Origin of the sequence: Thermobifida cellulosilytica TB100, assembly GCF_001517975.1 — a bacterium.
GTDB lineage: Bacteria > Actinomycetota > Actinomycetes > Streptosporangiales > Streptosporangiaceae > Thermobifida > Thermobifida cellulosilytica.
In genome coordinates this window covers 1,372,160-1,429,830 of sequence record NZ_KQ950180.1, presented here as the reverse complement: position 1 = coordinate 1,429,830, position 57,671 = coordinate 1,372,160, and the positions used below count along the sequence as shown (strand labels likewise).

Annotated in this window: 51 protein-coding genes and 2 tRNA genes (1 of these 53 cut by a window edge); 25 read left to right on the top strand and 28 right to left on the bottom strand. The window is 70.2% G+C overall.

Features of this window, described 5'->3' with window-relative positions; all coding sequences use genetic code 11:
* Positions 1-522, bottom strand: partial view of a sensor histidine kinase gene (locus AC529_RS06110; RefSeq protein ID WP_157080063.1) — the start only. The gene continues 873 nt to the left of window position 1, outside the view; only the first 522 of its 1,395 coding nucleotides appear in the window; it begins with the start codon at positions 520-522; its stop codon lies beyond the left edge, outside the window.
* A gap of 626 nt (positions 523-1,148) precedes the next feature.
* Positions 1,149-2,633 (bottom strand): CCA tRNA nucleotidyltransferase, encoded by a 1,485-nt coding sequence (locus tag AC529_RS06105; protein ID WP_232306591.1) that lies wholly within the window; start codon positions 2,631-2,633, stop codon positions 1,149-1,151.
* 290 nt (positions 2,634-2,923) lie between these two features.
* Here AC529_RS06105 and AC529_RS06100 point away from each other — a divergent pair, with 290 nt between their 5' ends.
* From AC529_RS06100 to trxA, 7 genes are all read left to right on the top strand, one after another.
* Entirely contained in the window at positions 2,924-5,356 is a 2,433-nt protein-coding gene (locus AC529_RS06100; RefSeq protein WP_232306590.1) for a DUF6049 family protein, read from the top strand.
* 115 nt (positions 5,357-5,471) lie between these two features.
* A complete protein-coding gene (murJ, locus tag AC529_RS06095; RefSeq protein WP_068754246.1) occupies positions 5,472-7,226 on the top strand; it encodes a murein biosynthesis integral membrane protein MurJ in 1,755 nt (584 codons plus the stop codon).
* A gap of 550 nt (positions 7,227-7,776) precedes the next feature.
* The gene (locus tag AC529_RS06090; RefSeq protein ID WP_068754244.1) at positions 7,777-9,309 is read left to right on the top strand and encodes a protein kinase family protein; all 1,533 of its coding nucleotides are present in this window, start codon (positions 7,777-7,779) and stop codon (positions 9,307-9,309) included.
* Complete coding sequence (gene sigM / locus AC529_RS06085; RefSeq protein ID WP_198156300.1) at positions 9,306-9,935, top strand: RNA polymerase sigma factor SigM; 630 nt, start codon at positions 9,306-9,308, stop codon at positions 9,933-9,935. The genes AC529_RS06090 and sigM overlap by 4 nt, the downstream gene beginning before the upstream one ends.
* On the top strand, positions 9,932-10,777 hold the full coding sequence (locus AC529_RS06080; RefSeq protein ID WP_068754241.1) for an anti-sigma factor family protein: 846 nt from the start codon (positions 9,932-9,934) through the stop codon (positions 10,775-10,777). The genes sigM and AC529_RS06080 overlap by 4 nt, the downstream gene beginning before the upstream one ends.
* A 177-nt stretch (positions 10,778-10,954) precedes the next feature.
* The gene (gene trxB, locus AC529_RS06075) at positions 10,955-11,887 is read left to right on the top strand and encodes a thioredoxin-disulfide reductase (protein WP_068754239.1); all 933 of its coding nucleotides are present in this window, start codon (positions 10,955-10,957) and stop codon (positions 11,885-11,887) included.
* 67 nt (positions 11,888-11,954) lie between these two features.
* Positions 11,955-12,278, top strand: a complete 324-nt coding sequence (trxA, locus tag AC529_RS06070) for a thioredoxin (protein WP_068754236.1) — start codon at positions 11,955-11,957, stop codon at positions 12,276-12,278.
* A 191-nt stretch (positions 12,279-12,469) separates the two neighbouring features.
* Here trxA and AC529_RS06065 read toward each other — a convergent pair whose 3' ends face one another.
* The 8 genes from AC529_RS06065 to rpmH all read right to left on the bottom strand — a co-directional run bounded on the left by AC529_RS06065 (position 12,470) and on the right by rpmH (position 18,070).
* The gene (locus tag AC529_RS06065; protein WP_068754234.1) at positions 12,470-13,408 is read right to left on the bottom strand and encodes a ParB/RepB/Spo0J family partition protein; all 939 of its coding nucleotides are present in this window, start codon (positions 13,406-13,408) and stop codon (positions 12,470-12,472) included.
* 34 nt (positions 13,409-13,442) lie between these two features.
* Complete coding sequence (locus AC529_RS06060; protein WP_068754601.1) at positions 13,443-14,480, bottom strand: ParA family protein; 1,038 nt, start codon at positions 14,478-14,480, stop codon at positions 13,443-13,445.
* An 8-nt stretch (positions 14,481-14,488) separates the two neighbouring features.
* The gene (gene rsmG / locus AC529_RS06055) at positions 14,489-15,202 is read right to left on the bottom strand and encodes a 16S rRNA (guanine(527)-N(7))-methyltransferase RsmG (protein ID WP_068754233.1); all 714 of its coding nucleotides are present in this window, start codon (positions 15,200-15,202) and stop codon (positions 14,489-14,491) included.
* 255 nt (positions 15,203-15,457) lie between these two features.
* Positions 15,458-15,952: a Jag family protein gene (locus AC529_RS06050; protein ID WP_198156326.1), complete on the bottom strand. Its 495-nt coding sequence runs from the start codon at positions 15,950-15,952 to the stop codon at positions 15,458-15,460.
* A gap of 179 nt (positions 15,953-16,131) precedes the next feature.
* Positions 16,132-17,058 carry a membrane protein insertase YidC gene (gene yidC / locus AC529_RS06045; protein WP_068754228.1) on the bottom strand — a complete coding sequence of 309 codons (927 nt, stop codon included), beginning with the start codon at positions 17,056-17,058 and terminating at the stop codon, positions 16,132-16,134.
* 26 nt (positions 17,059-17,084) lie between these two features.
* Positions 17,085-17,402: a membrane protein insertion efficiency factor YidD gene (gene yidD / locus AC529_RS19510; protein ID WP_083947954.1), complete on the bottom strand. Its 318-nt coding sequence runs from the start codon at positions 17,400-17,402 to the stop codon at positions 17,085-17,087.
* The gene (rnpA, locus tag AC529_RS19505) at positions 17,399-17,842 is read right to left on the bottom strand and encodes a ribonuclease P protein component (protein WP_083947953.1); all 444 of its coding nucleotides are present in this window, start codon (positions 17,840-17,842) and stop codon (positions 17,399-17,401) included. The genes yidD and rnpA overlap by 4 nt, the downstream gene beginning before the upstream one ends.
* Before the next feature lie 84 nt (positions 17,843-17,926).
* Positions 17,927-18,070 (bottom strand): 50S ribosomal protein L34, encoded by a 144-nt coding sequence (rpmH, locus tag AC529_RS19500; RefSeq protein ID WP_083947952.1) that lies wholly within the window; start codon positions 18,068-18,070, stop codon positions 17,927-17,929.
* 799 nt (positions 18,071-18,869) lie between these two features.
* Between rpmH and dnaA the strand changes: the two genes are divergently transcribed.
* From dnaA to AC529_RS06000, 9 genes are all read left to right on the top strand, one after another.
* Positions 18,870-20,666: a chromosomal replication initiator protein DnaA gene (gene dnaA / locus AC529_RS06040; RefSeq protein ID WP_068754226.1), complete on the top strand. Its 1,797-nt coding sequence runs from the start codon at positions 18,870-18,872 to the stop codon at positions 20,664-20,666.
* A 732-nt stretch (positions 20,667-21,398) separates the two neighbouring features.
* Positions 21,399-22,541 carry a DNA polymerase III subunit beta gene (gene dnaN / locus AC529_RS06035; RefSeq protein ID WP_068754224.1) on the top strand — a complete coding sequence of 381 codons (1,143 nt, stop codon included), beginning with the start codon at positions 21,399-21,401 and terminating at the stop codon, positions 22,539-22,541.
* Positions 22,542-22,603: 62 nt separating this feature from the next.
* The gene (gene gnd / locus AC529_RS06030; protein ID WP_068754222.1) at positions 22,604-23,485 is read left to right on the top strand and encodes a phosphogluconate dehydrogenase (NAD(+)-dependent, decarboxylating); all 882 of its coding nucleotides are present in this window, start codon (positions 22,604-22,606) and stop codon (positions 23,483-23,485) included.
* A gap of 98 nt (positions 23,486-23,583) precedes the next feature.
* Positions 23,584-24,717 carry a DNA replication/repair protein RecF gene (gene recF, locus AC529_RS06025; protein WP_068754220.1) on the top strand — a complete coding sequence of 378 codons (1,134 nt, stop codon included), beginning with the start codon at positions 23,584-23,586 and terminating at the stop codon, positions 24,715-24,717.
* Positions 24,707-25,210, top strand: coding sequence for a DciA family protein (locus AC529_RS06020; RefSeq protein ID WP_068754218.1), 504 nt, complete (start codon positions 24,707-24,709; stop codon positions 25,208-25,210). The genes recF and AC529_RS06020 overlap by 11 nt, the downstream gene beginning before the upstream one ends.
* 363 nt (positions 25,211-25,573) lie before the next feature.
* Positions 25,574-27,511 (top strand): DNA topoisomerase (ATP-hydrolyzing) subunit B, encoded by a 1,938-nt coding sequence (gene gyrB / locus AC529_RS06015; RefSeq protein WP_083947951.1) that lies wholly within the window; start codon positions 25,574-25,576, stop codon positions 27,509-27,511.
* Positions 27,512-27,567: 56 nt separating this feature from the next.
* Positions 27,568-30,102 (top strand): DNA gyrase subunit A, encoded by a 2,535-nt coding sequence (gyrA, locus tag AC529_RS06010; protein ID WP_068754214.1) that lies wholly within the window; start codon positions 27,568-27,570, stop codon positions 30,100-30,102.
* Between the two features lie 205 nt (positions 30,103-30,307).
* Positions 30,308-30,994, top strand: coding sequence for a DUF3566 domain-containing protein (locus AC529_RS06005; protein WP_068754599.1), 687 nt, complete (start codon positions 30,308-30,310; stop codon positions 30,992-30,994).
* 160 nt (positions 30,995-31,154) lie between these two features.
* Positions 31,155-31,231 (top strand) — tRNA-Ile (locus AC529_RS06000).
* A gap of 153 nt (positions 31,232-31,384) precedes the next feature.
* On the opposite strand, the gene AC529_RS05995 is transcribed toward AC529_RS06000, so the two are convergent.
* The 9 genes from AC529_RS05995 to AC529_RS05955 form a co-directional block, all read right to left on the bottom strand.
* Entirely contained in the window at positions 31,385-31,972 is a 588-nt protein-coding gene (locus AC529_RS05995) for an AAA family ATPase (protein ID WP_068754212.1), read from the bottom strand.
* Positions 31,969-32,685: an HAD family hydrolase gene (locus AC529_RS05990; protein WP_068754211.1), complete on the bottom strand. Its 717-nt coding sequence runs from the start codon at positions 32,683-32,685 to the stop codon at positions 31,969-31,971. Before AC529_RS05990 ends, AC529_RS05995 begins: the two co-directional genes overlap by 4 nt.
* A gap of 52 nt (positions 32,686-32,737) precedes the next feature.
* A complete protein-coding gene (locus AC529_RS05985) occupies positions 32,738-32,983 on the bottom strand; it encodes an acyl carrier protein (protein WP_068754208.1) in 246 nt (81 codons plus the stop codon).
* A gap of 38 nt (positions 32,984-33,021) precedes the next feature.
* A complete protein-coding gene (locus AC529_RS05980; protein WP_068754206.1) occupies positions 33,022-34,032 on the bottom strand; it encodes a beta-ketoacyl-ACP synthase III in 1,011 nt (336 codons plus the stop codon).
* Positions 34,033-34,171: 139 nt separating this feature from the next.
* Complete coding sequence (locus tag AC529_RS05975) at positions 34,172-34,867, bottom strand: AAA family ATPase (RefSeq protein ID WP_068754204.1); 696 nt, start codon at positions 34,865-34,867, stop codon at positions 34,172-34,174.
* Positions 34,868-34,929: 62 nt separating this feature from the next.
* Positions 34,930-35,931, bottom strand: a complete 1,002-nt coding sequence (locus tag AC529_RS05970) for an AvrD family protein (protein WP_068754202.1) — start codon at positions 35,929-35,931, stop codon at positions 34,930-34,932.
* A gap of 91 nt (positions 35,932-36,022) precedes the next feature.
* A complete protein-coding gene (locus AC529_RS05965) occupies positions 36,023-37,459 on the bottom strand; it encodes an MFS transporter (RefSeq protein WP_232306589.1) in 1,437 nt (478 codons plus the stop codon).
* A 318-nt stretch (positions 37,460-37,777) separates the two neighbouring features.
* Positions 37,778-38,626, bottom strand: coding sequence for an MBL fold metallo-hydrolase (locus tag AC529_RS05960; protein ID WP_068754198.1), 849 nt, complete (start codon positions 38,624-38,626; stop codon positions 37,778-37,780).
* The gene (locus tag AC529_RS05955) at positions 38,538-39,503 is read right to left on the bottom strand and encodes a helix-turn-helix transcriptional regulator (RefSeq protein ID WP_269745532.1); all 966 of its coding nucleotides are present in this window, start codon (positions 39,501-39,503) and stop codon (positions 38,538-38,540) included. The genes AC529_RS05960 and AC529_RS05955 overlap by 89 nt, the downstream gene beginning before the upstream one ends.
* Before the next feature lie 776 nt (positions 39,504-40,279).
* Between AC529_RS05955 and AC529_RS05950 the strand changes: the two genes are divergently transcribed.
* From AC529_RS05950 to AC529_RS05935, 4 genes are all read left to right on the top strand, one after another.
* Entirely contained in the window at positions 40,280-41,431 is a 1,152-nt protein-coding gene (locus tag AC529_RS05950; RefSeq protein ID WP_068754194.1) for an acylneuraminate cytidylyltransferase, read from the top strand.
* Between the two features lie 8 nt (positions 41,432-41,439).
* Positions 41,440-42,351, top strand: coding sequence for an N-acetylneuraminate synthase family protein (locus tag AC529_RS05945; protein ID WP_068754192.1), 912 nt, complete (start codon positions 41,440-41,442; stop codon positions 42,349-42,351).
* Positions 42,352-42,435: 84 nt separating this feature from the next.
* Positions 42,436-43,398 (top strand): glycosyltransferase family 2 protein, encoded by a 963-nt coding sequence (locus tag AC529_RS05940; RefSeq protein WP_068754190.1) that lies wholly within the window; start codon positions 42,436-42,438, stop codon positions 43,396-43,398.
* Position 43,399: 1 nt separating this feature from the next.
* Positions 43,400-44,725, top strand: a complete 1,326-nt coding sequence (locus AC529_RS05935) for a polysialyltransferase family glycosyltransferase (protein ID WP_068754188.1) — start codon at positions 43,400-43,402, stop codon at positions 44,723-44,725.
* Between the two features lie 42 nt (positions 44,726-44,767).
* Here AC529_RS05935 and AC529_RS05930 read toward each other — a convergent pair whose 3' ends face one another.
* From AC529_RS05930 to AC529_RS05910, 5 genes are all read right to left on the bottom strand, one after another.
* Positions 44,768-45,526: a metal-dependent hydrolase gene (locus AC529_RS05930; RefSeq protein ID WP_232306587.1), complete on the bottom strand. Its 759-nt coding sequence runs from the start codon at positions 45,524-45,526 to the stop codon at positions 44,768-44,770.
* Between the two features lie 121 nt (positions 45,527-45,647).
* On the bottom strand, positions 45,648-46,880 hold the full coding sequence (locus AC529_RS05925) for a DUF6716 putative glycosyltransferase (RefSeq protein WP_083947949.1): 1,233 nt from the start codon (positions 46,878-46,880) through the stop codon (positions 45,648-45,650).
* Positions 46,877-47,899, bottom strand: coding sequence for a hypothetical protein (locus AC529_RS05920; protein ID WP_068754596.1), 1,023 nt, complete (start codon positions 47,897-47,899; stop codon positions 46,877-46,879). The genes AC529_RS05925 and AC529_RS05920 overlap by 4 nt, the downstream gene beginning before the upstream one ends.
* Positions 47,900-47,960: 61 nt before the next feature.
* Positions 47,961-49,229: a mannose-6-phosphate isomerase, class I gene (manA, locus tag AC529_RS05915; protein ID WP_068754186.1), complete on the bottom strand. Its 1,269-nt coding sequence runs from the start codon at positions 49,227-49,229 to the stop codon at positions 47,961-47,963.
* Between the two features lie 247 nt (positions 49,230-49,476).
* The gene (locus AC529_RS05910) at positions 49,477-50,895 is read right to left on the bottom strand and encodes an LCP family protein (protein WP_068754184.1); all 1,419 of its coding nucleotides are present in this window, start codon (positions 50,893-50,895) and stop codon (positions 49,477-49,479) included.
* 495 nt (positions 50,896-51,390) lie between these two features.
* On the opposite strand from AC529_RS05910, the gene dnaB reads away from it, so the two are divergent.
* Positions 51,391-52,740 carry a replicative DNA helicase gene (gene dnaB / locus AC529_RS05905; RefSeq protein WP_068754182.1) on the top strand — a complete coding sequence of 450 codons (1,350 nt, stop codon included), beginning with the start codon at positions 51,391-51,393 and terminating at the stop codon, positions 52,738-52,740.
* Between the two features lie 508 nt (positions 52,741-53,248).
* Here dnaB and AC529_RS05900 read toward each other — a convergent pair.
* The 4 genes from AC529_RS05900 to upp form a co-directional block, all read right to left on the bottom strand.
* A complete protein-coding gene (locus AC529_RS05900) occupies positions 53,249-53,761 on the bottom strand; it encodes a PH domain-containing protein (protein WP_068754180.1) in 513 nt (170 codons plus the stop codon).
* Between the two features lie 15 nt (positions 53,762-53,776).
* Complete coding sequence (locus tag AC529_RS20355) at positions 53,777-53,944, bottom strand: hypothetical protein (RefSeq protein WP_198156299.1); 168 nt, start codon at positions 53,942-53,944, stop codon at positions 53,777-53,779.
* A 147-nt stretch (positions 53,945-54,091) separates the two neighbouring features.
* The gene (locus AC529_RS05895; protein ID WP_068754178.1) at positions 54,092-54,316 is read right to left on the bottom strand and encodes a hypothetical protein; all 225 of its coding nucleotides are present in this window, start codon (positions 54,314-54,316) and stop codon (positions 54,092-54,094) included.
* A gap of 397 nt (positions 54,317-54,713) precedes the next feature.
* Positions 54,714-55,367 (bottom strand): uracil phosphoribosyltransferase, encoded by a 654-nt coding sequence (upp, locus tag AC529_RS05890; RefSeq protein WP_068754176.1) that lies wholly within the window; start codon positions 55,365-55,367, stop codon positions 54,714-54,716.
* 293 nt (positions 55,368-55,660) lie between these two features.
* Here upp and AC529_RS05885 point away from each other — a divergent pair, with 293 nt between their 5' ends.
* From AC529_RS05885 to AC529_RS05870, 4 genes are all read left to right on the top strand, one after another.
* Positions 55,661-56,167: a tRNA adenosine deaminase-associated protein gene (locus AC529_RS05885; RefSeq protein ID WP_068754175.1), complete on the top strand. Its 507-nt coding sequence runs from the start codon at positions 55,661-55,663 to the stop codon at positions 56,165-56,167.
* Between the two features lie 64 nt (positions 56,168-56,231).
* Entirely contained in the window at positions 56,232-56,726 is a 495-nt protein-coding gene (locus AC529_RS05880) for a tRNA adenosine deaminase-associated protein (RefSeq protein ID WP_068754173.1), read from the top strand.
* Positions 56,723-57,208, top strand: a complete 486-nt coding sequence (locus tag AC529_RS05875) for a nucleoside deaminase (RefSeq protein WP_068754171.1) — start codon at positions 56,723-56,725, stop codon at positions 57,206-57,208. The genes AC529_RS05880 and AC529_RS05875 overlap by 4 nt, the downstream gene beginning before the upstream one ends.
* A gap of 10 nt (positions 57,209-57,218) precedes the next feature.
* Positions 57,219-57,306 (top strand) — tRNA-Ser (locus tag AC529_RS05870).
* The last annotated feature ends 365 nt before the right edge of the window (positions 57,307-57,671 follow it).

The window sequence follows — 57,671 nt, the reverse complement described above, 5'->3', positions numbered from 1 at the left end:
CGCGTCCTGGGGCAGGTCCTGGAGCTGGACCCGGGTGTACTCGCTCACCTCGGACATCGCGGCGCGGACGACGTCGAGCAGCGGGACCGGTTCGGTGTGCTTGCCCTGTCCGCCGTGGCCCGCGAGGATCAGCAGGTTCTCGCCGTTGCGCCGCATCCGGGTGGCGAGGTGGTCGATCTGGAACAGCACCTTGAGCTGTTCGGGGTCGTCCTCCTGGCGCTCGAGCTGCTCGACGAAGGCCAGCAGCGAGTCGACGAGGGTGAGGTCGCGCATGGCCAGGGTGGCCAGCGCGGTGGGCAGCAGGTTCTGCGGATCGTCCGGGGCGGTCTCCCGGCTCTCGGCCGGCGAGACGATCTCCGGCTCCGGCGCGGCCAGGGCGGGGGCCGGGGCCTGCTTCCGTCTCCCGGTCAGCCTGCGCCACCACGACCGGGCCGGCCGCCGGTCCTGTTGCTCTGGCTTCCTGCCTGCGAGCGAGGCGTCCGGCGGCTGCACGCCGCCGTCCTCGGTGGGCCGACCTCTCACACCCTCCCCTTACCCTCAGTGACATCGACGGGCCGTCTGACCTCGGTACTCCTCTCCTACCACTGCACTGTTCCGCCATGTAGTGGCGTCCGTACCAGGGCGGACAGGATGATGGGTGACCCTAGCAGGACCAATAGGGATTTTTCGAGATTTTGGCAACCACTGCGCACATTCTCCGCCCACGCCGAGAGGCGGAGCATCCGCCCAGGTCAGAAGCCGTGCCCCGGAGTTTCTTCCGGGATGCGGAAGCTGATCTCTCCTCCGAAGCCGACTACTCTCAGTGACGACGGTCGGTCCTCTTCCCCTCCTCCGGACCCGCGCAGCGCCTCCCCACCCCGAGTTCAGTGACAGAGATCACGCTCATAAAATACGCCGCCGCCGAACCGGCGCCCCCGGTTCACCTCCCGGAAACCACGGCGAAACCCGCCACCGAGAAAGATCACGCAGCGCAAGGACACAAAACGGAAAACACTGCCTGGTAACCACGGAAAACGACTGCCTGCCGCCCCGTCGGCGCACCATTGCAGCCGTTCGCGCCCCGATGCGCCACCACAGCACTCCGGAGTGTGACCGACCCCGGGTCACCGTCCGTGTTCCCGGGGTCGGCCGACGGGCGGCGCGGGCCGCTACTCCTGCTCGGCCGCCCAGCGGCGCAACGCCTCGGTCGCCGCCTCCTTGCTCATGGGGCCGTTCTCCAGCCGCAGCTCCAGCAGGTACCGCCACGCCCGGCCGACCATCGGCCCCGGGCCGATCCCCAGCACCTCCTGGATCTCGTTGCCGTCGAGGTCCGGACGGATCTTGGCCAGCTCCTCCTCCTGGGCCAGCCGTTCGATCCGCCGCTCGATGTCGTCGTAGGCGCGGGCCAGCGCCGCGGCCTTGCGCCGGTTGCGCGTGGTGCAGTCGGCGCGGGTCAGGATGTGCAGCCGCGACAGCAGCGGCCCCGCGTCGCGCGCGTAGCGGCGCACCGCGGAGTCGGTCCACTCCCCCTTGCCGTAGCCGTGGAACCGCAGGTGGAGCAGGACCAGCTTGGAGACGTCGTTGACGACGTCCTTGGGGAAGCGCAGCGCGCTCAGCCGGTTCTTGCTCATCGACGCCCCCACCACCTCGTGGTGGTGGAAGGTGACCTTGCCCCCCGGCTCGAAGGCGCGGGTCTTGGGCTTGCCGATGTCGTGCAGCAGCGCGGCCAGGCGCAGCACCAGGTCGGGCTCCATGCCGCGGGCCCGTTCCAGGTCGATGGCCTGGTCGAGCACGGTCAGCGAGTGCTCGTAGACGTCCTTGTGCCGGTGGTGCTCGTCGACGGTGAGCTTGAGCTTGGGGATCTCGGGGAGCACGTGGTCGGCCACGCCGAGCTCCGTCATCAGGGCCACCCCGACCCTCGGGTTCGGGCTCAGCATCAGCTTGACGAGCTCGTCCCGGATCCGCTCGGCGGAGACGATCCGCAGCCGCTCCGCCATCGCGGACGCGGCGGTGCACACCTCGTCGGCCAGGGAGAACCCCAACTGCGCCGCGAACCGCACGCCGCGCATGATCCGCAGGGGGTCGTCGTTGAACGAGTCCTCCGGCTTGCCCGGCGTGCGCAGGACGCGCTGCTCCAGGTCGGCCAGACCGCCGAACGGGTCCACGAACTCACCGCCGGGCAGGCGGACCGCCATGGCGTTGACCGTGAAGTCCCGCCGGACCAGGTCCCCGTAGAGCGAGTCGCCGTACCTGACCTCCGGCTTGCGCGACTTGACCCGGTACGTCTCGCTCCGGTACGTCGTGATCTCGATCTGCTGGCCGCCCTTGCGCAGGCCCACCGTGCCGAACTCGATGCCGATCGTCCACACCGCGTCGGCCCAGCCGTCCACCAGTTCCAGCACGCGCTGCGGCACCGCGTCGGTGGTCAGATCGATGTCGTGCACCTCACGTCCCAGCAGCGCGTCGCGCACGGGACCGCCGACGACCGCCAGCTCGTGTCCCGCGGCGGCGAACCGCTCGCCCAGTTCGGCCACTGCCGGACCGACCGAACGCAACAGCCGGTCGACCGCCAAGCGCTGCTCGCGCGTCAACGTGGCCCCGGAGGCCGGGGAGTCAGGAACCGGTTCTGGAAACGCACTGTTCGACACAGCCACAGAGATTAGGTGTCCGCACTCGGCCATGGCGAATCAGTTCCCGCCCGGTACGGCCCTCCCGTCCCCGTCTCCGCCGCTCCGCCGGAGCACAGAAGGTATCGTCGTCTCAGGACGGGACGTGCATCCCCCGCGCCTGTCCCCCGTTCCCAACCGCCCGCGGCGGTCGGCGGAGGACGTCCCACGGGTCCCGTTCCGCGGCCGTCACGGCCCCCCGGGGACTCTTCTATTCTGTGGAGCCATCCGTACGGCGGCTCCTGCCGACCGTCCAACGATTCGGAAGACCCAGAGGCGTGCGTCGAATTGCTCACCTGGGCGCGGTCGTTGCCACCGCCCTGGCGGTGCTTCCGGCACTGACCCCGCTCCCCTCCGCCCCGTCGGCCGAGGCCGCCGAGCCGCCGTCCCGGCTCGCCGCGGTCCTGCCGACCGCCGACGACACCCAGCTCCCCGCCCTGGCTGTATCCGAGATCACCCCGGCCGCGGTGGGCGAGAAGACCACCGTCACCATCAGGGGCCTGGTCATCAACACCACCGACCGCACTCTCGACGACATCACCGTGCGGCTGCGCTACTCGCCCTACCCGCTGGCCGACCGCAAGGCCCTGGAACGGCACTCCGACAGCCCGGACACCGCCCCCTACCAGTCGGGCCCCACCACCTCCCCGGATAACACGCCGCTGCCCCCCGGCTCCGCGGCCTCGTTCGAGCTGAAGGCCGACGCCGAGGACCTGGACCTCTACGGCGGCTTCGGGGTCTACCCCGTCATCCTCGAGGCCACGAGCGGGCAGGAGGGCGAGCTCGGGGAGGTGCACACCTTCCTGACCTACACCGGCTCCGAGAAGCCGAAGAAGCTCCAGACGGCCTGGGTGTGGCCGCTCATGGACCGCCCGCAGCGCGCCGACGACGACACCTACCTCACCTCCGACCTCGCCGCGGAGCTGACCGAGGACGGGAGGCTGGGCCGCCTGCTCACCATCGGCGCCCAGGACGGCGAGATCGACTCCTCCTACACCGGCCCCACCCCGGGCCCCGAGGAGACGGCCACGCAGAGCCCTTCGCCCTCCCCCTCGCCCGCCCCCTCCTCCTCGCCCGCCGCGACCTCCGCCCCCGACGACACCGAGGCGCAGCCCGGCCCCACCCCGGAGAAGGCGCCCACCACCGCCGACCCGGTCCCCATCACCTGGGCGGTGGACCCCGCCCTCCTCGACGACATCCACCGCCTCGGCGAGCGCAGCTACTGGTCGCTGTCCAACGCCGACGGGTCGGGCCCCGCCCTGGAGGAGCACGAGGCCACCACCGACGCCCAGGTCTGGCTGGCCCACGCGCGGCTGTGGCTGGCCGAGGACCCCGTGCTGGCCGTGCCCTACGCCAACCCCGACCTGCCCGCGCTGCTCGGCGCCGACCTCGCCGGAGACGCCCAGACCGCGGTCGAACTGAGCCGCTCCACCGTGGCCTCGCTCCTGGGCCGCGAGGCCGACACCGGGCTCGCCTGGCCCGCCGACGGCGTCATGGACAAGGCCACCCTGGAGTTCCTGCACTCCCACGGCGCCACCACCTTCCTCCTCGACGAGTCGGCGATGCCCGCGCAGAACTGGCTCGGACACACCCCCAGCGGCGCGGCGCCGCTGTCCCTGCCCGGAGGCGAGAAGGGCACCGCCCTCGTCATCGACCGCGGGCTCAGCCGGGTCCTGGGCGCCGACACGCACACCCCCGGCTCCAGCGCTCTCGCCCTACAGCGGTTCGTCGCGGAGACCGCGATGATCGCCGCGGAGGCCCCCGACGCCAAGAGGACCGTCGTCCTGGCGCCGCCCCAGGACTGGGACCCCAGCGCCGCCTACGCCACCGGGCTGCTCGACGCCACCGAGAACCTGCCCTGGCTCTCCCCGGTCTCCCTCACCGAGGTGCGGGCGGGCGAGGCCGACGCCGAGGACCGCAAGGGCCTCACCTACCCGGACAAGGCCGCCGACGCCCAGCTCGGCGCCGACCACCTGGACCGGCTCGGCAGCATCCGCCGCCAGGTCCAACTGTTCAACAGCGTGCTGGAGGAGGGCCAGGACCCGTTCCGGCCCGCCGTGCTGCGGCTGGAGTCGGCCTGGTGGCGCCGGGACGACGAGGGCGCCGACACCGTGCTGGACCGGGTGGACCAGGCCGTGCAGGAGCACAAGGGCAAGATCTACGTCATCCCCGGCGACCCCATCACGCTGGCCAGCAAGAACGGCACCCTCGGCGTGCTGGTCGCCAACGACCTCAGCGACCAGTCGGTGACCGTCCACCTGTCGATCTTCTCGGAGAACTCCGAACGCCTGTCGATCGGCGACTACACCGAGTCCATGGAGATCGGCCCCGGCGGCAAGACCACCGTGTACGTGCCGCTCTCGGCCACCGTCAACGGCCGCACCGTGCTGCACCTGAGCCTGCACAACGCCGACGGCGAGCCGATCACCGACACCCCGACCACCATCCCGGTCAACGCCACCGGCCTGGGCAGCGGAGCGCTGATCATCAGCGGTGTCGCCGCCCTGGTGCTGGTCACCGCCCTGGCCCCGCGGGCCGTGCGCAGGTGGCAGCGGGAGCGGGCGCGGGGGGACGAGTCGGCCGCCGCGGGGCCCGCCCCGGACGGACCCACCGCGGCCGACGACGAGACTGTCGGCAGCACGATGCCCCACAATGACAGGGGCCAGGTCGGCGAACAGAACGGAGAGAGCGCTGAGGACACCCGCTCCTGAGCCGCACCGCTCCGGTCACCAGCCCCTGGCCTCCACCACGACGCACCCTTCCCACCACGACCACACCCCGGTGTCGGCGGTACGGCCGTCGACGTCGTCGAAAGGAGCCACACCGGTGGCGACCGACATCACCAGCGACAGCGACGAACCCGTCGGCGGCCCCGCCAGCGACGCGGACCGCCGTCCCCCCGCCGACTCCGCCCCCGACCCCGCCGACGCGACGCCGTCGGGGCAGGGCTCGGCGACCCGGAGCGGGATGATGCGCTCCAGCATGGTCATGGCGGCCGGGACGATGGTGTCGCGGGTGACCGGGTTCTTCCGCACCGTCGTGCTCGCCGCGGCCCTGGGCACACAACTGCTCGGCGACGCCTACAACGTCGCCAACACCATCCCGTTCATCATCAACGACCTGCTCATCGGCGGTCTGATGGCGAGCGTGATCGTGCCGTTCCTGGTGCGGCGGCGCAAGCAGGACGCCGACGGCGGCAAGGCCACCGAGGACCGCCTGTTCACCAGCGCCGTGCTGCTGCTGGTGGTGGTGACGGCGGCGGCGATCCTGCTCGCGGGGCCGCTGATCCAGTTGTACGCGAGCGACTTCCTGCCCGCGCAGGCCGAGGTGTCGGTGTTCCTGGCCCGCTTCCTGCTGGCCCAGGTGTTCTTCGTCGGCATGAGCGGCCTGATCAGCGCCATGCTGAACACCCGGGACAAGTTCGGCGCCCCGGTGTGGGCCCCCGTGCTCAACAACCTGGTGATCATCGCCGTCGGCGTGCTGTTCCTGTTCGTGGGCACCGGCGACACCGTGGAGACGGTGACCGCCGCCGACCAGGTCCTCCTGGGCCTGGGCACCACCTGCGGCATGGTCCTCCAGACCGTCGTCCTGATGGGGTCGCTGTGGCGGTCCGGGTACCGGTGGCGGCCGCGGTTGGACCTGCGCGGCTCCGGACTGGGCGAGGCGCTGCGCACGGCCGGGTGGATGTTCCTGTACACCCTCACGACCCAGCTCGGCTTCGTGATCACCTCGCAGATCGCCACGGGGGCGAACGTCGCGGCGAACGCGGCGGGCGACGCGGACGCGGGCGCTGGCCTCACCGCCTACAGCTACGCCTACCAGCTCTTCCAACTGCCGTACGCGATCATCGCGGTGTCCCTGATCACGGTGCTGCTGCCGCAGATGAGCGCGTTCGCCGTGGACGAGCGCTGGGACGAGGTGCGCGCCGGGTTCTCCCGCACCCTGCGCGTCTCCGCGCTGATCCTGGTGCCGCTGTCCCTGGCGATCTCGCTGTACTCCACCGAGGTCGCGGTGCTGCTGTTCGCGCACGGCAACACCGGCGACGGCGACGCCGCGAACATCGGCAACATCCTGATGGTGATGTCCCTGGGGCTGCTGCCCTTCACCGTCTTCCAACTGATGCTGCGGGTGTTCTACGCGCTGGGCGACACCCGCACGCCCGCGTTCCTCGGCATCGGCAACATCGCCGTGCACGGCGCGCTGGCGCTGCTCGCCTCCTGGACGCTGCCGCCCCACCTGGTGGTCGTCGGCGTGGCCGGCGGGTTCATGAGCTCCTTCCTGGTGGGACTGCTCATCGGCGGCTTCGTGCTCAGCCGTCGGCTGGGCGGTCTGGACGGGCGCCGCATCCTCGGCACCCTGGTCCGGCTGTACCTGGCCGCCGCGCCCAGCGTCCTGGTCGGGTGGGGCGTGCTGGAGCTGTTCCGGGCGTGGTTCGGCTCCGGGCTGGTGGTCAACATCGGCGCTCCGGTGGTGGGCTGCCTGCTGGCGCTGCCGGTGTTCCTGCTCGCCACCAAGCTGCTGCGGGTGGGCGAGCTCCAGGCGGTGACGGAGCTGGTCAAGTCCCGGCTGCGGCGCGGGTGACCCGGCCCGGGAGGGCGTCCCGGCCGGGCTCGTGCGCCCCGGCTCCCGCGTGTCCGTGCGGGGCGATCCGCCTCACAGGATTTTCTCGGGCTGTCGCACGTGTCCGTGCTACGGCATAGTGTTCGGTGTGGCGGATGCGGTATCCGCACCGGCAGGGCCTGCCGAGGGCCCGTCCCGGGGTGTCCCGGGGTTCCGGCGCGTTCGGAATCGGTCGGTGCGGTTTCGTCGTTCTCCACGGCCAGAACCAGCAATCGTGACGGAAGTCACAATTATTACGGAAAGGGTGCACGACCGCCTGTTCGGACGCTGATCATCGGGAACCCCGAATCCTCCACGGTCCGGGAGGAACTGACGTGCCCACGATGTTTCTGATTGTTCCCGCCCCATGTCCTCCGGAAGGCAGGGTCAAGCGTCCTAGCATGGAACGGCGTGACTCTGCCCCAAAGTTCGGTTTCTTCTTAGCTGCCCGAAGGGAGGTTGAGGACAGGCGCTATGGCCCGGCAGCAGGGAGGCCAGCCTCACGTCGGCCCTCCCGTCCGTCACTCCCGGTATGAGCACCTTCATGATTGAGCCCGGTGCGAGGCTCGCCAATCGCTATCGACTCGACGAATTGGTGAGCGAGACCAGCGGAGCCTCGCTGTGGAAGGCGACCGACGAGACCCTTGCGCGCCCCGTCGGGGTCTGGACGTTCGCCGACGGCTTCAGCCGTACCAGTGAGGCGGTCCGTGCCGCCCGCGCGGCCAGTCGTGTCTCCGATGCCCGCGTCACGCAGGTGTTCGACGCCGACGACTCCGGCACCACCCCGTACGTGGTCCAGGAGTGGATCTCCGGCACGACCCTGTCGGACCTGCTGCGCAACGGTCCCCTGGAGCCCGAACGGGCCGCAGGCCTGGTGGCCGAAGCCGCCGAGGCGCTCACCGCCGCGGCCCAGGTCGGCATCCACCACCTGCACCTGACCCCGGACAAACTGGTCTGGAGCGTCGGCGGTGCGGTCAAGGTGACCGGTCTAGGGCTCGACGCTGCGCTGCACGACATCACCGTCGAATCACCCCAGACCGTGGACGCCCAGGGCCTGGGCCGGCTGCTGTACGCCGCACTCACCGGATACTGGCCGGGCCCCGAACCCACCGGTCTGCGTCCCGCCCCGGTCGTCTCGGGGCGTCCGTGCGAACCCACCCAGATCATCGCGGGCATCCCCGAACGGCTCAACGAGATCGTCTGCCGCGCGGCCTTCCAGGCGAGCGGCCGTGAGGGGCCGCTGCGCACCCCGCAGGAGTTCGCCGACGCCCTCGCCGACGTGCCCCGGGTGGTCCCGATCCCGATGGCCCAGGCCGCCCCGCCGCCGCCTCCGCCCACAGGCACCTCCCGCTCCTCCGGCCAGCTCGACGTGGCTGCGGCGGCGAACTCCGCACCCCGGGCTCCCCGCACCCCGCGCCGTCGCACCCCGCCGCCGCCCCCGCCGCGTTCCGAGGGCTCCCTGGCCAACCGGATCCTGATCGGCGCCGTGGCCCTGCTCGTCTTCGTCGCCGTGGTGATGGGCGCCTGGATGCTCGGCGCGGCCATGAACACCGGCGGTCCGGGCCCGCAGACCGCCGAGGTGCCCAGCGACAACGGTGACGTCGAGGTGGACGTGCTCACCCCTGCGAGTGCGACCGGGTTCGATCCGCCGCCCACCGGCGACAACAACGAGCACAACGACAAGGCTCGGTTCACCATCGACGGCGACCCCTCGACTCACTGGAACACCGAGGGCTACAACACCGCGGAATTCGGCAACTTCAAGGAGGGTGTCGGCCTGCTCGTCGACATGGGCGGCGAGGTGGAGATCCACGAAGCGGACATCACGTTCGGCAGCGGCAGCTACAGTGTCGAGCTGTACGTGCGCAGCGAACCCGGTGCGGCTCCCGGCGGGGACGAAGAACCTGTCTGGACGGGCTCTGGAGTAACCGGGAAGGTCCCCATTAAGCTGGACGAACCCGCCACCGGGCGGTACGTGGTGGTCTGGTTCGTCTCCCCCCTTCCCGAGGACGGTGGCAAATACCGGGGCACAGTCAACGAGGTCGAGCTACGCGGAATTCAGTGAACACGGTGACCGACGCGGTTCAGGAGATCCCCGACAAAGAGCTGCTGTTCAGACACAACCAGGGTGACGAACACGCTTTCAACGAACTCGTGCGGCGCCACCGCGCCCGGCTGTGGGCGGTGGCGATCCGCGTGCTGGGCGACCAGGAGGAGGCCGCGGACGCGCTTCAGGACGCCTTCCTGTCCGCGTTCCGCGGTGCACACCGGTTCCGCGGGGAGGCGATGGTCAGCACCTGGCTGCACCGCATCGTCATCAACGCCTGCCACGACCGGCTGCGCCGCAGGATGGTCCGTCCCGCAGTCCCCACGGAGGACCACACCCTCGACCTGCTCTCCAACGAGCACGGCGGCTCCGTCCCCGACCCCACCGGGCGCAGCGACACCTCCCTCGACGTCCACGCCGCGCTGGAGTACCTCCCCGTCGAGCAGCGGCTCGCCCTCGTCCTCGTGGACATGCTCGGCTACCGGGTCGAGGACGCCGCGAAGATCCTGGACGTCGCCCCCGGCACGGTGAAGAGCCGGTGTGCGCGAGGTCGCGCTCGACTTCTGCCTTATCTTGTTCATCTCAGGAACCCTGGCGACTCCCCAGACGTCCCATCTCCGAAAGGAGGTGGCAGGAGATCGTGACGTCTCATGTGGATCCCGAGACACTCGCGTTATTCGCCGAAGGAGAGCTCCACGACAAGGAGCGGGAGCAGGAGGTGCGGGCCTGGCTCGCCGAGTCCGAGGAGGCCCGGGCACAGCTTGCGGCATTGCGGGAGGTGACGCAGATCCTGGCTTCCACCCCGGTGCCGCCGATGCCGGACGGGCTCGTCGAGCGCATCGACGAGGCGCTGCGTGCCGAGGCGAGGAAGCACCCCGTTCCTTCCGGGGCCCCGGTGGTCCCGCTGACTCCGTCCGACGAGAACGCGAAGGTACGGCCGCTCCGACGGTCGCACGGTCCCGCCCGTTGGACGCCGTTCCTCGTCGCCGCCGCGGCAGCCGTGTTCGTGCTGGGCGCGGGGACGGCGGTGCTCAGCAGCCTCTTCACCTCCTCCGACACCACCGACTCCGCAGTCGTGTTCGAGCAGACTTCGCCCCAGGCAGCGCTGCCGTACCGGCTGGCGGTGGTCTCCAGCGGCACCGACTACACCTCGGACGCCCTGGCCGACCAGGGGGCCGAGCTGCTCGGCCGCTCCGCCCTGTCCGGCTCCGACGGGGCAGCGGAGTCCGAGCCGCTCACGCCCAAGGCCGACGAGGCCGTCCCCGCGACGGTCACCTCGTGCGTCGACGCGCTCAACGAGGTCTACGGCGCCGCACCGATCTTGGTGGACCTCGCTTCCTACGAGGGCTCTCCCGCGTGGATCATGCTCTTCCCCGCCGCCGACAACGGCCACGAGATCCGGGTGGTCCAGCCGGACTGCGGCGAGAAGGACGATCCCGCGTCCGCGGTCGTCACCTCCGCGGTTCTTTCGAACAGCGGGGAGTGAGAGTCTGGACCGGGCTTGTCCGAGACAGGGCTCCTGTGTCGGAGAAGCCCGGTCCAGACGCCCGGCGGTCTTCCCGTATCACCGTGCCCGTGGGGAATCACCGACGCCTACCATCGGTTGAAGTGAACGGTTCTCCTGTCCCAACGACAGCATGAGTGTGCAAGGGGTCTGACCGCTGTGACTGACGTCCGTAATGTGATCATCATTGGTTCCGGGCCCGCGGGGTACACCGCCGCTGTGTACGCGGCCCGCGCCGAACTGAAGCCTCTCGTCTTCGAGGGCTCCATCACAGCGGGTGGCGCGCTGATGAACACCACCGAGGTGGAGAACTTCCCCGGGTTCCCCGACGGGATCATGGGCCCCGAACTGATGGACAACATGCGCAAGCAGGCCGAGCGGTTCGGCGCCGAACTTCTCCCCGAGGACGTCACCGAGGTCGACCTCACCGCCACCCCGAAGGTGGTCAAGGCCGGCGACCAGACCTACCGTGCGCACGCGGTGATCGTCGCCACCGGCTCCGGGTACCGCAAGCTCGGCGTCCCCGGCGAGGACGAGTTCTCCGGCCGGGGCACCTCCTGGTGCGCCACCTGTGACGGCTTCTTCTTCCGTGACCAGGACATCGCGGTCGTCGGCGGCGGCGACACCGCGATGGAGGAGGCGACCTTCCTCACCCGGTTCGCCCGTTCCGTCACGGTCATCCACCGTCGCGACGAACTGCGCGCCAGCAAGATCATGCAGGACCGCGCCTTCGCCAACGAGAAGATCTCGTTCGTCTGGAACAGCGAGGTGACCGAGATCCTCGGCGACACCAAGGTCAACGCGGTGCGCCTGCGCAACCGGGTGACCGGCGAGGAGAGCACCCTCAACGTCAGCGGGGTGTTCATCGCGATCGGCCACGACCCCCGCGTGGACCTCTTCAAGGGGCAGCTCGACCTCGACGAGGAGGGCTACCTGAAGGTCGACTCCCCCACCACCCGGACCAACATCCCCGGTGTGTTCGCCTGCGGCGACGTGGTCGACCACCGCTACCGCCAGGCCATCACCGCAGCGGGGAGCGGGTGCGCGGCGGCCCTGGACGCCGAGCGCTACCTGACCGAACTGGCCGACTGAGCGCGGCCCCGTTCCGGTCCCCGCTGAACCGACTTTCCGTCCCACCCCGAAGATGAGGAGCAACTGAATGGGTGCCGTTCAGACCGTCACCGACGCCACCTTCGACGAGAAGGTCCTCAAGAGCGAGCTTCCGGTCCTGGTCGACTTCTGGGCCGACTGGTGCGGTCCCTGCAAGATGATCGCCCCGGTCCTGGAGCAGATCGCCGAGGAGCAGGCGGGCAAGCTGACCGTCGTCAAGATCAACGCCGACCAGAACCCGGACACGGTGCGTCGGTACGGGGTGATGGGTCTGCCCACCCTCAACCTCTACAAGAACGGCGAGGTCGTGAAGCAGCTCGTCGGCGCCAAGCCGAAGCGCCTCATCGAGAAGGAGCTGGCGGAGTACCTGTAGCTCCTTACGGCCGCCGCGGGCCGAGGTTTCACGTGAAACACTGACGGGCCGCGGAACACGGTCGCGTACGGCTGCCCAGCAGCCCGACGCTGACCGGTGTTCCGCGGCCCGTTCGGCTTGTCCGGTCCTCCCCGCCCCGTGACAGCGAGAAGGCGTCACCGCCGGAGGGCGTTCACCCGGGACGGGGTGTCTCAGTTGCTGCCCGCCGCGCCCGGAGCCATTGCGGCCAGGATGCGCTCCAGGTCCTCCTTGGTGGCGAACTCCACGACGATCTTCCCCTTGTTCCGGCCCATGTTGACCTTCACGCGGGTGTCGAGGAGGTCGGAGAGCCGGTTGGCCACCTCTTCGAGTTCCGGCGAGGCTTCCCTGCGCGCGGGCTTCCGACGCTTCGCGGGGGGTTCCGTCTCTCCGAGCGCGATGATCTCCTCCAGGGCGCGCACGGAGAGCGATTCCGCGATGATGCGGTGCGCGAGGTGCTCCTGCTGTTCGGGGTCCTCCACCGAGAGCAACGCCCTGGCATGGCCGGCGCTGATCACCCTGGCGGCGACCTTGCTCTGCACCGAGGGGGGCAGGTTGAGCAACCGGAGCGTGTTGCTGATGTGCGGCCGAGAACGCCCGATCCGCTTGGCCAGCTCCTCGTGGGTCACCCCGAAGTCGTCCAGGAGCTGCTGGTAGGCGGCGGCCTCCTCCAGCGGGTTGAGTTCCTGGCGGTGCAGGTTCTCCAGCAGCGCGTCCCGGAGCATCTCGTTGTCGGGGGTCTCCCGGACGATCGCCGGGATCCGTTCGAGTCCGGCACGCTGACTCGCCCGCCACCGCCGTTCCCCCATGATGAGCTCGTACTTGGCGTCAGCGCCCACACCGCGGTTCGTCTTGCGGACCACCACGGGTTGCAGGAGTCCCACCTCGGCGATCGAGGCCGTCAACTCCTCAAGGGCCTCCTCGTCGAAGTGGTGCCGCGGCTGTCGGGGGTTGGGAGTGATCGCGTCGAGCGGGATCTCCTCCAGATAGGCTCCGTTGACGGTCTGACCGGCCCCCGGGTGGTCCCGGTTGACTCCGGCCACCGCCATCGACGGTCCCTGTGGGATGAGCGCCCCCAGCCCTTTGCCAAGACCGCGCCGCTGTTGGCTCAACGCCGTCTCCCTTCAGCTCCCATAGTGGTTCGCTTCACCGGTTCTCCACGCGACTCTGCACCCGGAAGGCGAGCTCACGAGCGGCGTCCAGGTAGGCCATGGCCCCGGTCGACGCGGGGTCGTAGGTCATGACCGACTGGCCGTAGCTCGGTGCCTCGGACACGCGGACGCTCCGGGGGATCATCGTCCTGAGCACCAGGTCTCCGAAGTGCCCGCGGACCTCCTCCGCGACCTGTGCCGCCAGGCGGGTCCGTCCGTCGTACATCGTGAGCAGAACCGTGGAGATGAAGAGATCCGGGTTGAGGTGCGACTTCACCAGCTCGATGTTGCGCAGCAACTGCCCCACACCCTCCAGCGCGTAGTACTCGCACTGGATGGGAATCAGCACCTCCTGGCAGGCGACCATGGCGTTGACCGTCAACAGCCCCAGAGAGGGCGGGCAGTCGATCAGGATGTAGTCGAGGTCCTTGGAATCGTAGGCGCTGAACGCCCTCTTCAGCCGGGACTCCCTGGCGACCAGGGAGACCAGTTCGATCTCTGCTCCTGCCAGGTCGATCGTGGCCGGCACACACCACAGGTTCGGGACGTCCGGCACGGGACGTGCCAGTTCCCGGATCTCCTCGTCCTCTACCAGGCAATGGTAGATCGAGCGGGAGTCGGGCGTCCGTTCCATTCCCAGGGCTGTGGATGCGTTCCCCTGGGGGTCCAGATCGACCACCAGGACCCGGTTGCCGTGCATGGCGAGCGCCACCGCGAGGTTGACCGTGGTGGTCGTCTTGCCGACGCCGCCCTTCTGGTTGGCGACGCTCATGATGCGGCACCGTTCGGGGCGCGGCCACGTCTCTCCCGCACGTCCTCGCGCGCTCATCGCTGCACGGGCGGCGCGGGCAATCGGCGTGTCGAAATCCGCGGCGAAACTCTCGTCGACCGCTTCGGAGCCGGTTCCACCAAGCACGGTTTCACGTGAAACATGCGCACCGGTCATGTCGAGCTCAGCCGGGATGGCGCTGCGCGTCTCGTAGTGGAAAGTTTCACGTGAAACATGGGCGCCATCGGAGTGGTTGTGGGACACGAATGAGTTCACCTCTTCCGTCCGCGCTTCTTCCTACCGCCCGGCGCGCGTTGGGACTTGGACGGGGCCCCCTTGCTCCCAGCCTCAAGATCAGTCGTGACCGTGACGCGAACGACCGTGGTAGCTGGATCGACTTTACCGCTCCCCACTCGGATGACGTCTGCGGTGTTAGGACGCTGTTTGGACAAATCTTGGCGGGCGGCCTCCAGTTCGGCCTCCGCCCGTTCCCCCTTCAGCGCCAGCAGACTTCCCCCCTTGCGGAGAAGCGGCAACGCCCACCCGATGAGCTTGGGCAGTGGAGCGACGGCCCGAGCGGTCACGAAGTCCGCCTTCAGCTTCTTCTGGACCTCTTCGGCGCGCCCTCGAACCACCGTGACGTTGTCCAATTCGAGGAGGTCCACACACTCCTGTAGGAAGACCGTCCGGCGCAGCAGCGGCTCCAGGAGTGTCACCGACAGGTCGGGACGCAGTATCCCCAGCACCACTCCGGGAAGTCCAGCACCGGAGCCGATGTCGATGACATCGGCCCCCTGCGGGATCAACTCCTCGACGACGGCGCAGTTCATCAGGTGCCGCTCCCACAGGCGCGGAACCTCACGCGGACCGATCAGCCCACGGGTCACCCCCACATCCGCCAGCAGCTCGGCGTACCGCTGCGCCACGGGCAATGTCTCGCCGAACAACTCCCGAGCCGCATCGGACAGGACGACATGCCCGGTCATCAGTCACCACCTTGGCCTCTTCAGCGGGGTCAGCAGCTATGAGCGGAATGAGCGATGGCAGGTCCACGAACCGGAAGACCGAGAAGCAACCACCCGCCACGATCTTATGTGCGCACTCTCCCGCCCCAGGGCTAACAGTCTTGCACTCCCCGGGAGGCCCGACGGACGGGACCCGCTCGGTTCGGAGGAGCCGAAGAAAGACCGGGGCCGCATGTTTCACGTGAAACATGCGGCCCCGGGTGAGACGACCGTGGTTCAGTCTGCCGGGTAGACCACCACGCAACGGTTGGGTTCTTCGCCATCGGACTCACTGTGCAGGCCGGCCGCCGCCACAGCGTCATGCACGACCTTCCGCTCGAACGGCGTCATGGGGCTGAGCTTCTTGGGCTTGCCGGTCCGCTTGACCTCGTTGGCCACCTCGGCTCCCAGCTTCCGGAGGGCCTTGCGCCGGGATTCGCGGTAGCCGCCGATGTCGAGCATCAGCTTGCTGCGGTAGCCGGTGGTGCGGTGCACGGCGAGGCGGGTCAGCTCCTGGAGGGCCTCCAGGACCTCGCCGCGTTCCCCGATCAGTTCTTTGAGGGTTGCCCCCACGACGGAGACCAGAGCACGGTCGCCTTCGACGTCCATGTCGATGTCGCCGTCGAAGTCAGCGATGTCGAGCAGCCCTTCGATGTAGTCGGCTGCGATGTCGCCTTCTCGTTCAAGTGCTTCGATGTCGATCGTGACGGTCGCTTCCGGTTCCTCGGCCACCGCCACGGCGGTGCTGGAGTTCGCCCCGCCTCCGGTGTTGCTGTCGCTCACGACAAGCTTTCTCCTTATGTCGCGGCCCTGTACGCAATCCGCTGCGTGGTCGCGTGTCAAGGGCTCTCGCGCCTACGCGTCCACGCAGCGGACGGCGGGTACAAGGATCTCTTAGGGACCCGCCGGAACTACTTACCGCCGGTCCTCTTGGACCTTGGCTGCCTCCTCGGCTGCTTACGTTCGATCTTAGGCTGTTCCGGCTTCGCCGTCGGCTGCTGCTGGCCGCGCTTCGCAAAGAGACCTTTGCCGGTCGTGGCGGAGTCGGCCTTGGCCCCGTCCGTGCTACCGGAGGCGGGGAACTTGCGGTAGAGGAAGTGCTGCTGGCCCATGGTCCAGATGTTGGAGGTGACCCAGTAGATCAGGACACCGACCGGCATCCCCAGACCGAACAACCCGAATCCAGGCGCGATGTACATCATGATCTTCTGCGACTGCATCATCGGGTTGTCTTCCATGCCCGGCTGCTTGAGCGTGCGGTTCATGCTCTGCCGGATGCTCAGGAAGGTCGTGGTCCCCATGATCACGCAGGCGATCACGATGACCACCTTGGCGATGACCGGGTCGGCCCCGAAGGCGGCCAGCTCGTCAGCCGAGGAGGTGAAGTGCGCGGCGATCGGGGTGCCGAAGATGAGGGCGCTCTGGGCGCTGTCGGCCAGCTCCTGGGTGAAGCCGTACTTCGCCTGCCCCTCGGCGACCGAGCGGAGCACGTTGAACAGGGCGAAGAAGACCGGCATCTGCAGCAGCAGCGGCAGGCAGCCCATGAGCGGGTTGGTCCCGCTCTCCTGGTAGATCTTCATCTGCTCCTGCTGCAAGCGCTGCTTGTCGTTCTTGTAGCGCTCGCGCACCTTGAGGAGCTTGGGCTGCAACTCCTGCATCTTCCGCTGCGTGTGCATCTGCTTCACGAACAGCGGAATCATCAGCACCCGTACGAGGACGGTGAGCAGGACGATGGACAGTCCCCACGCCCATCCGCTGTCCGGGTCGAGGAAGATGCTGAGACCGGAATGGATCCAGACCAGCACCTGGCCGACGATGTTGTAGAGCCAGTCCAGCACCGGCTATCTCCCTTGGTTCGCTGACTTCACAGACCCGATGCTCCGGGTGAGGTTTCCCCGTCTCCCCCGGGCTTCGCGTCACTGATCTCTGTACCGTTCTCACCCCTGCGCGGCGGGACCGGGTCCAGCCCGCCGGGGTGGAACGGATGGCATCTGCCGAGTCTGCGGGCGGTCAACCACAGTCCGCGCCAGGCCCCGTGGACCCGGAGCGCCTCGACCGCGTAGGTGCTGCACGAGGGGTAGAAACGGCAGACGGGCGGCAGGAGTGGGCTGATGAAGCGCTGGTAGCCCCGGATCGGCAGGATCAGCACCCGAGCCAGGAGGGTGGGTCTGTCGCGTGTCATTGGGTCGGCCGTTCTCCAACTGCCGGAACGTTCGCGGGCTCGGCCGCGCGTGGTACGCGAGTACGGTGTGCCGACCGCCCGCGGGGGCGTGTCACCGCGCTCAACGCACCGTCGAGCTGGGCTGCCAGCGCGTCGTATCCGAGAAGCGCGGATCCGGGTTTAGCCCGTACCACTAGCAGGCTACCTGCGGCGAGGGAGTCGACCCGATCCCGCATCAGATGACGCAGCCGACGCTGGACGCGCTTGCGGACCACCGCTCCCCCGACCGCTTTGCTGACGATGAACCCGACCCGGGGAGGTGCGGCCTGTTCCGGGTCGTCCGGGGTCTCGCGGGGAACGTACAGGGCGACGGTGAGAGCGTCCCGACCGGCACGGCGCCCTTTGCGCATGACGAGGTCGAAGTCGGAGCTGCGCCGCATTCGGTTGCGCGGGGACAGCATCGGATCAGAACACCCCCGAACACAGCAAGCGGACCGGCTACCGAAGCGGGCAGACCGGTCCGCTGAACGTTTGACTGCTGACGCCTAGTGGCTGACGGTCAGCGCTTCGCGCCCCTTGCGCCGACGCGCGGCGATGATCGCGCGGCCCGCACGGGTACGCATGCGCAGCCGGAAACCGTGGGTCTTGGCGCGACGCCGATTGTTCGGCTGGTAGGTACGCTTGCTCACTGCTTAACTCCAGGGGCGTTCCGGAAGTACATACGACGACGAACCGCCGGCCGTGCCGGTGGTCCGGGTGCTCCTGCTGCTGTCGCGGGGACGCTCAGCCTGGAACATCGCCCGCTCAGGCCGCTCCGCCGTGGACCGTGTGGTGCGAGTCACGGATCGTCTCCGGATCACACGGTGCCGGCGCACAGACGGATACCGACGTAAGCACAAAGAAGATACGGGCTGAGCTTGTGCAGGTCAAATCGGCCTCGCCGGGCGAGAAGCCCCTCGGGCGGGGTTATCCACGAACCAGTCGGTCTGTGGAAAACCCTTGTCCACAGGCTGCGGATTGCCCACACCGGGTCCTAAGCTGTGGATAACCTCGACTCCGCGCAGAGGCCGCTCCCTTCCTCCCGACCCGCCGGGAAGACCGTGGTCACCGAGGTTACCCACAGGCCACCACCTGGGAAATGTGGATAACCACAGGCTGTGGACAACATCACGAAGGGCTGTGGATAACGCAGTGGATAACTTGTGGACAACTCGCAGATCCTGTGGATTGCCGCCTCCCGGCTCCGTCCGCGGACGGCGGGGAGGGCGAAGCCTCATGCACAGCGGAGTCCACAGAAAACGCCGAGTTACCCACAGAACACCGTTCGCCATCACGTTTTGATCACGTCGCTCCCCAACGCTGTGGACAGCCGGGAGCCGCCGAGTTTGCCGAGAACAATGGGTCGCCGTGCCACCCGTACTTCCCGCCGGGAGACGGGGGCCCGGTCGGCAGAACACCGCTGGAAAGGGCGAAGCATGAAGGGCCGCCGTGTCTGAGGGACAGGTCAACCTCGCGATGGTGTGGTCGAGCGTGCTGGAGAACCTCGACAACAGCAGCCTTCCTCCCCAGCAACGGGCCTGGCTCCCGCAGACCAGACCGCTGGGGCTCATCGAGGACACCGCGCTGCTCGCCGCCCCCAACGAGTTCGCCAAAGAGATCCTGGAGACCCGGCTGCGGCCGGCCATCAGCCAGGCGCTCTCCGCCGAGCTGGGTCGGGAGATCCGGGTGGCCGTCACCGTGGACCCCACCGCGGTGACCCCGGCCGCTCCCGTCAAGCCGCCCCCGGGAGCCGGGGCCAAGGACGGCCGCGCCCCCGACGCCGCGCGCAGGCCGTCCTGGCCGCAGCAGCCCGCACTGCTGCCCGAGCCGCCGCACGCGTTCGACGAGGCCGGCCGCCCAGGCACGGCCCAGGGGCGCCAGCCCACCCCGCCCCACGGCCAGGACCTGCTCGCCTCGGCGTGGCACGACTCGCCCGCCGACCGCGGCGGCCGCCCCTTCTCCGCCCCGCCGAGCCCCGACGCCGAGGCGGACCCCCGCTACCGGAGCTGGGACGGTCCCGCCCACTGGGACCGGCCCAACCGCTGGGAGACCCCGCGGTCCTGGGAGAACGCGCACCACCCCGATCCGGGGAACCGGCCGCAGGAGGGCGGGGCGGAGCCCGGCGCGCCCGTCCCGGACCAGCCCGCCGTGGCCCCTCCGCCGGGCGCCCTCGACCCCGGGGAGGGCTCCTCGTCCGGCAAGCCGGCCGGTCCGGGGCAGCTCAACCCCAAGTACACCTTCGACACCTTCGTCATCGGCTCCAGCAACCGCTTCGCACACGCCGCCGCGGTGGCCGTGGCCGAGGCCCCGGCCAAGGCGTACAACCCGCTGTTCGTCTACGGCGGCTCCGGGCTGGGCAAGACCCACCTGCTGCACGCGATCGGCCACTACACCCAGCGGCTCTACGACGGCGCGCGGGTCCGCTACGTCAGCTCCGAGGAGTTCACGAACGAGTTCATCAACTCCATCCGGGACGGCAAGGCCGACGGGTTCCGCCGCCGCTACCGGGACATCGACGTGCTGCTGGTCGACGACATCCAGTTCCTGGAGAACAAGGAGCAGACGCAGGAGGAGTTCTTCCACACCTTCAACACCCTGCACAACTCCAACAAGCAGATCGTCATCTCCTCGGACCGGCCGCCCAAGCAGCTCGTCACCCTGGAGGACCGGCTGCGCAACCGGTTCGAGTGGGGCCTGATCACCGACGTGCAGCCGCCCGAGCTGGAGACGCGGATCGCGATCCTGCGCAAGAAGGCCGCGCAGGAGGGGCTGGCCGCGCCCCCGGAGGTGCTGGAGTTCATCGCCAGCAAGATCTCCACCAACATCCGGGAGCTGGAGGGCGCCCTGATCAGGGTCACCGCGTTCGCCAGCCTGAACCGGCAGTCGGTCGACCTGCACCTGACCGGCATCGTGCTGCGGGACCTGATCCCCAACGACGAGGTCCCCGAGATCACGGCCGCGGAGATCATGGCGCAGACCGCCTCCTACTTCGGCCTGACTCCCGAGGACCTGTGCGGCACCTCCCGCTCCCGGGTCCTGGTCACCGCGCGGCAGATCGCGATGTACCTGTGCCGGGAGCTCACCGACCTGTCGCTGCCCAAGATCGGCCAGCAGTTCGGCAGGGACCACACCACGGTCATGCACGCCGACCGCAAGATCCGCTCCCTGATGGCGGAGCGCCGGTCGATCTACAACCAGGTCACCGAGCTGACCAACCGGATCAAGCAGCAGTCGCACAACATCTGAGTCGGGGGCGCCGGGCCGCACCCCCGACTTGTCCACAGGCTCGGGACAGCGGCGGCGGACCGCGGTCGGGGCTGTGAAGCCGCTCACTCCGCGGCGGTCCGCCGCCCTGTTCTCCCGCTGTTCCACCGCGTGGAGACGGTCTCCTAGCACATCCCAAGCTGTGGATAAGCCGTGGATAACCCTGGGGATAACCCCCGTTTACCTGTGGACAACCTGTGGACACTCTGTGTATAACCCGCCACGACGTTGGGTCACCCCATGACAGGATCTGTGGGTAAACCGGTGGATAACCTGTGGACGGCCTGTGGACGACCTGGGGACAACCTTCCTCCATCCACAGCCGGACGAGTTTTCCACACCCGCCGTCCACAAGCTCTGTGGATAAAAATTCAGGCGATGACCTGCACAAACGAAGGTTGTCCACAGTATCCACAGGCCCTATTACTACTGCGCCACAGAGAGAGATCTCGTGGCTCAGTAAACGGGCTCGGCGCGTTTCTGTGGACAACGCCCGGACCGCGCCGACGGTCGAGACGCACCGGAGCGCCGACCCAGGTCGGCTCCGCGACACGCAATACACTCGCGTGCGAATCGGGGTACCGTGGTGAACTCACCCCCACTCTCTGACCGACATCCCGGCACGGACCATCCCGCCGTCGGCCCACTCGCCGACAGGTGCGGCTCAGGGCGTGGGTCGACGGTTCCCAGTAGTCGAGGAAAGAGAGACCGATCGTGAAGTTCCGGGTCGAACGCGACGTGCTCGCGGATGCTGTCGCCTGGACCGCTCGCACTCTGCCGGTCCGACCGTCGGTACCCGTCCTCGCCGGGATGCTGCTGGACGCCGAGGACGAGGGCGGACGTCAGCGGCTCAGACTGTCCAGCTTCGACTACGAGGTCTCCGCCCAGGTGTCGGTCGACGTCGACATCGACGAGCCGGGCCGGATCCTCGTGTCGGGCAAGCTGCTCGCCGAGATCGTGCGCAACCTTCCTCCACAGACTGTGGAAGTCAGCACCGACGGCGCCAAGGTCGTCGTCGCCTGCGGCAGCGCCAGGTTCACCATCCTCACCCTCCCCGTGGAGGACTACCCGACCCTGCCCGCCATGCCCGCGCTGACCGGGTCGGTGCTCAGCGACGCCTTCGCCGCCGCGGTCAGCCAGGTGGCGGTGGCCGCCGGACGCGACGACACCCTGCCCATGCTCACCGGCGTACGCGTGGAGATCGAGGGCTCCACCGTGACCCTGGCCTCCACCGACCGCTACCGCCTGGCCGTGCGGGAGCTCACCTGGACCCCCGAGGACCCCAACGTGTCCGCGGTCGCCCTCGTCCCGGCCAAGACCCTCGCCGACACCGCCAAGTCGCTGACCGGCGGCGCCCAGATCGCCATCGCGCTGTCCACCGCCGAGAACGGCGGAGAGGGCATGATCGGCTTCGAGGGCGGCGGACGGCGCACCACCACCCGGCTGCTCGACGGCGAGTTCCCCAAGTACCGCAAGCTGCTGCCGGAGTCCTTCAACTCCGTGGCCGAGGTGCAGAAGGCGGAGTTCGTCGAGGCGGTCAAGCGCGTCTCCCTGGTCGCCGAGCGCAACACCCCGCTGCGGCTGGCCTTCAGCGGCAACCGGCTGGTGCTCGAGGCGGGGACCGGCGAGGAGGCCCAGGCGGTCGAGGAGCTGGAGGCCTCCCTGGAGGGCGACGACATCCAGATCGCCTTCAACTCCACCTTCCTGCTCGACGGACTCAACGCGATCGAGTCCGACGTGGCCCACCTCCAGTTCACCACCCCCACCAAACCGGCCATCATCACCGGCAAACCCGCCGACGACGGCACCGTGTCGGACTACCGGTACCTGATCATGCCCGTGCGGCTGTCCAACTGAGCGCCCCCCGCGTCGGCCACTCCACCGATCCACACACTGGGTACGAGTAAGGGAACGCGAGCATGCAACTCGGCATGATCGGCCTCGGCAAGATGGGCGGCAACATGGCCGCGCGGCTGCGCGACAAGGGCCATGAGGTCGTCGGTTTCGACTTCAACCCCGACGTGCGCGACGTGGACTCCGTCGCGGAGCTTGTCGAACGGCTGGCGGCGCCGCGGATCGTGTGGCTGATGGTCCCCGCCGGCGAGCCCACCCACTCCAGCATCCGGGAGCTGGCCGGGCTGCTGGAGGAGGGCGACCTCGTCATCGAGGGCGGCAACTCCCACTACCTGGACGACCGCCGGCACGCCGAGGAGCTCGCCCGCCGCGGGATCGAGTACCTGGACGCGGGGGTCAGCGGCGGCGTCTGGGGACGCGAGAACGGCTACGGCATCATGGTCGGCGGCAGCGCCGAGAACGTGGAGCGGGCCCGGCCCATCTTCGACGCGCTCGCCCCCGACAGCGGCGGCGGGTTCGTCCACGCCGGAGCGGTGGGCGCCGGGCACTTCGTCAAGATGGTCCACAACGGCATCGAGTACGGCATGATGCAGGCGTTCGCCGAGGGCTACGAGCTCATGGCCGCCTCCGGGATCGTGGAGGACGTCCCCGGCACCCTGGCCAGTTGGCGGCAGGGCACCGTGGTGCGCTCCTGGCTGCTGGACCTGCTCGTCCGCGCCCTGGAGGAGGACCCCGGACTGGAGCGGCTGCGCGGCTACGCGGAGGACTCCGGGGAAGGGCGCTGGACCGTCCAGGCGGCCGTCGACCACGCGGTCCCCGCCCCGGTCATCACCGCCGCGCTGTACGCCCGGTTCGCCTCCCGCCAGGAGGACAGCCCGGCGATGAAGGTCATCGCCGCGCTGCGCAACCAGTTCGGCGGGCACGCGGTGGCCAGACGCGAGGAGTAGGCCCGGCCGTCCACAGCCTGTGGACGGAGCGGTCGCCCACGCCTCCCCGGGTCCGCGCACCGGCCGCGCGGACCCGGGCCTTCTGTAGGAGCAGCCAGATGTACGTCTCCCATCTTCAACTGGCCGACTACCGGTCCTACGAGACCGCGTACCTGGAGCTGGAACCGGGCATCAGCACCTTCGTCGGACCCAACGGGCAGGGCAAGACGAACCTGGTCGAGGCGATCGGCTACGTCGCCACGCACGGCAGCCACCGCGTCGCCAACGACGCCCCCCTGGTCCGCCGGGGGGCGCAGCGGGCGGTCATCCGGGCGGCCGTCGTCCAGCACGGCCGACGCTCCCTGATCGAGCTGGAGATCAACCCCGGACGGTCCAACCGCGCCCGACTGAACCGCTCCCCGGTCCCCCGGCCCAGGGACACCCTGGGCATCCTGCGGACGGTGCTGTTCGCCCCCGAGGACCTGGCGCTGGTGAAGGGAGACCCGGGAGAGCGCCGCCGCTTCCTGGACGACCTGCTGGTCGCCCGGGCGCCCCGGTACGCGGGGGTGCGCTCCGACTACGAACGGGTGCTCAAACAGCGCAACGCCCTGCTCAAGTCGGCCTCGGCCCGCTACTTCCAGCAGCGCGGCCAACCCGACCTGTCCACCCTGGACGTGTGGGACGAACACCTGGTCCAGGCCGGGGCCGAACTGCTGGCGGCGCGGCTGGCCCTGGTGGCGGAGCTGCAACCCCTGGTCGCCAAGGCGTACGGCGAACTCACCTCCTCGGGCGGACCGCCCGGCCTGCACTACCGCTGCTCGGCCGCCGAGGAGGAGACGCTGCCCGCAGACCGGGCGCGGCTCGCAGAGACCCTGCGCGCCGCGCTGGCCGAGGCGCGCCCCCAGGAGCTGCGGCGCGGCGTCAGCCTGGTCGGCCCGCACCGCGACGACCTGCAACTGCGCCTGAACGGACTGCCCGCGAAGGGCTACGCCAGCCAGGGCGAGTCGTGGTCCTACGCGCTGGCCCTGCGGCTCGCCGGCTTCGAGCTGCTGCGTGCCGACGGCGAGGACCCGGTGCTCATCCTCGACGACGTCTTCGCCGAGCTCGACACCGAGCGCCGGCGGCGGCTGGCCGAGCACGTCCGCACCGCCGAACAGGTACTGGTGAGCGCCGCGGTCCCCGACGACGTCCCGGAGGAGCTGTCGGGGGCGCGGTTCCGGGTCAGGAACGGGAGTGTCGAACGTGAGCGGTGAACGCCTGCCGGAGCGGCCCGAGGCCGAGGACGGGGAGCCGCGTCGGCTCAGCGGAGTGGAGCTGGCGCGCCAGGCGCTGGCCAAGGCCCGCGCCGAGGCGAAGGCGCGCGGCGCCGTCCCCCAGGGGCAGCCCCGCAGGCCGCGGCGCGACCGGGTGCCCCGGCGCGGCGAGCCGCAGACGTTCGGCGAGGCGGTGCGGGCCTGGCTGATCGAGCACGGCTGGCAGGAACAGGTGGCCATCGGGGGCGTCTTCGGCCGCTGGTCCCAGATCGTCGGCGACCGCCTGGCCGAGCACGTGCGCCCCCAGACCTACGCGGACGGGGAGCTGGTGGTCTCGGTGGACTCGCCGGCCTGGGCCACCCAGGTGCGCGCCATGGCCCCCCAACTGGTGCGGCGGCTCAACGAGGAGCTCGGCCACGGGACCGTGCGGTGTATCCGTGTGGCCACTCCGGGGAGTCGTCGCGGGCAGCGGGGGCAGTGGCGGGTCCGGTGATCCGGAGGAGTCGTGCGGCGGCGGCCGGACGTCCGTTGCCGGGGAGCGGTGCGACAGCACTGATTTGACCGCGGCGTTCTCTCCGGGGTGGGGTGCGTGTGGGGACTCGGCTCCCGCTCTGTTCGTTCGTTGGAGGCCGTCACAGCGGCTTAGATGCCACTTTCAGGTTGTGTGCACGGTATCATGGACACAGTTCTTTGGACGCCTCCACCGGCAGAGACCGCACCAAGAGCGGAGTACCGGGAATCGGGGTCGCAGCAGCGTCTTGGCGGGGGGCGTGGCAACGCGTTTCGCCTGGGTCGCGGTGTGTCCGCCGGTTGTCTTGCGGCTGGTCGGCGTCCCCGGCAGGAGGGTGTTTCCAACTTGGCCTACGACGCGCGATCAATCACGGTTCTGGAAGGCCTCGAAGCGGTACGCAAACGCCCCGGCATGTACATCGGTTCCACGGGTGAGCGCGGACTGCACCATCTTGTCTACGAGGTTGTGGACAACTCCGTGGACGAGGCGCTCGCGGGATACGCCACCGCGATCGAGGTCACACTGCTGGCCGACGGCGGGGTGCGGGTGGCCGACAACGGGCGCGGCATCCCGGTGGACCTGCACCCGACGGAGAAGCGGCCCGGCGTGGAGCTCGTCCTGACCACCCTGCACGCGGGCGGCAAGTTCGACAGCAAGTCCTACGCGGTCTCCGGCGGCCTGCACGGCGTCGGCGTCTCCGTCGTCAACGCGCTGTCCACCCGGCTGGAGGTGGAGGTCCGCAGGGACGGCTACCTGTGGACCCAGCGCTACGAGATGACCCACCCGGTGACCGAGCTCATCCGCGGGGAGCCCACCGACGAGACCGGCACCCAGGTCACCTTCTGGGCCGACGGCTCCATCTTCGAGACCACCACGTACAACTTCGAGACGCTGTCGCGGCGGCTCCAGGAGATGGCCTTCCTCAACAAGGGGCTGTCCATCACCATCCGCGACGAGCGGCCCGAGTTCGTGGGGGACTCCCCCGTCACCCAGACCTACCACTACGAGGGCGGCCTGGCCGACTTCGTCCGCCACCTCAACGCGACCAAGGAGCCCGCGCACTCCAGCATCATCGCGTTCGAGGACTCCGGCGACGGCATCGCGGTGGAGATCGCGATGCAGTGGAACCAGTCGTACACCTCCTCGGTGCACACCTTCGCCAACACCATCAACACCACCGAGGGCGGCACCCACGAGGAGGGCTTCCGCGCCGCGCTGACCTCCATCGTCAACCGCTACGCCCGCGACCAGAAGCTGCTGCGCGACAAGGACGACAACCTCACCGGCGACGACGTCCGCGAGGGGCTCACCGCGATCGTCTCGGTCAAGCTCGCCGACCCCCAGTTCGAGGGCCAGACCAAGACCAAGCTCGGCAACACCGAGGCCAAGTCGTTCGTGCAGAAGGTCTGCCACGAGCACCTGCGGGACTGGTTCGACCGCAACCCCGGCGAGGCCAAGGACATCGTCACCAAGGCGAGCCAGGCCGCGCGCGCCCGGATCGCCGCCCGCCAGGCGCGGGAGCTCACCCGGCGCAAGACGCTGCTGGAGTCCACCTCGCTGCCCGGCAAACTGGCGGACTGCCAGTCCACCGACCCGGAGCGCTGCGAGGTCTACATCGTCGAGGGCGACTCCGCGGGCGGCTCCGCCAAGGGCGGTCGCGACCCCCACTACCAGGCCATCCTCCCCATCCGCGGCAAGATCCTCAACGTCGAGAAGGCGCGCATCGACCGGATCCTCAAGAACAACGAGGTCCAGGCGATCATCACGGCGCTGGGCACCGGGGTCCACGACGAGTTCGACATCGAGAAGCTGCGCTACCACAAGGTCATCCTGATGGCCGACGCCGACGTCGACGGCCAGCACATCCGCACGCTGCTGCTCACCCTGCTGTTCCGCTTCATGAAGCCGCTCATCGAGGCCGGGCACGTCTACCTCGCGCAGCCCCCGCTCTACAAGATCAAGTGGGACACCCGGGGCACCGACGTCGACTACGCCTACTCCGACCGCGAACGCGACGAGCTGATCGCCGCGGGCATCGCAGCGGGCAAGAAGGACCCGCGGCCCCGCGACCTCGTCCAGCGGTTCAAGGGTCTGGGCGAGATGAACCCCGCGGAGCTGTGGGAGACCACCATGGACCCCGAACGCCGGGTGCTGTTGCAGGTGACGCTGGACGACGCGGCCCAGGCGGACGAGATGTTCAGCGTGCTCATGGGAGAGGACGTCGAGTCGCGGCGCTCCTTCATTCAGCGCAACGCCCGGGACGTCCGGTTCCTGGACATCTGACCCGAGCCTGACGTTTCCCGGCAGCGAACGACTCACCAGAAAAGGATCGACATCCAGTGACGGATGCGAACACGGCTCCCGAAGCCTCTCAGCACTCCACCGGCCGCATCGAACCGGTCGACCTCCAGGTCGAGATGCAGCGCAGCTATCTCGACTACGCCATGTCGGTCATCATCGGCCGCGCCCTCCCCGACGTGCGGGACGGTCTGAAGCCCGTCCACCAGCGGGTGCTCTACGCCATGTACGACGGCGGGTACCGCCCCGACCGGGGCTACTTCAAGTGCGCCCGCGTCGTCGGCGACGTCATGGGTAACTACCACCCGCACGGCGACTCGGCGATCTACGACACCCTGGTGCGCCTGGCGCAGCCCTGGGCGATGCGGATGCCGCTGGTCGACGGCAACGGCAACTTCGGCTCCCCGGGCAACGACCCGGCAGCGGCCATGCGCTACACCGAGTGCAAGCTCGCGCCGCTGGCCATGGAGATGCTGCGCGACATCGACAAGGAGACCGTCGACTTCCGGCCCAACTACGACGGCCGCTCCCAGGAGCCCGTGGTCCTCCCCGCGCGCTTCCCCAACCTGCTGGTCAACGGCTCGGCGGGCATCGCGGTCGGCATGGCCACCAACATTCCGCCGCACAACCTGCGCGAGGTGGCCGACGGCGTCAACTGGTACCTGGAGCACCCCGAGGCCTCCGACGAGGAACTCCTCGAGGCCCTCATCGAACGGATCAAGGGCCCGGACTTCCCCACCAGCGGGCTCATCGTCGGCCGGCGCGGCATCGAGGACGCCTACCGGACCGGACGCGGCTCGATCACCATGCGCGCCGTGGTCAACGTGGAGGAGGACAAGCGCGGCCGCCAGTGCCTGGTGGTCACCGAGCTGCCCTACCAGGTCAACCCGGACAACCTCGCGCTGAAGATCGCCGAGCTCGTCAAAGAGGGCAAGATCAGCGGGATCGCCGACGTCAAGGACGAGAGCAGCGGCCGCACCGGCCAGCGGCTGGTCATCGTCCTCAAACGCGAGGCGGTCGCCAAGGTCGTGCTGAACAACCTGTACAAGCACACCCAACTACAGGAGACGTTCGGCGCGAACATGCTGGCCCTGGTCGACGGGGTGCCCCGCACGCTCCGCCTCGACCAGCTCATCAAGCACTGGGTGACCCACCAGATCGAGGTCATCGTCCGGCGCACCCGCTACCTGCTGCGCAAGGCCGAGGAACGCGCCCACATCCTGCGCGCGCTGCTCAAGGCGATCGACCGGATCGACGAGGTCATCGCGCTGATCCGGGGCAGCGAATCGGCCGACGCGGCCAAGAACGGCCTCATGGAGCTGCTGGCCATCGACGACGTCCAGGCGCGGGCCATCCTCGACATGCAGCTCCGCAAGCTCGCGGCGCTGGAGCGCCAGCAGCTCACCAGCGAGTACGACGAGCTGATGGCGCAGATCACCGACTACAACGGGATCCTCGCCTCGCCCGAGCGGCAGCGCGGCATCGTCCGCGACGAGCTCGCCGAGATCGTCGAGAAGTACGGCGACGACCGCCGTACGCAGATCGTCCCCGACGAGGGCGACATGCGTATGGAGGACTTCATCGCCGAAGAGGACATCGTCGTCACCATCACCCGGGGCGGCTACGTCAAGCGCACCCGGCTGGACAACTACCGGGCGCAGAAGCGCGGCGGAAAGGGAGTGCGCGGCGCCCAGCTCAAGCAGGACGACATCGTCCAGCACTTCTTCGTGACGACCACGCACCACTGGATCCTGTTCTTCACGAACAAGGGGCGCGTGTACCGCGCGAAGGCGTACGAGCTGCCGGAGCTCGCCAGGGACTCCCGCGGACACCACGTGGCCAACCTGGTGCCGTTCCTCCCCGACGAGGAGATCACCCAGGTGCTGGCGCTGCGCGACTACGACGCCGCGCCGTACCTGGTGCTGGCCACCCGGTCGGGTCTGGTGAAGAAGACCAGGCTGGAGGACTTCGACTCCGCGCGCTCCTCCGGCATCATCGCGATCAACCTGCGCGAGGACGACGAGCTGATCGCCGCCCGGCTGGTCTTCCCCACCGACGACCTGCTGCTCATCAGCAGCAACGCCCAGGCGATCCGGTTCTCCGCCTCGGACGAGTCGCTGCGGCCGATGGGACGGGCCACCAGCGGCGTGATCGGCATGCGCTTCGCGGAGGGCGACTACCTGCTCAGCATGGACGTCATCCGGGACGGCGAGGGGGCCACGGACGTGCTCGTGGCTACCGACGGCGGTTACGCCAAGCGCACCCCGGCCGACCAGTACCCGGTGCAGAAGCGCGGCGGCAGGGGCGTGCTCACCGCCAAGGTCGTCGAGGCCCGCGGCAAGCTCGTCGGCGCGCTGATGGTCGACCCCGAAGAGGACGAGATCCTCGCGATCACCTCCAACGGCGGCGTGATCCGCACCAAGTGCGCGGAGATCAAGCAGTCGCAGCGGGCCACCATGGGGGTCCGGCTGATGAACCTCAGCAAGGGCAGCCACGTGGTCGCCATCGCCCGGAACGCCGAGGGCATGGACGAGGACTCCGACAACGGCGCCGACGAGGCCGACCACGCCGGGTAGCGCCGCGGTTTCACGTGAAACCCGCCCGCACGCGCGAGGGGAAGGTATTACCCGCCCCCCTCGCGCGTGCGACTGGCAGGCCCGGCAACCACTCAATAGAGTGGCTGTCTGTCATAAACGACATCGATCACGTGGAGTTCGGCGCTACGTCCCCCGATCTCCCGGATTTCCACTGTTATAGGGAGAGTTCAGCGGTAACGTGGCTATGTCCGACAATGCGCAACGAGAGTCCGCTGCACTGGAGTCGAGCAACACCGGTTCCGAACAGAGCGGAGCAGACGCCGCAATGACCTCTGAGAACGACGCTCCTGACAACACGACGTTCGGATCGGCCACGGGTTCCGACACGGTGCGTGGCGCAGAGGATTCCGGTTCCTCCGCGGTCACAGGGGAGACCCAGGGCGGTACGGACACGGACGAGCCACCGTCCTCGGAAGCTACACAGGGGGATTCGGCTATGGCAGCAGAAGCGGCCGCCGCGCCGCCAGGTACCGACGGCAAGACGGTCAGGACGGCCCGCAAGGCGCACCTGACCCTGAGCCGGATCGAACCGTGGTCGGTGATGAAGTTCAGCTTCGTCATCTCGCTGGTCTGTTTCATCGTGCTGTTCGTGGCGGTGGCGGTCCTCTACACGGGGCTGGCCTACCTGGGCGTCTTCGACGCGGTGACCGAGCTGGTCTCGTCGCTGACCGAGGGCGACGACGGCGGGGACGACCTCAACCTCGACCCCGCGAGCTGGTTCTCGCCCACCCGGGTGCTCGGCTACACCGCGCTGCTCGGCGCGTTGAACGTCATCCTCATCACAGCTCTGGCCACCATCGGTGCCATGCTGTACAACCTCGCAGCCGACCTCGTGGGCGGCCTGGACGTGACCCTCAGCGAGACCGAGTGACCCCTCCTCGGACCCGCGCTCCGGCGCGGGTCCGAGGACCGCTCCGAACCAGGTAAACTGTCGGAGTCAGCAGGGCGCTCCGGCGCCCTCCAGCTCTCACCCGCCAGGGGAATCCGGTTCGCCCCACCCCTCCGGATGCGGTAGAGTTCTTCGCGAGCAAGGGCGTATAGCTCAGTCGGTTAGAGCGCATCCCTGATAAGGATGAGGCCCCTGGTTCAAGTCCAGGTACGCCCACCAGATCAAGGCCCCCGCCGGAAACGGCGGGGGCCTTTTTGACGACAGTTCTGACCGCAGCGGAACGCTGGTCTTCACGGTCGCCGAACAACGCCGGGCCCGGGCGGCCGAGTCCTTCCCGTCGCCGTACCCGGTGACCGCCACGGACGGGCCGGGTCAGCCGCCGGCCAGCTCGGAGAGGGCCGCGACCCGTTCCGCCACCGAACCGGTGAGCGTGAACACGGTCACCCCCGCGGCCTTGAGCTCGTCGAGGAGCAGTTGGTCCGACAGGACGCGGAAGTGCTCGCTGATCGGCTTCACCGCGTCGTTGAGGGGGAACTCCACGGGGAGGTGGACGAAGGCGTCGTACGTGGCGAAGGCCCGCTGCTTCACCTCCTGGCCGAGCGCCTCGACGACCTCCGCGTACGGGAGGAGATCGGGGGCCGGAGGCGTGAGGGCGGTTCCCGGGACCGGGTGCAGGCCGACCGACAGCCGGACCGAGGCGTACACCCACTCGTGCAGGAGAGAGCCGTCGGAGACGAACCCGGAGGGGTGCAGCGCCTCCTCGACCGAGCGTTCGGTGTAGCGTCGCACGACCAGTTGCACGAGCTCGGCGGGGGTCACCTCCTCCAACGCCTTGGGGCGGCTGCCGGCGGGGTCGCGCATCGGGGAGCCGTGCACGGCGGGCAGGCAGCCCGACTTGGTGAACTCCCTGATCAGGGTGGTCTTTCCAGCTCCGTAGGCTCCTACGACGGCCAGTTTCACGTCTGGACTCCCTCGGTCGTGGACGGAAGGGGAAGCGGGCGGGGGGAGGCGGCCCCGGGCAGCAGGCGCCAGCCGTTGCGGACGGCGAGCTCCCGCATCGCCGGGTCGTCGCCGACCACGGTGGCCCGGCCCACCGCGTGCAGCAGCGGCAGGTCGGAGGCGTGGTCGCCGTACCCGGCGGAGGACGGCAGGTGGATGCGGCGCCGCCGGGCCAGTTCGCGGACCGCCGCGGATTTCGCCTCGCCGATCATCGGCCGGTGGATCCGCCCGGTGTACCTGCCGGACTCGGTCTCCGGCTCCGAGCACAGCACCACGTCCGCGCCGACGTGCCGTGCGATCGGGTCGAGGCAGGCGCGGAAGGAGCCGGACACCAGCACGACCAGGTGGCCTGCTGCGCGGTGCTCGCGGAGCGCGGCGAGGACGTGCTCGTTGAAGAAGCCGCCGAGCTCCAGCTCGGTCCGGAACCACCTCTCGGCCAACGCGGCGATCGCGGAGACGCTGCTGCCCCGGTAGTTCGCGAAGTAGGCGCGGTTGGTCTCGAGGCGGGGAACCCCTGCGGCGGTCATGGCGCGCAGGCGCTGCCGCTCCCGGCGGTACGCCTCCGGAGGGCGGCCCTCGGCGGCCATGCGGTATTCGAGGAAGCGGAAGATGCTGGTGACGGTGGTGAGGGTGCCGTCGACGTCGAAGAACGCTGCGATCGCCGTACCTGTCATGGTGGTGTCCGGGGAGCGGGGCGGCGCCCCCCGACGCCGCCCCGTCCGTGGGTCAGGAGTGGGCGCCCTTGGTGGCCAGCAGTTCGGCGACCCGGGCGACGGAGCCTGCGGTGAACAGTTCGTCGTCGGTGACCTCGACGCCGAACTTCTTCGTCAACTGCACGCTCAGTTCGACGAGGGCCAGCGAGTCGAGATCCAGGGAGTCGAAGGCGGTGTCGAGGGCGACCTCGTCGGGGACCTCGCACTTCTCGGCGACGAGGGGGAGGATTTCGGCGGAGAGTGTTTCGATCTGGTTCATGAGCGCGATCCCAACTGTGTCGTCGGTGGACGGGAAGGTCAGGAGGGGGAGACGTCGGGCCAGGTCATCACGGCGGAGCCCCAGGTGAGGCCGCCGCCGAACGCGGTCATGAGCAGCCGGTCGCCGACCTTGAACCGCCCCTGCTCCGCGGCGTGCGCCAGGGCCAGGGGGATGGAGGCGGCGGAGGTGTTGCCGACCTGCTCGATGTTGGTCACCACGCGGTCCCTGGCGATGCGGACCTGTTCGGCGAGGCTGTACAGGATCCGCAGGTTCGCCTGGTGGCCGACGAGGTGGTCGACGGAGTCGATGCTCCAGCCCACCCGGTTCAGCAGGGCGGTCGAGGACTCCTCCATCCGCCGGACCGCGGTGGCGAACACCTTCTTGCCCTGCATGGTGAAGTACGTGTCCTGCGGGGCGGGGGGAAGGTGCGTGGAGCGCTGCCGGGAGCCGCCGGCGGGAATGCAGATGAGTTCCTTCTGGGAGCCGTCGGAGCCGAGGTCGAAACCGAGCAGTGCGCCGGGTTCGTCCGGTGTTCCGCTGCGGAGGAGCACCGCGCCCGATCCGTCGCCGAAGATCACCGAAGTGGTCCGGTCCTCGGGGTTCAGGATCGTGGAGTACGTCTCCGCGCCGATGAGGAGGACACGTTCGGCGTGCCCGGACTCGATCATGCTGGCCGCGATCGTCAGCCCGTAGACGAAGCCCGAGCAGACGGCGGAGACGTCGAACGCCGCGGCGGAGTTCAGCTTCAGCCGGTGTGCGACGTCGGGGGCGGTTGCGGGACAGGGGTGGTCGGGGGTGGTGGTGGCGAGGATGACCGCGTCGACGGAAGCACCGAGACCGAGACCGGCGGACTTGAGTGCTCGATGCCCCGCCTCGTAGGCGAGGTCACCGGTGGAGACGCCGACGTCGGCCCACCGCCGCTGACGGATGCCGGTCCTGGAGTGGATCCAGGCGTCGGAGGTGTCGAACCGTTCGGAGAGTTCCTCGTTGGACACCCGACGTGGGGGGAGGTAGGAGCCGAGGCCCGCCAGCACGGCTGAGGTGGTCATGGTCTTCTCCGATATGTCGAGTTCCTTTTCTGGAGAGTGCGCGGGACTGGACAGGGATGGGTGGGGTGGGGCGGGGGATGAGGGGCGTGGCGGACAGACAGCGCCGAACCGTCCGCCACGCCCCAGCTTGGGAGGGGTGTCAGGCGGAGGCGCGTTCGAGCTCGCCGGTGGTGTCGATCAGCGCGTACTCCGCCTCGGCCCGGGCGATCGCCTCTTCGATGCTCATGCGGGGGGTGAAGCCGTAGATGTCGAGGATCTTTTGCAGGCGTTCGTGCACCGTCCCGCCGACCGTGTGGTACGGGATCTCCAGTTCGTTGAGGGTCTTGAGCATCAGCTCGTCGGCCAGCGCCCGGAACCGCTCGTTGACGGGCCGGTGGCCGTCGGGGACGAGCGGGAACTCGATCGGCAGGTGGACGAACGAGTCGTAGGTGGCTTTCGCGTGCTGCTTGGCGGGGATGCCCATCTGTTCCAGGACCTGGCTGTAGAAGCGGAGCTCGTCGGTGAGCTCGACCGATTCCAGGTCCACCGAGTCGTTTGGGTTGATGCCGACCAGGACGCGGACGGTCCCGTAGGCCCATTCGTGCAGCGAGGAGCCGTCGGAGACGAACCCGTCGGGGAGGTGGGACTCGTTGACGGCCCGCTCCTGGTTGCGCCGCATGATCAGCATGATCACCTCGGGGGCGGTGCACTCCTCGAGGGTCTTGCCGGGGACGGAGATCGGCAGGAGTTCCCGCATGGTCTTCGCGGCGGACCGGGGGAGGCCGGTCAGGTGGGACACGGCCATGGTGGTGAGGGTCTTGCCCACCGAATAGGTTCCGGCGATGGCGAGTTTCACGGCGTCTCCTTCGTGGTGATGGTGGGGAAAGGGGAGGGGTGCGGGGAGAAGGAGAAGGAAGCTCAGGGGAGCCGGTGGGCCACGGAGCAGGTCATGCGGATTCCTGCCGCGACCGCGGAGATGTCGGCGCTGCGCCAGGTCTCCCCGTCGCCGGTCCGCAGCAGGGCGGGCTCGACGAGGGAGGCCGTGACCGGGATCGGTTCGTGGACCGGCCGCTGGGGGCGGGCCGCCTCGAACCGGGTGCGGCGCATCCAGAGGGTGTTGGAGTCGGCGCGGGCGATCCCGTCGAGCTCGTAGAGCATGATCTGGCCCAGTTGGAGGGCGGTGACGAACACGTCGATCAGGCCGACCGAGGGCTGGAACGCCTCTTCGGTGCCGTCTCCCGGTGCGGCCGCCTCCCCCCAGGTGTCCACCCGCAGTTGCGCGGTGGCCCTGGTGCGGTCCGCGCCGACGACCACGTGCTCGACGTGCTGCCTGCGGGATCGGTAGGCGTCGCCGAACGGGCGGCTTCCGGAGGGGCGGAGGACGTCGTCCAGGGAGGTGGCGGCGGCTGTGCCGGGGACGGCCGGACAGTCGATCTCGGTCCGGATCCGTAGGGTGCCGACGGTGCAGTCCACGGTCGCCGTCGCACGGTCGGGACCGCTGGGCGACGCGCCCTGCCCGACGAGCCGGGCGGAGACCGGGAAACCCGCGAGCTGCTCTTCGACCGGGGAGGAGCCGGCCCGGATCCTCGCCCGGCGCACCCAGAAGGTGCGGCGCTGCTCGGCGTCGAAGCCGACGTGCCGGGTGAGGACGAGCTCGGACAACTGGACGCCGAGCAGGAGCACGTCGATGGTGGACAGGTGGGGCAACTGGTCGGTCGTGCCCTTGCGGGACCAGTCCTGCGGGTAGGTGACCGCGGCGGTTCCGCGGACCCACGGGCCGTCGGCGTCGGTGCCGGCGGTCAGGCCGTCCAAGCGGTGGTCGGCGCGCTTGTAGCCCTCGCCGAAGAAGCGGTGCCTGCCGGGGCCGAGGAAGTCCTGGACGTCGTTGTAGTGCAGCTCCTGCTGGACGGGAACGGTCATGGTCGCTTCTCCTCAACCTTGCTCGCCGCGGGGTGACGGGGGTGGGGACCGGGCCCGCCGGGGCGGTGACGGCCCGGTCCCCCGGGGAGGGTCAGTTGACGGCGGGCTGCTTCTCCGGCTGCTGGGCGGCGGAGGTCGTCGCGCCGCCGACGGTGCGCAGGAAGACCAGGATCAGCAGGGCGACCGCGAGGACGACGAGGCCGTCGACGAGCATGCCGAAGGTGGTGCCCTTCAGTACGCCGGCCACGGAGGCGACGCCTTCGGTGAGCGGCCCGTACTGGGTGGCCGCGACCGCGGACATGATCGGGATGCCGATGGTGAAGCCGATCTGCTGGGTCATGGTCGCCAGTCCGGTGACGAGTCCCTGCTCGTGGTCGGCGACGCCGGAGGTCGCGGTCACGGTGTAGGCGACGATCGCCAGGACGTGGCCGAAGCCGCCGATGAAGGTGGTGGCGAGGATGGCGACGATGCTCACGGCCATGGCGTCGCCGAGCCAGAACAGCACGCCGGTCATCACGGCCTGGATGAGGAGGCCCAGGACCAGGGCGCCCTTGGTGCCGGTGCGGCCGATGATCTTGGGGGCGACCGTCCCGCCGAGGAAGGCGCCCAGGCCGAGGAAGCCGAACATCAGGCCGGTCTGGAAGGGGGTCAGGCCGAGGACCTGCTGCATGTAGAGGGTGAGGAGGAACGACAGCGCCGATTCCATGGAGAAGGTCGTCAGGCCGCCGAGGTTCCCCCACTTGACGGTGTTGGCGTGCAGGATGCGCACGGGGGCCAGCGGCTCGGGGGTCTTCAGCTCGATGATGTAGAAGGCGACGAACATGACGGCGGCGAAGAGCAGCGCTCCCCACGTCTGAGGGGCGGCCCAGCCGTCGCGTTCGCCTCCGGTGACGCCGAAGGTGAAGGCCAGCAGGCCGAGGGTGACGGTGACGGCGCCCGGGACGTCCAGCTTGGGGCGGATGTCCGACCGGGACTCCCGGATGAAGGCGATGCCGCCGAGGAACAGGAGCGCGCCGATCGGGACGTTGATGAAGAAGTCCCACCGCCAGGACAGCAGGTCGGTCAGGACGCCGCCGAGGACGGCCCCGGAGGCGAAGCCGAGCGACAGGAGGGCTCCGTTGAGTCCCAGAGCCTTGTTGCGCAGCGGTCCTTCCTCGAAGGACGTGGTGATCAGGGCGAGGCCGGAGGGCGTGACGATCGCCGTGGCGAGTCCTTGGGCGGCACGGGCGACGAGCATGACTTCGGGGGATTCCGCGAAACCGCCGACCGCGGAGGAAACGGTGAGCAGAGCCATTCCGAAAAGGAACAGCTTCTTGCGTCCGAAAGTGTCACCGATCCGGCCGAAGAGCAGCATGAAGCCCGCTGCCATGAGAGCGAACGAGGTGACGACCCATTGCAGGTTGTCGATGCTGAAACCGAGGTCGTCGCCGATCTTCGGCAGTGCGACGGTCAGGATGGAGAAGTCGATGGCGAACATGAATTGTGCGCCGAGAAGGACCACGAGAGTGGCCTTCTGCTTACCGGTCATGCGTGGGGTACCCGTGTCGGGCGCTGTAGAAGTGGACATGTCCCCAAGAATTGGCGGGAACGGCACGACCAGCCAGTGTTTGTTCGTCATGTTGTTGTCGCCAACAGGATCGTCGGCGATGAATTCCGGGGTTTTACCCGGAGAAATGGCGGGCTCCGGTGCGCGGGCGTCGGGTGTTTCGGGGCGTCCCCGGCGGACGGTGGCCGACGTCCGCCGGGGACCCGTCGGCGGGACTGTGCGCAGGGCGGCGCGGGGGTGCGGTCCCGGGGCGGGCCGGCGCCCCGGGACCGCGGCCTCCCGGGCGCCGCCGGGCGGCGGTCAGGCGACCGGGACCCACCGGTGTCCAGAGCGGTCGGCGACGACTCTGCCGAACACGACGTCGGCGAAGTGTCCGCCGAATCCGAAGGTGTCCGGCTGGGACAGCTCCTTGAGCACTCTCGCCCGGGTGCGGACGGCGGCCTCCGGGGAGTGGTCGAGGGAGACCCTCCAGTCGGGGCGGCCCACCTGGACCGGGGAGTGCATGACGTCCCCGAACGCGACGAGCCGCTGGCCGCCCGACGAGATGACGTACGAGGTGTGCCCGGGCGAGTGGCCGGGGGTGGCCCACACGGTGACGCCGGGGAAGATCTCGTCTCCGTCGGACACCGGGCGCAGCTCGGCCCGGGGGAGACGGAGCGGCCCGCCGTACGGCCACTCGACGCCGGAGACGAGGAACGGGGTGCCCGCGAACACGGGCGAGCCGTCGGGGGTGAGCGCCGCGGCCCAGCCGACGTGGTCGTCGTGGAGGTGGGTGAAGGCGACGGCGCTCACCGCCCCGGGAGCGTGCCCCTGCTCGGCCAGGCTGTCGAGGAGCTGCCCGCCCTGTAGGACGCCGAGGGCGGGGTGGGTGAGGGCGGCGGGGACGCGGTGCGGTCCGTAGCCGGTGTCGATCAGCAGGGCCTGGTCGCGGTACTCGACGAGCAGGGCTCCGATCGACCCGGCCAGGAATCCTTCGGCGTCGAGGTGTTCCGGGCGTTCCTGCCAGTCCTCGGGGGTGGAGTCGGGAAACCAGGCCGAGGGGTTGAGCTGGACGAATCCGTCAGGAAGGTACGTGAGACGGTGTTCGCCCAAGCGGAAGGTGCGGGTGGGGGAGATGCGGTTGAAGCGGCTCACCGGTTGCGCAGGCATGCGAAGGAAGCCTTTCCTCGTCTTCGACTCTGGAGGAGATGGGCCGGTGGCGCTGCCCTCCCACTCTAAAGGAAATGGTGTGCCTTTCGCGGGGGAAGCACTTGAGCGGTTCGAGGGCTTCTTCCGTGCCGGTTCCGGAGACGGGGACGAAGACGGTGAGACGCAGGGCGATCCGGGAGGTGAAGTCCAGCGTGGTCCGGGTGAAGGAGAGGTTGCCGAACGCCGGATGGTGCAGGATCTCGGTGCCGCAGGAGTCCTCCAGGACCTCGTGGCGGTTCCACAGTTCCGCGAATTCCGGACTGTCCCGGCGCAGGCGGGAGATCAGGGCGGTGAATCCCGGGTCTCCGCTGTAGCGGGCGGCCTGGGAGCGGAACCGCGCCACGAGGATGGGCGCGTCGTCCTTCCACAGGGGGTACCGCTTGCGGGTCTGTTCGTTGGTGAAGAACTCCTCGAGGATGTTCTGCGGGGCGTCCAGGCCCATCAGGTTGCGCACCGCTTCGTTGACGGCCACCAGGTTCCAGTAGCGGTCGGCCACGTAGGCCGGGTTCGGCAGCCAGTTGTCGACGAACGGTTGGAACGCCCTGGGGTCCGGGCGCACCTCCGACGGTTCGGGGTCCGCGCCGACTCCGGCGAGGCGGCGTAGGTAGAGCCGCTGGGTCTGGTCGAGCCGGAGGGCGCGGGCGATGGCGTCCAGCACTTCTCCGGAGACGTTGGTGGCCCTCCCCTGTTCGATCCAGGTGTACCAGGAGACGCCCACGCCGGCGAGAAGGGCGACTTCCTCCCGGCGAAGTCCGGGGGTACGCCGGTTTCTGGACGTGGGGAGCCCCACCTGGGCAGGGGTGATTTCGGCGCGGCGAGCTTTCAGGAAATTGCCCAGTTCGACGAGGGGGGAGAGGGAGTACGACGTACAGCGGTATTTCTGGCCACCTACTGGATAGTAAGTGTGGCGACTTGCGTAGTCAACGGCATTAATCCCCTTTCAAGAGGTTTGTCCGTTGTGCTACTGGCTGGCTTTCGTTTGGTTGATGAGGAGGGATTCCTTCTCGGCGGCTCTTCAAGGCCGCACTTCGGCGGAGGAAATGTGAGGGGAGTCGCATTTTCCGGCGGCCCAAAAGTGTTTCCGAGGGGTAACGGGTTCCCCGGTCGGCGGCGTGCCGGGGCGGCGCGGCCGACCGCGGAGCGGTCGGGCGGAGCGCGTCCGCGCGGGTCGGCCGCTGACGTCGGGCGACCCCGCCCGGGCCCCGGGGCGCGGCCGCAGGCCCGGTCCGGGGGACCGGGAGCAGGCCGAGACGGCCGTGCGCGGGAAGCGCACGCCGACACGCCGCGGGTTGGCGATTTCCCTACCGACTGATAGCACTGCGCAACCGTACGCTGCTCGTGGGTCCCCGGGGTGGACCGCGGGGGAGCGCCCCGATTGCGCTCCGGCGGCGGGGACGGCGGCGTCCAGCCCTGCTCTTCGCCCTTTTTGGGGGGAAGAGGGGGAGTAAGCCCGACTATGCCGGATTAAAAGGTCGTATTCACTGTTTGCGGGGTTGGTGTTCACCGCCCTGTTGGGCACTCCCACTACTGTCGGTGGCCCCTGCGGTCTCCGTGACCACAGCAGGGGACTTCTCTCTCTTCCTTTTCTCTTCTCCCGACCCTGGAGTCCGGCCCGTGAGCGTTGTCGCCGTCATCCCCGCACGAGGGGGGTCCAAGGGAGTGCCCCTCAAGAACCTCGCCCGCGTGGGCGGCCGCCCCCTGGTGGTGCGGGCGGTGGACGCCTGCCGCCGGGCGCAGCTCGTCGACACGGTGGTGGTCTCCACCGACCACGACGGCATCGCCCGGGCCGCCCGGGACGCCGGGGCGCTCGTGCTGGACCGGCCCGCCGAACTGGGCGGCGACATCGTGTCCTCGGAGGCGGTGCTGCTGCACGCCCTCGACCGGCTCGCCGAACACGGCGCCGACCCCCGGATCCTCGTGTTCGTCCAGTGCACCAGCCCGTTCATCGACCCGGCCGACCTCGACGACGCGGTGCGGCAGGTCCGCGACGACCTCGCCGACTCGGTGTTCTCCGCCGTCGAGACCTACGAGTTCCTCTGGCGCGCCACCCCCGAGGGGCTGCGGGGCGTCAACCACGACCACACCCGCCGGCCGCGGCGGCAGGACCGCGAACCGCACCACCGCGAGACCGGGGCCTTCTACGTGATGCGGGCCGACGGGTTCCGGGAGCACCGGCACCGCTTCTTCGGCCGCATCGCGGTGCAGCCGGTCGACCCGTCCCACGCGGTCGAGGTCGACTCCGAGGAGGAGCTGGACCTGGCCCGCGCGGTGGCCCGGGCCGTGGACCGGGAGGAGCCGCTGGACGTCGACGCCGTGGTCACCGACTTCGACGGGGTGCACACCGACGACCGCGTCTACGTGGACCAGGACGGACGCGAGACGGTGGCGGTGACCCGCGGCGACGGCATGGGCGTGCGCCTGCTGCTGGAGGCGGGAGTCCGGGTGTGCGTCCTCTCCACCGAGACCAACCCGGTGGTCCGGGCACGCGCGCAGAAACTGGGTGTCCCTGTGACGCAGGGCCTGCGCGACAAGCGCGCAGCCCTGCGCCAGTGGATGGACGACGAGGGTCTTGACCCGGCCCGCGTCGCCTACGTCGGAAACGACGTCAACGACCTCGGCTGTCTGGCCGAGGTCGGGTGGCCGATCGCGGTCCCGGACTCCCACCCGGAGGTCCTGGCCGCGGCCCGGCTGGTTCTGACCCGTCCCGGAGGCTCCGGGGCGGTCCGCGAGGTGTGCGAACGTGTCCTCGCGGCACGCAAAGGATAGGTAGCGCCATGACCCAGAACGCAACGACCGACCTCAGCGTGTCTGCTCCGGTTCCCGTGGCGATCGGTGACCTTCTGGTCGGCCCCGGCCAGCCGACCTACGTCATCGGCGAGATCGGCATCAACCACAACGGCGACGTGGACATCGCGCGCCGACTGATCGAGGTCGCGGCGGAAGCCGGATGCCACGCGGTCAAGTTCCAGAAGCGGACCCCCGAGATCTGCGTCCCCGAAGAACAGCAGGGCAAGATCCGGCAGACGCCCTGGGGGGAGATGACCTACCTGGAGTACAAGCGCCGGGTGGAGTTCGGCCGGGACGAGTACGCCGAGATCGCCAAGCTCTGCGACGCGTACGGCCTACAGTGGTTCGCCTCTCCCTGGGACGTGCCGTCCGTGGAGTTCCTGGAGTCCTTCGACGTCGTGGCGCACAAGGTCGCGTCCGCCTCCGTCACCGACCACGAGCTGCTGCGCGCGCTCGCCGCGACCGGCAAGCCGATCATCCTGTCGACGGGCATGTCCACCCTCGAGGAGATCGACGCCGCGGTGGACCTGCTCGACCGCAGGAAGCTCGTCATCATGCACTCCACCTCCACCTACCCGATGCCGGAGGAGGAGGCGAACCTGCGCACCATCACCACGCTGCGGGAACGCTACGGGGTGCCGGTGGGCTACTCCGGCCACGAGCGCGGCCTACAGATCTCCCTGGCCGCGGTCACCCTGGGCGCGGTGGCGGTCGAACGCCACATCACCCTGGACCGCACCATGTGGGGCTCCGACCACGCGGCCTCCCTGGAGCCCGCCGGGCTCCAGCACCTGGTCCGCGACATCCGGGTGATCGAGAAGGCCCTCGGCGACGGGGTCAAGCGCGTCTTCCCCGGCGAGGAGGAGCCGCGCAGGCGCCTGCGCCGCACGACCACCTGATTCCGCAACCGGCCCGGGCGGGGCCGGGAGGACCGGTGTCCTCCCGGCCCCCGTCCCCGCGCATCCCTCCCATGGAGTCCTTCAGTGACCACGCTGTCGGTCGTCGTTCCGGTCCGCGACGTCGAGCCGTTCGTCGCGGACACCCTGGAGAGCCTGCGGCGCAACGCGCGCCCCGACGTCGAGTTCGTCGTCGTCGACGACGGCTCCTGCGACGCCACCCCCGAGATCGTCGAGAGATCCGGGCTGCCCGGGCTGACCCTGATCCGCTCCGAGCGGCCCGCCGGGCCGTCCGCGGCGCGCAACCGGGGCCTGGCCGCGGCGAGGGGCCGCTACCTCACCTTCCTCGACGGCGACGACTGGCTGGCGCCCGGCTACCTGCCCGCCGCGGTCGAGGCGATCGCCGGACTCGGCGTCGACTTCATCAAGACCGACCACGTCAAGGCCGCCGGAAAGGCGCGGAGCAGGGTGCGCGTGCCCGAGGGGCGGCGCGGGGTCGCGCTTCCCGCGCGCTCGGGCATCCTGCCCGAGAACGCGACCACGATGGTCGACTACCCCACCGTGTGGTCCGGCGTCTACGACCGGCGCCTGTACGACCGGGGGCTGCTCTCCTTCGACGAGGACCTGCACACCGCCGAGGACCGGCTGTGGACCTGGCGGCTGCACCTGCACGCCGACACCTACGCGGCCGTGCCGCTCGTCGGCGTCTTCTACCGGCGCGAGGTCGCCCAGTCGCTGACCCAGGTCGGCGACGAACGGCAGCTCCAGTTCTTCGACGCCCACGACCGCATCCGCGCGGAGCTGGCGGCCCTGCCGGACGGGGAGCGCTACCTGCCCAAGCTCGTCCGCACCTACTGCGCGCTGATCGCCTTCCACCTCGACCGGGCCGAGCGGCTGGCCCCTCCGGTCCGCCGGGCGCTGCGGGCCCGCGCCGCGGACACCCTGACCGCCCTGCCGCGCGGCCTGCTGGCCCGGGTGCTGCCCGCGCTCGGGGCCGAACGCGAACAGCTCCTGGCGGAACTGGCCGACCTGGAAACGGTGGTGGTCTGAGGTGGCGCAGCTCTTCGTCGCCAGCACCTTCTTCGGTGCGATGTCGCTGGCCGCCGCGATCGACTCGGGCCGGTTCGGCCCGGGCGGACAGCGGCGGATGCTCCTGGTGTCCAACAACGCGCTCGCACCCGAGGTGGTGTCCCCGCTGGACGCGGCCCCCGGCTTCGAGGCGCTGCGCTCCCGGTTCGACGAGGTGGTCTCCTGGAACGAGCTGCTGTGGCCGTTCCACCCCTCCACGTGGCAGCCGCGCGAACAGGAGTGGCCGCTGCTCAACCGGCTGCTGCGGCACTACTGGAACCTGGGGGACGGACCGCTGCACCTGGTGGTCGAGTCCATCCAGGTCCCCCCGGCGCGGGCGTTCGCCGAGATCTTCGACGACGCGACGGTCACCGTCTACTCCGACGGGCTGATGAGCTACGGCCCCACCCGGGAGTCCCCGCCCCGCGACATCGCCACCCGGATCGACCGGGTCCTCTACCTCGACCTGGTGCCCGGCCTGGAGCCCTTGCTGCTCAGCGAGTACGACGTCCCGCGGGCCGTGATCGACCCCGAGGCGTTCCGCTCGGTGGTCGCCGAGGCCGCCAAGGCCGTCGACGGGGCAGCCGACCGGGCCGACCTGGCCGGGGCGCCGATGGTCATCGGCCAGTACCTCGCGGCGCTCGGCATCCTCACCGCGGCCGAGGAGGACGAGCTGCACGCGCGGATGCTGCGCGGCGTGGCCGCCCGGGGCGAGCGCACGGTGCTGTTCAAACCGCACCCGTCGACCACCGCGCGCACCTGCGGTGCGCTGCGCGCCGCCGCCGAACGGCTGGGCGTGCGGCTGGTGGAGCTCGACGACCCGGTGCCCGTGGAGGTCTGGTACGAGGCGCTGCACCCCTCCCTGGTGGTGGGGGCGTTCTCCACCGGGCTCAGCACGGCGTCGCGCTACTACGGCATCCCGGTCGCCACCGTGGGCACCGAGCTGCTGCTGGAGCGGATCACCCCCTACCAGAACAGCAACCGGATCCCCGTCACGCTGGCCGACGCCACCCTGCCGGGACTGGCCGAGGACGGCACGATCCGCCCGCCGCGCATCCCCGCCGACCGCACCGGGGAGGAGCTGCTGCCGCTGCTGGTCGCGGTGGCCTACTGCATGCAGAACAGCGCCTACCCGCACCTGCGCGACCAGGCCGCCGCCTACCTGGCGCACCGCCTCGACGACGGCACCCGCCGCTACTTCAAGAAGCGTCGGCTCGCCGCGCTGCGGCTGCCCGGCGCGCCCCGGCCCTGGCCGCGCTACGTGTCGTGGCTGGCCTCGGGGGCGCGCCGACTGCGCGTCGGCTCCTGACCCGCGCCCGCCGCCACGTCCGCGCGGCGGGCGCGGGCCGACTCAGGCGACCAGGCCGTAGCCCGCGGCGGCGGCCCCGGTCAGCGACAGGGCCCCCACCACCCACTCCGGCCAGGTGCCGGTGCGGAAGCGGAGCCTGCGGGGCGCGCCCAGCATCGCCCAGCGGCGGCCCCTGACCCTGAACGGCCAGGCCAGCGGCACCCCCGAGGAGGTGAGGGCGTCGCCGAGGGAGTGGACGACCATGCCCAGGGCGACGAGCAGCCCGACGGTCCACCCGGCCGGGCGGACCTCCCAGGCGTTGAGGAAGAGCGCGGCCACGCCGAACGCGCCCAGGGCCGCCCCCGCCCACGAGCCGAGGGTGGCGCGCAGCCACCCCCGGGTGATCCGCCGGAGCGCGCGCAGGCCGATGAAGGCCAGGAACCATGCCGTGACGGCGCTCGCCCACCACGACAGGTGGCACAGCAGGCCGACCGCGGCGCCCACGACGGCCGCGAAGGCGGGGGTGTGGCCGAGGTGGCGGTGCTCGCCGCCGGAGTCGTCGGCCGGGGTCCGGGTGAACTCGTAGACGGCCACGGACAGCGCGCGGATTCCCCGCGACAGCAGGCCGGTGACGAACCCCTGGGAGCGGGTGGCGGTGGAGGACGGGTGGTCGAGGTCGGGGACCAGGGCCGCTCCCGCTCCGAGCAGCGCCCAGGCCAGCAGCCCTGCGGGGGTGGCGGGGGCGCCCGCGGCGGCGGCGACCGGGGCGACGACGGCGACTCCGACCAGCACGCCCGTGGTGGCGTGGCTGAAGCCCATCATCGTGGGGGGACTCCCGTTCTCTGGTTGTGTGGAGGGACGGCGGTGTCCTACCCGCGCGCCGGGGAGGCGATGTCCGCGAGGGAGGGCGGGCGCGGGCCGGGGTCCCGTAGCGGCGGCCGGCTCAGCGGGAGGCCAGGCGGCGGATCCGCTTGAGGCGCCTGCGGAACCGGCCGATGGTGCGCAGCGCCCTCGGCGGCACGTCCATGCGCAGCCGGTTCCGGCGGCGGCGGGCCCGGTCCGCGGAGGAGGCCAGCAGCGGCGGGCGCACCGGAAGCCCGCCGTGGCGGGCGCGCTCCACCAGGTCGGACAGCCGCCGCACCCAGTCGTTGTCGGCGGTGCCGTGGAAGTAGTTCGCCGCGCACCACTGCCCGTCCGGCGTGCGGAACCGGGCCGCGCGCAGGTCGTCGAGGGTGCCCAGCAGGCCGCTGCCCTCGAACACCAGGTTGATCATCTCGGCCGAGACCCCGAAGTCCGACAGGATCAGCAGCGGCACGTCCTGCGCGATCGCCTCCAGCGCGGCCGTGGAGCTGACCGTGACGAACCCGGCGGCGCGCGCCAGGTGCTCCCGCATCGACCCGTCGGCGAACGACACCGCGTCCGCGGGGACCCGGCCCGCGGCCGCCAGGCCGTGCCAGAGGGTCTCGAAGTGGTGGCGCTCCCGGTGGGTCTGCTGCTCGTGGGCGCGGGCGCGCAGCTTGACCACCACCTCCAGGTCGGGGCGGCGCGCCGCGAGGTCGGCGAGGGCGCACAGGATCGACTCCCGCTCCTCGCGCTCCACCGGGACCTTCGCCTGGGTCGCGAACACCACGCGGTTGCGTGGCCCGTCCGGCGCCGGGACCGGGTCGGCGGCCAGGAACGGCAGCGTCGCCAGCCCGACCTCCCCGGTCACCCCCAGGCGGGCGCCCAGCTCCCGGAACTCGGCGACCTCGCGGTGGCTGTGCAGCACGAACAGGTCGACCGGGGCGCGGTACCGCCACGCCTGCTCCGTGGCCGGAACGGACACGCCCGGCAGGCCCGACACCAGCACCGGGCGCGGGGCCAGGCCCGAGAGCAGGTCGTTGACCAGGACGTCCACCACCGGCCCGGTGCACGCGGCCACCACGGCGTCGGGGCGGACGCGGCGCACGGCGCGGCGCAGCGCCGTCGCGGACAGCACCGGCGGCAGCGTCGCGCCGGTCCGCGTGCCCTGCACCGCGGCGCGCATCTGCGACGGCGACGGCGCGATCGGGGTGCGCACCACCGCCAGTTCGCCCGACCACTCCTCGGGCAGCGCGTCCAGCAGCCCCGCAGCCCACTTCAGGTAGGAGTCGGAGTCGGCGATCGCCATGACGTGCACGGTGCCGCGGTCGGTCATGGGGCGTCCTTCGGGTCGGTGACGAACGTGCTCAGGTGGGCCCGCAGTTCGGGGGCGGCCCGGTCGGTCCACCACGCTTCGGGGACCGGCACCGCGTCGACGGCGGTGCCGCGCCGCGCCAGCAGGACGCGCAGGGAGGTCACCGCGGTCGAGGGCAGGCTCACCACCCGGTGCCGGGCGCGCAGCCCGCGCAGGGCGAGTTCCACGGGCAGCTCCTGGGGGGCGACGCGCACCCGGGGGTGGGCGCGCAGTGGGTCCAGGGTGCGGGCGTCCTCCCGCCGGTGCGGGTGGTACACGACGGGCTCCTCCCGGGCCTGCCCGGCCACCCAGGCCAGGTAGGGCTCGGCGTGCAGCAGGCCGTCGCGCACCATCGCCGTGCCGAGCACCACCCGGTTCTCGGGGGGTGCGGAGCCCTCCGGCAGGGAGCGCAGCCACGGGAAGTCGTGGGCGGCCACGCGGACGCCGGCCGCGGCGGCGGCGCGGACCAGCGGTGCGGGCAGGGGGAGCATGGTGAACACGGTGACCCGTCCGGCGCGCGCCGCCGCGCGCAGTCTCAGCGCGGCCGCCAGGCCGAGGGCGCGGCGCGGCAGGGTGGAGCGCACCCTGGCCCGCTCCAGCGGGGCGGGCCTGCGGCGGCCGAGGAGCCGCAGCAGGTGGAGGGTGGCCAGGCCGTCGTCCACGACGACGAGGCGGCGGGGGCGGCCCGCCAGCAGGGCGCGCTGCACCTGGCCGGAGAACGCGTCGCCCACGAGCCAGACGTCGGTGTCGGCCCGGTACAGCGTCGGGGTGGGTACGGGGGGCAGCACGGTGAGGCCGTCGGGCAGGCCCGCCTCGGTGAGCGCGGCCACCGTGGCCGCGAGCGCCTCCGACCCGGACCGGGGCAGCAGCCGGGTGCGCCGCGCGACGGCGCCGCTGTGGTGGGCCTCCACCGCGGACAGCAGTTGCAGCGGGGTCTCGACCCAGGCCGCGGCCGTGCCCGGGTCCTCGGCCCGCGTCCAGGCGGAGGCGGCGGACGGCATGCTGTTCACGGCGTCGACCTGTCCTTCGGGGGCACCGGTGGGGGGACGGGCCGGAGGCTACTCATCGCGGGTTAACGGGATCCAGGTTCGGGTGAACGGCCGACCACGGGGTGTTGGCGTGCGGCCCGCCGCGCACCGGGGAGGCCGACGGGTCCGCCACCGTCGCCACGATCACGCGGCCCCGGCCCGAGGCCAGCACCGGCCCGGTCCCGGCGGACAGGAACGCCGACTCGCCCTGGGCCAGGGGGAGGGTGTCCTCGGCGGGGGCGTGCAGCTCCACCGAGCCGTCCAGGACGAGGGCGATGGCGGGCCCCTCGGGGAGCCACACCGCCTTCTCCCCCGGTTCGGCGACGACGAGCGCGAAGTCCTCGACCTGCGGTCGGTACTCCACCAGTCCGTCCCGCACCACCGGTTCCACGTAGGGGACGGGCAGCACGGTGTAGTCGATCACCTGTAGCAGTTCCTCGGGGTCGACGTGCTTGGTGGTGAGCCCCGCCCGCAGCACGTTGTCGGAGGTCGCCATCACCTCGACCGCGACCCCGTTCAGGTAGGCGTGCACGTTCCCGGCGGGCAGGAACAGCGCTTCGCCGGGGGCGAGCACCACGTGGTTGAGCAGCAGCGCCGCCAGCGCTCCCGGGTCGCCGGGGTAGCGGTCGGCGAGGTCGAGCACGGCCCGCAGGTGGGGGCAGGGCGATGCGGTGCCCGAGGCCAGCTCCTCGGTCGTCTCGGTGACGAGCGCGGCGCGGTCGCCGGGGGGCAGGGTCAGCAGCCGGGTCATCGCCGAGCGCAGCGCCTCGGAGGGGTCGGCCGCGGCCAGGTCGGCGCGCAGCGCCCGGGCGAGGGGGGAGGTGAGCCCGGCGAGGGCGGCGGCCGAGGCGGCCGGGTCGCGGAACCCGCACAGCGCCTCGAACTCGTCCAGCGCCATGACCAGTTCGGGCTTGTGGTTGGGGTCCCGGTAGTTGCGGTGGGGGGCGTCGATGGGGACTCCGGCGGCCTCCTCGGCGGCGAAGCCGGCCCGGGCGCGCTCCTTGCTGGGGTGGGCCTGTAGGGACAGCGGCTGCTCCACGGCGAGGAACTTGAGGAGGAAGGGCAGGCGCGCGCCGAAGTTCTCCGCGACGCCCGCGCCGAGGGCCCCGACCGGGTCGGCGGCGATCGCCGCGTCGAGCCCGAGGGGGACCGGGCTGCCGTCGATCCTGCTGGGAGCGCTGGGGTGGGCGCCTAACCAGAGTTCGGCCTGGGGCTGCCCGTCCGGTTCCCTCCCCAGCAGGCGGGGGATCTCGGTCGTCGATCCCCACGCGTACCGCCGAACGTGGTTGGCCAGTCGCCACATGGTCAGGTCCCTCCGTGAGGCGGAACAGCGCGCCCTCGAACTCGTTCCACCGAGGCGCGGTAGCCGCCACGCTAACCCCATCAGCCAGGTGAAAACCGTGATCAGAGAGGCGTTCCCCCCGAATTTCGTGCTTGCTCCAGAAAGATTTAACTCGCTAGTAGGAAAGGTGTAGGTTAAGGCAGCGGCGCGGGGAGGCGACAGTGTGGTCCGACCGGAGACCCCGGCGGGGCCGCCGGTTCCGGCCGGGTCACGGGCACAGCCGGTCCAGGGAGACCGGCTCGTCGCCGACCTGGCGTCCCGGGCTGCGCGGCGACGGCTGCGGCCGCGCGGAGGCGGCGGGCGGGTCGTGGTCGTCGAGGTCGCGCAGCGCCCTGGCGACCAGCGTCCGGATCTCCTCCCAGTCGGGGTGGCCGGTGTCGACCTGCGGAGGGGACAGTTGCAGCGTCTGCATGCGCGCCGTGGAGACCCGTTCGGCCAGGTCGACCAGGGCGGGCAGGTGCGACTGGGGGACGTCGCTGTCGAGCGTGCGCTGCGCGGCGTCGGCGAGGGCCTGGAAGCTGCGCAGCACGGTCACCGGATCGGCCTGCTCGGCGACGTACTTCAGCAGGCAGCCCTGGCGGCCCATGCGGGTGTAGTCGTCGCTGTCGGTCCGGCTGCGGCCGTACCACAGCGCCTCCTTGCCGCTGATGCGCCGCTCCCCCGGCTCCAGCAGCCCGTTGCCGCGGCGGCCGTAGCGGATGGGCTCCTCGATGGGGACGACGACCCCTCCGACGGCGTCGATGAGGTCCGCGAACCCGCGGAGGTCGACCAGGGCGTAGTAGTCGATCGGCACGCCGATCGCCTCGCCGATGACCAGTTTCAGGGTGTCGGCGGCCGGGTCGGCGGCCCGGGGGTCGACCGCCAGCTCCTCCGGCTCCTCGGCCACCGTCTGGTAGACCTCGTTGAGCAGGTCGTCGAAGCCCGCGGGGGGCGGGTAGCGCTCCGCCAGCGCGGTGCCCTCGGGAAACGGCACGTTCTCCAGGTTGCGGGGCAGCCCGATCAGGAGGGTGTCCCCGCTGTCGACCTCGACGCTGGCCACGATCATCGTGTCGGTGCGCAGCCCGTACCGGTTCTCGCCCGCGTCGCCGCCGAGCAGCAGCACGTTGATCCGGGAGCGGCCGCGCCACGGGTCGGCCGCGGCGGTCGTGTCCCGCGTTGGCTCCGCCGGGGCGAACACCTCCGACAGGGTGGCGCGGGCGGTCAGGGCGGTGCGGACGACCAGCACGGACGGCAGGAGGAGCACCGTGCACAGCAGCGCCAGCAGCAGCGCGCCCACGGCCCGCGTGCCCCGGCCCGCGGGGCGCGGCCGGGTGAGCTGCCAGGACCGGACGACCACCGCCGACCACAGCGCGGCCAGGGCGACGGAGCCGGCGGAGACCGCCTCCACCCAGTACGGCTGGGTGACCAGCCACGCCTGCCAGGACAGGGTGCCGCGGAGGTCCCGGACCGCCGCCACGGCCGCGGCGGCCAGCAGCAGGAAGCAGCCGAGGATGCCCGCGCCCGCGGCGCGCCGTCCGGCGCGCAGGTGGGCGATGCCGGGCAGCAGGACCGCCCCGCAGGTCCACAGGGCCGCGCGCGCGGTTCCACCGGGTCGCTTCCGTGGGCCGCCCTCCGCTGGATAAGCCATGGTCAACCACCCCCACCCTCCGCTGGCAGTCGACTAACCGGGAAGCGCGGCGGTCACTCGGGGGCCTACCGCCCCTTTCAGGACGGGTTGCCGAACCTTGGCGCGGCCTGCCTCCGGGCAACGGCCTGCGGTTTCCGGGAGGATGGTGCGGGGCCAGGAGACGGACCCGTCCGCCGGTCGGACACGGGGGAGAGTGGGGGGCGCGGTCATCCACAGGGCATGGCCAGACCTGTGGATAACTTGTGGATATCTATCTGTGAAATTTCTTTTGTGCACACCCAGTGGATAGTGTTTTTGCAGGTCAGAGCCTGCGGTGGGGGAGGGTGGAGAAGTTATCCACAGGCTGCGTGCACAGGTTATCCCCAAGTAGACGCCAGTCATCCACAGGTTGTCCCCAGGTTTATCCACAGGCAGCCTTTGCGACTGTCCTCCGAAGTGGCGAGAATCCTGGTTCGGGCATGTCACGTTCAGGCATGGAATCAGCCGGGGGGAGCCATGAGCGTCGACCATCCAGTGGAGGAAGTCGGGTACGACCGGACCCCGCCCCACGACATCATGGCCGAGCAGTGCGTCCTCGGCGGCATGCTGCTGTCCAAGGAGGCCATCACCCAGGTCGTCGAGATCGTCCGCTCCTCCGACTTCTACCGGCCCGCCCACCAGATCATCTACGACACGATCATCGACCTGTTCTCCCGCGGCGAGCCGGTCGACGCGGTCTCCGTCAACGCCGAACTCATCAAGCGGGGCGAGATCAGCCGGGTCGGCGGAGCCCCCTACCTGCACACCCTCACCGTCACCGTCCCCACCGCGGCCAACGCCGGGTACTACGCGCGGATCGTCGCCGACCGCGCGGTCCTGCGCCGCCTGGTCGAGGCGGGCACCCGCATCGCGCAGATCGGCTACTCCGGCGACGGCGAGATCGACGACCTCGTCGACCGCGCCCAGGCCGAGATCTTCCGGGTCGCCGAGAACCGCAGCACCGAGGACTACCTGCCGCTCAGCGACATCATGCCGGGCGCGCTGGACGAACTGGAGGCGATCGCCTCCCACGACAACACCCTGACCGGCGTCCCCACCGGCTTCACCGACTTCGACAACCTCTCCAACGGGCTGCACCCCGGGCAGATGATCATCATCGCGGCCCGCCCCGCGGTGGGAAAGTCCACCCTCGCCCTCGACTTCGCACGGGCCGCGGCGATCAAGCACCAGTTGACCACCGTCTTCTTCAGCCTGGAGATGGGCCGCAACGAGATCGTCATGCGGCTGCTGTCGGCGGAGGCCCGGGTGCCGCTGCACACCATGCGGTCGGGCATGATGACCGACGACGACTGGGCCCGGCTGGCGCGGCGGATGGGCGAGGTCGCGGGCGCCCCGCTGTTCATCGACGACTCCCCCAACCTGTCGATGATGGAGATCCGGGCCAAGTGCCGCCGCCTCAAGCAGCAGCACGACCTCAAGCTCGTCATCGTCGACTACCTCCAGTTGATGAGCTCCAACGGCCGGGCGGAGAGCCGCCAGCAGGAGGTCTCCGAGATGTCGCGGTCGCTGAAGCTGCTGGCCAAGGAGCTGGAGGTCCCCGTGGTCGCGCTGTCCCAGCTCAACCGCGGCCCCGAACAGCGGACCGACAAGAAACCGCAGATCAGCGACCTGCGGGAGTCCGGCTCCATCGAGCAGGACGCCGACATGGTGATCCTGCTCTACCGCGAGGACGTGCACGAGAAGGAGTCGCCGCGCGCCGGCGAGGCCGACCTGATCGTGGCCAAGCACCGCAACGGCCCCACGGCCACGGTCACCGTGGCCTTCCAGGGGCACTACAGCCGTTTCGTCGACATGGCCCCCGGATAGCAGCCGCCCGGGTCCGGACCCGCGGTCGGCGCGGACCGACCGGGGCGCCCGCCGGGAGGGCCCGAAGCCGTACACGCGTGTGAGGGACCGGCCACCGTGTGGCCGGTCCCTCACACGCGCAGGAAACCGGTCAGATCCACCGAGCCTGCGGGCGCAGCCGTCCGGTGCTGTCGGGCAGGAGCACCCAGGTGAGCGTGGGGCGGGCGGAGGAGGGCTCCGCCTCGGCGGGGTCCCGCTGGTACGGCACGAGGTCCGGGGTGTGTCGTGCGGTACCTGCCGCACAGGCCGGCCGGTGCCGGCGCCGGGTCGGGGACGGACGGGTGGTCGTTGGCGTCCTACTCACTCGCTGAGACATGACGACACCCCCTGAATTCAATCAGTCGATGGGCTACGTTAACCCTCCGTTCACCTTTGAGTCAAGTTGGGCTCACCGTGAGATGCGTTTGACCGGGAAACAGCGGAGCGCCCGCCGGGGGCGGCGGGCGCTCCGTGACGAATCCGGGGCGGGCTACTTGTCGGGGAAGATCAGACCGACCACTTCGAGGTAGAGCTGTTCCGGGTAGGGGATGAAGTCGATCTTGCTGAGGGCCTGGTCCTGACCGGCGGACTCCATGACGAAGGTGCCGTAGCCCAGGAGGCGTCCCATCAGGGTGCGCTCGAAGCGCATGTCGGTGACCTTGCCCAGCGGCATCATGTTCACCTGCCGGGTGATCAGACCGTTGGTCCCCAGCAGGCGCGCGGAGGTGATGACGAAGTAGTCGACCGACCACTCCGCGACCTTCCAGACGAACCACACCAGTACCAGCAGCCACAGCCACCAGATGACGGCCAGTACGGCTCCGCTCGTCACGATCGAGGTGTTGCTCAGGATCCCCGCGGCGACCAGGCTGCCCAGCACGATCCCCGCCGGCCCGAGCAGCACGGCGGGGTGTCGGCGGATCGTGATGACCTGCTGCTCGTGGGGAAGCAGGTAGCGGTTGACCGACGCGGGCGCCGAATCACCCGGCGTGACAAGCTTCATGCGGGCTCACGCCCCTCACAGCAGGATGGTGTTCACGAACGTGGAGAGCGAGTTGGCCGCTCCGCCCAGCCCGGCGAAGACGTTCAGTACCAGATTGCCCACGGTCGCTGGCTGAGTCAGCAGGTAGAAGATGACGAAGGCGATGAGGGCGTACCCCAGCCATTTTTTCAACCTTGGCGGCATGAACGCACTCTCCCCACTAGACCGTGAAGACCCACTAACCCACCACGATTGTTGCATCGGGGACGGGACGCGTAAAGACAGAGGTTTGTCGTCGGCGTGCCGTCCCAGGTCGCAGAGTTGTGGTCGGGAACCTCGGCGGGTATTCGGTCAGCGCTGTTCTGCCAGGGCGAGGGCGAGGACCCGCAGATGCTGCCGGGCGATCCGCTCCACCAGGTCGGGGGTGGCGTAGCCGACCACGTCCTGCGCGCCGTGCCGGGCCGCGTCGATGCAGCGGAACACGGTGACCATCGGGTGCACGCCCTGGAACTCGTCGCTGAGGCGCAGGGCCACAGCGGCGAGGTCGCGCGGGATCGTGTTGTAGGTCTGGGACATGTCACTCCTCGGGAAGGCAGAGAACGGTCACAGGCGCCGGTCTCTCCTGGGCGGCGGGCGTTCACGGGGGAGGCGGGTGCGGCGCCGGCCCGCGGGCTGCGGGACCGCGCCGGACCCGCAGCCCGGTCAGAGTCCTGGGCGTCAAACGGGAGATGTCACGGTTTTTCTGACGGTTTTGACGGGGGGATTGTCGGGGGTCGGAACTATCTTTACCACAGCCCGTCTCCCGTGTATCTCGAATATGAATTCGAGTGACGCAAGAAACACCCGTGACCTGCGACGACAGGGGAATCTCAATTTTTGGCAAAAATAGTTTCAAGCCCGCGTCGCCAAAAAAGCCAAACCTGCCTTTTCTCCGCCGATGAGGAAAACATGGGAGGGAAACGCCCGGTCGGGGTCACACGGAGCCGTACAGGCGGTCCCCCGCGTCGCCGAGGCCGGGAACGATGAAGCCCTGGTCGTTCAGCCGCTCGTCCAGCCCGGCCGAGACCACCCGCACCCTGAGGTCGCTGCGCTCCCGCAACACCGTGTCCAGCTCGGTGCGCAGGTGCTCCACTCCCTCCGGGGCGGCCAGCAGGCAGATGGCGGTGACGTGGTCGGCGCCGCGCTCGACCAGCAGCCGCAGCGCCGCGGCCAGGGTGCCGCCCGTGGCCAGCATCGGGTCGAGCACGTAGCACTGCCGCCCGGACAGGTCCTGGGGCAGCCGGTCCGCATAGGTGACGGGTTGCAGGGTCTCCTCGTCGCGGGCCATGCCCAGGAAGCCCACCTCGGCGGTGGGCAGCAGGCGGGTCATGCCGTCCAGCATGCCCAGGCCGGCGCGCAGGATCGGCACGACCAGCGGGGCGGGACGGGAGAGCTGGACCCCGACCGCCTCGGCCAGCGGGGTCCGTACGGTGGCCTCGGTGACACGGACGTCCCTGGTCGCCTCGTAGGCGAGGAGCGTGACCAGCTCGTCGGTGAGCCGGCGGAAGGTGGGGGAGTCGGTGCGCGCGTCCCGCAGCGTCGTGAGCTTGTGGGCGATGAGCGGATGGTCCGCGACGAAGATCTCCATGGAAGACCAAACTATCGTTTCGGGCCGTCGCTAACGCATCCACCGGCAGAGCTTTTCCCGGCAACCCCGCTGCTGGCGGGGGTCAGGGGGCCGAGCGCCCGTACCCCAAGCGCGGAGGGCGTTCTGTTACGAATGGGGCGTCCGTTCTAATAGGAGACGTGAGCGCGGACTTCTACGACGGACTGGTCTTCCCGCAAGGCGAGCGGAGCGTGGGCGAAGACGGCCGTTTCGGTGACGTGGCAAGGGACGATCTGCGATTCTGGTCCGATCAGGGCCAGCCGGGTGGAGCGACGATGACGGAACTCGAACTGGACGACGACGGCTCGGGCGACTTCGCCGCCGTCGCCTACCGTGAGGAAGACTACTGGGAAGTCGACCCGCTTCCGGTCGCACTGACCCGCGACCTCAAGGGACTGCTGCACGCCCTGCGCCAACAGCCGAGCATCAGCGGGGCGATCGGACTGGTGGCGGTGGCCGACGACTTCTTCATCCTCGCCCGCGTCTACGGGCGCGACAACGTCAGCCTCTTCCTCTCCGACGTCACGGCGTCCGCCGACTGGAAGATCGCCCGCGACGTCCTGGAGTACCTGGACATCGACATCCCCGACGACGAGGAGGACATCGACCAGGTCCTGCCCGCCGGGGACATGTCGATCCTGGCCGACCTCGGACTGGACGAGATGGAACTGGGCGCCCTCGCCGGCGACCTCGACCTGTACCCGGACGAGGTTTTGGCCAGCATCTCCGAACGCCTCGGCTTCCAGGCGGCTTTCCAACGCGCGCTGGATGCGATGGGGTAGGACCAGCGCGGCGCGGGCGCCGCTCCGTACGTGTCCGAAGGAGTGCAGCAGACAGGAGTGCGGGGTGCCGGTTTTCGCAGCGGTCTTCTTCCGTACGGCGGACGGGTGGACGGGTACCGAGGTGGAGTTGGCGGATCTCGACGGCATCGACGACGTCGCCGACGCGATGCGGGACGCGGCGGCGGCCTCGGACGGTGACGGGACCGCCGTGGTGCTGGTGGCGGAGGCGGACGACGAGTGGTTCGGGATCGTCCGGCTCGACGACGCCGACGAGCCCCGGCCGTTCCTCTCCGACCTGCGGGCGGTGCACAGCCATCCGGCGGCCCGGCTGTTCCTGGAGTCCGACCGCCTGGCAGCGTCCGACGACGAGATCGAGGGGACCGGGCAGACCCCCTACCCCGAACCCGTCGGCGACAGCGAGCTGCTCGCCGACCTCGGCACCCCGGGCGAGGAGCTTCTGGCGCTGACCCAGCGCGAGGGAGTGCTGCCCGCGGACGCGCTCACCACCGTCGCCGACCGGGCCGGGTTCGCCGCGGCACTGGACGAGCTGCGGGCATGAGCACGGGACGGACCGGGGTCGACGCCGCGCTGCGCCTGGCGCTGGAGGAGGCCTACAAGACCTCCTCCAGCGGCGACGTCCCCGTGGGCGCCGTCGTGCTCGACCCGGACGGCGAGGTCGTCGGCGCCGGGCACAACGAGCGCGAGGCCACCGGCGACCCCACCGCGCACGCCGAGGTGCTGGCCCTGCGCGCGGCCGCCCGGCGGCTGGGCCGCTGGCGGCTCAACGGCTGCACCCTGGCGGTCACCCTGGAACCGTGCACGATGTGCGCGGGCGCGACCGTGCTGGCGCGGATCGAGCGGCTCGTCTACGGCGCCCGCGACGACCGCGCCGGGGCGGTGGGCTCCCTGTGGGACGTGGTCCGCGACCGCCGCCTCAACCACCGTCCCGAGGTCGTCCCCCCGGACCTGGTCGACCCGGCACTGTCGGCCGAGTGCAGTCGAATCCTTACCGAGTTCTTCACACACCGCCGTGTCCGGTAGAGTTGTCCGCGGTGGAGTCGCATAGCGGCCGAGTGCGCACGCCTCGAAAGCGTGTGAGGGGCGACCCTCCGTGGGTTCAAATCCCACCTCCACCGCCAGACGCCGGTGCCTGCCCAGGCAGACACCCAGGCAAGAGAATCGGAAGGCCGGTTCTCGGCACCCGTGACACGGGAGCCGGGACCGGCCTTTTCGCTGCCCGCCCCCGGCCAGGACAACGGCCCGGCCGCAGACCCGCCCCGTCCTCGAAGCCCCGGCAGCCCTCGCGCGGGTGAGGACCGTCGACCGTCAGTTCCCCACACGGCAAAACACCGGGGACGGCTTCGTCGGACAGGCGTCCAGCATGGTGCAGCGCCGGGCAGGAGGGCTGCCGGGCCTCCCGGCCGAAGCGGACCGGAAGGTTCACCGCCTCCATCAGCCCCGACGTGGCCACCCTCACCCTCTCCCATGGTTCTGGGGGCAGAAC

Bases quoted from the DNA above. Each gene is read 5' to 3' on its own strand.
- AC529_RS06090 (WP_068754244.1), top strand. From the start codon at position 7,777: ATGAGCACCTTCATGATTGAGCCCGGTGCGAGGCTCGCCAATCGCTAT.
- trxA (WP_068754236.1), top strand. From the start codon at position 11,955: ATGGGTGCCGTTCAGACCGTCACCGACGCCACCTTCGACGAGAAGGTC.
- rsmG (WP_068754233.1), bottom strand. From the start codon at position 15,202: ATGACCGGGCATGTCGTCCTGTCCGATGCGGCTCGGGAGTTGTTCGGC.
- yidD (WP_083947954.1), bottom strand. From the start codon at position 17,402: ATGACACGCGACAGACCCACCCTCCTGGCTCGGGTGCTGATCCTGCCG.
- rnpA (WP_083947953.1), bottom strand. From the start codon at position 17,842: ATGCTGTCCCCGCGCAACCGAATGCGGCGCAGCTCCGACTTCGACCTC.
- gnd (WP_068754222.1), top strand. From the start codon at position 22,604: ATGCAACTCGGCATGATCGGCCTCGGCAAGATGGGCGGCAACATGGCC.
- recF (WP_068754220.1), top strand. From the start codon at position 23,584: ATGTACGTCTCCCATCTTCAACTGGCCGACTACCGGTCCTACGAGACC.
- AC529_RS06005 (WP_068754599.1), top strand. From the start codon at position 30,308: ATGTCCGACAATGCGCAACGAGAGTCCGCTGCACTGGAGTCGAGCAAC.
- AC529_RS05990 (WP_068754211.1), bottom strand. From the start codon at position 32,685: ATGACAGGTACGGCGATCGCAGCGTTCTTCGACGTCGACGGCACCCTC.
- AC529_RS05985 (WP_068754208.1), bottom strand. From the start codon at position 32,983: ATGAACCAGATCGAAACACTCTCCGCCGAAATCCTCCCCCTCGTCGCC.
- AC529_RS05980 (WP_068754206.1), bottom strand. From the start codon at position 34,032: ATGACCACCTCAGCCGTGCTGGCGGGCCTCGGCTCCTACCTCCCCCCA.
- AC529_RS05970 (WP_068754202.1), bottom strand. From the start codon at position 35,931: ATGACCGTTCCCGTCCAGCAGGAGCTGCACTACAACGACGTCCAGGAC.
- AC529_RS05965 (WP_232306589.1), bottom strand. From the start codon at position 37,459: ATGACCGGTAAGCAGAAGGCCACTCTCGTGGTCCTTCTCGGCGCACAA.
- AC529_RS05960 (WP_068754198.1), bottom strand. From the start codon at position 38,626: ATGCCTGCGCAACCGGTGAGCCGCTTCAACCGCATCTCCCCCACCCGC.
- AC529_RS05945 (WP_068754192.1), top strand. From the start codon at position 41,440: ATGACCCAGAACGCAACGACCGACCTCAGCGTGTCTGCTCCGGTTCCC.
- AC529_RS05930 (WP_232306587.1), bottom strand. From the start codon at position 45,526: ATGATGGGCTTCAGCCACGCCACCACGGGCGTGCTGGTCGGAGTCGCC.
- AC529_RS05925 (WP_083947949.1), bottom strand. From the start codon at position 46,880: ATGACCGACCGCGGCACCGTGCACGTCATGGCGATCGCCGACTCCGAC.
- AC529_RS05920 (WP_068754596.1), bottom strand. From the start codon at position 47,899: ATGCCGTCCGCCGCCTCCGCCTGGACGCGGGCCGAGGACCCGGGCACG.
- manA (WP_068754186.1), bottom strand. From the start codon at position 49,229: ATGTGGCGACTGGCCAACCACGTTCGGCGGTACGCGTGGGGATCGACG.
- AC529_RS05910 (WP_068754184.1), bottom strand. From the start codon at position 50,895: ATGGCTTATCCAGCGGAGGGCGGCCCACGGAAGCGACCCGGTGGAACC.
- dnaB (WP_068754182.1), top strand. From the start codon at position 51,391: ATGAGCGTCGACCATCCAGTGGAGGAAGTCGGGTACGACCGGACCCCG.
- AC529_RS05900 (WP_068754180.1), bottom strand. From the start codon at position 53,761: ATGAAGCTTGTCACGCCGGGTGATTCGGCGCCCGCGTCGGTCAACCGC.
- AC529_RS20355 (WP_198156299.1), bottom strand. From the start codon at position 53,944: ATGCCGCCAAGGTTGAAAAAATGGCTGGGGTACGCCCTCATCGCCTTC.
- AC529_RS05895 (WP_068754178.1), bottom strand. From the start codon at position 54,316: ATGTCCCAGACCTACAACACGATCCCGCGCGACCTCGCCGCTGTGGCC.
- upp (WP_068754176.1), bottom strand. From the start codon at position 55,367: ATGGAGATCTTCGTCGCGGACCATCCGCTCATCGCCCACAAGCTCACG.
- AC529_RS05885 (WP_068754175.1), top strand. From the start codon at position 55,661: ATGACGGAACTCGAACTGGACGACGACGGCTCGGGCGACTTCGCCGCC.
- AC529_RS05875 (WP_068754171.1), top strand. From the start codon at position 56,723: ATGAGCACGGGACGGACCGGGGTCGACGCCGCGCTGCGCCTGGCGCTG.